The sequence below is a fragment of the Pseudomonas sp. UBA5666 genome (assembly GCF_002420785.1).
GTDB classification, from domain to species: Bacteria; Pseudomonadota; Gammaproteobacteria; order Pseudomonadales; family Pseudomonadaceae; genus Aquipseudomonas; species Aquipseudomonas fulva.
The window spans coordinates 1-56416 of the sequence record NZ_DIIQ01000020.1 but is presented as its reverse complement, the minus strand read 5'-3'; the positions used below and the strand labels follow the sequence as shown (position 1 = coordinate 56416).

Here is a 56416-nt window from a genome sequence, read left to right as displayed (position 1 = left end):
GGCTGCCTTCCAGTTGCAGGACCGGGTGTTCCTGATCGACTACGAATCGCTTACCTTCAACGAAATGAGCCAGACCATTCTCATCCCAAGCTTCAAGAGCCGTATCACCCGCCTCAATGGCCTCAAGGCCGGCGTGTCCAGCGGGGACCGGCGCAATCCTGCCTGTACCCGAGTGGTGTGGGAGTACCTGGGGCAAGAGATCAATCGCATCAACGCGTACCGCCAGGTGAAACTGTACCGGCCTGATGATCCACGCATAGATGAAGACATCCGCGAGCGGCTGGATGTGGGCCCGCTCAGGAATGGGTTGTTTGAAGTCGAGTAGGGGGAGCCGCGTCATGCGTGGTAGAGGATGAGGTCGGCCACGGCGCAACCTTCTCCGCCGCAATGATCATACGGCCCCACGTTGGACTTCCCCGCCCGGAAACCGCAAAATGGCTGCTTTCTCTTACAACCTCCGGATCTGCTGACTCTATGCGTATGCGCCTAATGCTGTTGGGTGGTGGCAATGCCCTCGGGCAAGCGCTGATTCGTCTTGGGGCCGAGGAGGACATCGCTTTCATGGCGCCGCGCCCTCCAGAGGAGGGCTGGGCGCCTGCCAGCCTCACCCAGTTGCTCGACGATCATCGCCCCGACGCCGTGGTCAACCTGGCGTATTACTTCGACTGGTTCCAGGCCGAGTCGGTCAGCGAGCAGCGTCTGGCGCTTCAGGAGCGCGCGGTGGAGCGGCTGGCAGAGTTGTGCCAGCACCACCAGATCACACTGGTCCAGCCCTCGAGCTACCGTGTGTTCGATGGCTCGCGTGCCACCGCCTACAGCGAGAAGGACGAGCCATTGCCGCTTGGCCTGCGTGGGCAGGCCCTCTGGCGTATCGAACAAAGCGTGCGTGCGGCCTGCCCGCAACATGTGCTGTTGCGCTTCGGTTGGGTGCTGGACGAAAGCATCGATGGCCTGCTTGGCCGTTTCCTGACGCGCGCCGAGCTCCCCCAGGAATTGCTGCTGGCCGATGATCGCCGTGGCAACCCGACACCCGTCGACGATGCGGCCAGGGTCATTCTCTCGGTGCTCAAGCAGCTGGACTGCAATTCGCCGCTGTGGGGGACCTACCACTACGCCGGGAACGAAGCGACCACCCCCGTGGCGCTAGGCCAGGCGATTCTCGCCGAGGCCGGCCAGCATCGTCAGCTCGCGGTACAGACGCCAACGCCGCAGGCTCATGCCGCGCGCCCGGATGCCAGCGAAGAGCCGCAGAACGCCGTGCTGGCCTGCAAGAAAATCCTTCATACCTTCGGTATCAAGCCCCGTGCCTGGCGTGCAGGCTTGCCGCCTCTTCTGGACCGGTTCTATCGCCATGGCTGATGCCCCCATCCTGATCACCGGCGGTGCCGGCTTCATCGGCTCCCACCTGAGTGACGCCTTGCTGGCGCGTGGCTACGCCGTGCGCATCGTCGACGACCTCTCCACGGGCAAGCGCGACAACCTGCAACTGGACCACCCCCTGCTTGAGCTTGTCGAGGGGGACGTTGCCGACGCCGAGCTGGTCCAGCGCGCTGCGGCGGGCTGCCAGGCCGTGGTGCACCTGGCTGCGGTGGCCTCGGTGCAGGCTTCGGTCGACGACCCGGTGCGCACGCACCAGAGCAATTTCATCGGCACGCTCAACGTGTGCGAAGCCATGCGTGTTCACGGGGTGCGCCGCGTGTTGTTCGCGTCCAGTGCAGCGGTCTACGGCAATAACGGTGAAGGCCAGTCCATCGCCGAAGACACACCCAAGGCGCCGCTGACACCGTATGCCGTGGACAAGCTGGCCAGCGAGCAGTACCTGGAGTTCTATCGGCGCCAGCATGGCCTTGAGCCTGTAATCTTCCGGTTCTTCAATATCTTCGGGCCGCGGCAGGATCCTTCCTCGCCTTATTCGGGCGTCATCAGCATCTTCAGCGAGCGTGCAGCGCAAGGCCAGCCAATCACCGTGTTCGGTGACGGCGAGCAGACGCGGGATTTCCTGTATGTAGGTGACCTGGTGCAGGTCATGGTGCAGGCGCTCGAACAAGCGCAGGTCGAGGAGGGGGCCGTGAACATCGGTCTCAACCAGGCCACGTCGCTGAACCAGATGCTCGCTGCGCTCCAGCAGGTGGTGGGCAGCTTGCCAGCAGTCAGCTACACCACGCCGCGGTCGGGCGACATCCGCCATTCGCGTGCGGACAACAGGCGGTTGCTGGCTCGTTTCGACTTCCAGCGGGCCACCTCGATGGTGGAGGGGCTGGCCCGGTTGCTGGGCAAGCTCCGTTAGCAATCGAGGGGCGCTCTATTGGGCGTTCAGCAAGACGGTAACGAAAAAGGGGCGGCCTTGGCCGCCCCGTGCGTTTTGCAGCGGTCGATCAGAACTTGTAGCCCAGGCCGACCATGTAGACCCAAGGGTCCACGTCCACGTCGACCTTGGTCTTGCTATAACCCAAGGCGCTCGGGCCGTTCACGCTGGCCTTGGTGTCGATGTCCACGTACCAGACGGCGGCGTTGACCAGCAGGTTGTCGGTGATCATGTAATCCATGCCCAGCTGGCCGGCGAACCCGACCGAATCCTGCAGTTTCAGGTTGCTGAACCCTTGCTGCTTGCGGTTGCTGCTCAGGTCTTCATCGAAGAACAAGGTGTAGTTGATGCCCACGCCCGCATAAGGTTGGAACTTCGACGACGCCTCCATCGGGTAGTACTGCAACGAAAGGGTCGGCGGCAGCTGCTTGATGTCGGCCAGCTTGCCATCCAGCCCGCCGCCCAGCCCTTTCACGCCTACCGTGTGCTTGAACGGCGTGGCTGCCAGCAGTTCCAGGCCAACGTGGTCGGTGAGCATGTAGGCGAATGCCAGACCCAGCTGGGTATCGCTGTCCAGGGTCGCCTTGGTGCCTGCCACCTTGTTGCCGTCGAACTTCAGGTCGCTGCTGCTCTCGTTGGGCGCAGTGGTGATGGCGCCTGCACGTACGATGAAATCACCGGGCTGATACGCGTACGCAGCCGGGGCGGCGAGTGCCAGGGCCACGAGTGAGGCACCGAGCAAGGACTTGTTCATGGAAGCTCCCAAAGGACGTTGATAATCGTGTAGTCCAATGGTACGGATGCGATTAAACAGAAAGTTTGACCCAGCTCAACGAAGCGTCTGCACCGGCCTTCGGAAGGCTCATCTGAGTTCGTAGGCGTAGATCTTCTCGGCTTCCATCTGGTAACCCGCCTCAGCCAGTTCGCTGCTCGAAGGTTTGACGTGCATCGTGCCCTCTATCCAGTAGGGCTGGTACAGATCCTCTACCCGTACGCCCATTTCACTGACGATGTGCACAATCTGGTTCGACGGGGGCGGGGGCACATGGATGCACGCGCCGTAGTACGGCACCAGCAGAAATTCGGTGGTGCGGCCTTGCTCATTGACTTCCAGCGGCACGATGTAGCCCGGCAGCTTGATCTGCTGGCCATCGAGGCTGTTCACCACCGGTGCACCGGGCGCCTGCTGGCGCGCGGCTGGGGCGGACTCGGCAGACAGCGCATCGCTGAGCTGCGACATGTCATGCAGGGGTGCCAGTTGCGGTGCGACGACCGGTGCGCCCTCTGGGATCAGGGCGGGCCAGTCGAGCTCCCGGGGCTGCGATGCCCACGCAGGCACCGCGAGCATCACGAGCAGCGAACAAAGCAGGCGCCGGGCGGAGCTGCTGATTGACAGGCCGGCGCCAAAACGGCCAGTCCATGCGCTTGCTAGCGCGTCGCGAGCCACGAAGCAGGCGGTGAGAAATCGCATCATCACAGGCTCTCAAAGGTGGATCGACAAGCCATCTGCCAACGACTGTCGATAGGCTCGCCATGCCGGAACGCTGCCCATCAACAGCGCTGCGCCAAGGATGATAGCCAGCAACGACCATTCATGCGTGCTGGGCCAGGCCAGTGGCAGGTACAAGCCATAGTTGGCCTGCACGTAACCCTGGGCCAGGGCGATACCGGCGTACAGCAGGCCAAGCCCGGCAACGATCCCGGCAGTTGCCAGTGCCAGGGCCTCAAGCACCAGCAGCCCGGCGATGTGCCATGGCCGTGCACCGACCGAGCGCAGGATCGCCATTTCCCGGCGGCGCTCGTTCAGGCTGGTGAGGATCGCCGTGAGCATGCCAATCAGGCCAGTGAGCACGACGAACAGCGACACCACGAACAGGGCCTGTTCGGCAGTGCCCATCAGGCTCCACAACTCCTGCAACGCCACCCCTGGTAAAATCGCCAACAGCGGCTCGTTCCGGTACTCATTGATTTCGCGCTGCAGGCTGAAGGTGGCGATCTTGTTGTTCAAACCCAACATGAACGCCGTGATCGCAGCGGGTTGCAGGTCCATGCCACGCGCCTGTTCTGCACTGATGCGTCCCGCACCTCGGGCCGGCACGCCGTTGTGCCAGTCGATATGGATGGCCTCCATGCCGGCCAGGCTGATGTGCAAGGTGCGGTCAACCGGCGTGCCGGTGCGCTTGAGTACACCGACCACGGTAAAGGGTTTGTCGTCGTGCTTGACCAGGCTGATCGCCGCCACGCCATGGGCCAGCACCAGTTTGTCGCCCAGCTTGTAGTGCAAGGCATCGGCAACCTCTGCACCCAGTACCACCTCGAAAGGATCGTCGGCAAATTCCCGACCCTGGCGCAACGTCAGGTGCTGCTTGCGCCCGTACTGATAGTGGTCGAAATAGGCGCCGGTGGTGCCCATCACCCGGTAGCCGCGGTGCGAGTCGCCCAAGGAGATGGGGATCGCCCACTTCACCCGTGGGTCCTGGGCGTAGTGCTGGTAGCTGTCCCAGCGGATGTTGTTGGTGGCATTGCCGATGCGAAACACCGAGTACAGCAACAGGTTCACCGAGCCTGACCGCGCCCCGACAATCAGGTCAGTACCACTGATGGTGCTGGCAAAGCTGGCGCGGGCTTCGGTGCGCACCCGCTCGACAGCCAGCAGCAGGCACACCGACAAGGCGATGGCGAACGCGGTGAGAAAGGCGGTGAAGCGGCGGTTGGCCAGGCTGGCCAAGGCAAGACGAAGCAGGTACATCATGCCTCCCGGGGTTTGGCGGCGCGATTGAGCTCGGCCAGGGACAGGTGACGGTCGAACAACGGGGCCAGGCTTTGGTCATGACTGACGAACAGCAAGCTCGAGCCTGCCGCGCGGCATTCGTTGAACAGCAAGGCGATGAACGCTTCGCGGGTATCGGCATCCAGCGCTGATGTGGGCTCATCGGCGATCACCAGCTCGGGCTGGCCGATCAAAGCGCGGGCGGCGGCGACGCGTTGCTGCTGGCCGATCGACAGGCTGTCGGCTCGCCGCGCCAGCAACTGCCTATCGCCCAGGCCCAGATGGGCGAGCAATTCGCTGGCGGCCTGGTCGACGCTACCGTGGCGCTCGATGGCACGCTGGGCGCGGCTGCGGGAGAAACGACAGGGCAGCTCGACATTTTCCCGTACCGAGAGAAACGGCAGCAGGTTGAATTGCTGGAAGATGTATCCGGTGTGGTCCACACGGAAACGGTCACGGGCACCTTGGCCGAGTAAGGCCAGGTCCTGCCCAAGCAGTTGGATTCGCCCACGGGCTGGCCGGTTGACCCCGCCGAGCAAGCCCAGCAGGGTGGTCTTGCCACTGCCGCTGGGGCCCTTGAGAAACACGGCTTCACCGGCTTGCAGGTCAAAGGCGGGGATATCCAGCAACGGCGGTTGCCCCGGCCAGGCGAACTCCACGCCTTGCAGGTGGATCAGCGGCTGGTTCATTCAGAGTGTGACCACGGCCTTGGTTGGCGCGGTTTCCACTCCCTTCTGGCCGTTCGGGCCGATCAATTGCACATTGATTTTCTGCGTGGCGGGGAAGGCCTTGAACAGCGGCGACAGGTCGATCTGGGTGAGCTTTTCGGGCGCTGCGCAGGTGAATTGGTAATGGGCGTTGATGTCGCTGTGGACGTGGCCTTTCTCGTGCTCGTCGCCATCGTCGTCAGCCTTGGCCGCATCCCCGAACAGTGGGCTTTGCAGTTCTTGCTGGTCTGGCGTGCAACCAGCGGCCGCCGTCAGGGCGAACAACTTCAGGGGCTGTTCCAATTGCTGACGCACGGCGGCTACCTTGGCCTTGTCGGCATCGCTGCTGGCCATGTGCTCGAAGCCGACCAGGTTCATCGCCGGGCTGTCCAGCTCAAGCTCTAGGGTTTTGCCGTCGAGCACGGCATTGAGCTTGGCCACACCATGCTCATGGGCGGCAAGCGTGCCATGGCCGTGATCATGCTCATGTTCATCGTGGGCATGGGCCATCATGGCCAGGGGCAAGCAGGCGAAGGGCAGGGCTAGCAGCAGACGACGCATGGATGACTCCAGGAGCAGGTCAATAGAAGTGGTTATGTTATAACGATTGTTTGGCGGGCCGCCAGCCTCGTGGCTCAGGTTTCATGTTGCGGTAGCATGGCGACAATGACTTGAGTGAGGACCTACAGTGAGAATTCGTGGAACGATCGGTGAGTGGCCGGTGGACTTGACCATTGAGCTTGATCCCCAGGAATGGGCGCAGTTGGCGCGGCCAACCGAACAACTCCCCGCTTCGACACCCCAGCCAGCTGCCGCGATGCCTCCCGCAGCGACGAAGGATGACGGGCCATGGCGGGTAGCCTGCGAGTTGTTGCGCACGGCTGGCCGTATGGAGGGGCCAGAGCTGCTTGAGCAACTGCAGGGCGTCACGGGGGGCTTTGGCGCAGCCAAGCGGTTGCTGGTGCGGTTGCGGCACCACGGGCAGGTACGGGTGTTCAGTGAGGGCGAAACGCCGGTGTATGTATGGCAGACCGACGAAAAGGTGTAGATGACCTTCAAAAGACGTGACAGGTGTACCTGTGGCCGGCTCGCAGGTCACGGATGAACAGCCCAGGCAACGGGTGCTGTGCAGTCATCGTCAAGCTGCAGCCCTGATCAGCCTCCAGCCATTCGTAGCCCTCGGCAAAGCCTGAGCAAGGGGCATGAGCAAGGCCGCGTGCCTCACTCATGCCCTTCACCCCTGATGAGCCTCAGTACATCGCAGCGAACAGCTTACGGCGATACGTACCCACCAGCGGATGGGCACTGCCGAGCAACTCGAACACCTGCAGCAATGCCTTGTGCGGTAGCCCATTTTCGTAACCGCGATTGCGCTGGAACAACTTGAGCAGGCTTTCAAGCGCGGGCTCGTACTGCTGGCGTGCCAGCTGCTGGATGCACAGTTGGTACGTGGCCTCGTCATCTTGTGGGTTCTGTGCCAGACGGCTTTTCAGGTCTGCAACCTCCGGCAGGCTGGCGGCCTGGCGCAGGAAAGTCAGTTGCGCCTTGGCGCCGGCCAGGGCGGCCTTATGGTCCTCGGTCTTGACCGCGTCTAGCACCACCTGGGCCTCGCCCAGCTCACCGCGCTCGGCCAGGCAGCGGGCGTACAGGATCAGGCCTTCGGCGTTGCTATTGTCTTCTGCAAGCAATTGCTGCAGCACCGCTTCGGCTTCGCCAAAACGGCTTTCGGCGAACAGCGCCTGAGCCTGTTCCAGCGGCGAGGCGGTGGGTGGCGCCGGCAGTTGCACATGTGGCTCGAGCATGGTGCGGATCGCCGATTCCGGCTGAGCACCGGCAAAACCGTCGACCGGCTGGCCATCCTTGAACAGCACCACGGTTGGCAGACTGCGGATGCCGAATTGCGCCACGACCTGTTGCTCGACGTCGCAGTTGATCTTGGCCAGCAGCAGTTCGCCCTGGTACTCCTCGGCAATTTTTGCCAGAAGCGGCATCAGCGCTTTGCAAGGCGCGCACCATTCGGCCCAGAAATCGACCAGCACTGGCTTGTGGAATGAATTCTCGATCACCAGCTGCTGGAAGGTGGCATCGGTGGCATCGAAGATATAGGGGGTGTCCTGGGTCATCGCGACTCTCGCAAATCCGTGAATGGCACCACTATAAAGGCTCGCGGCTGGCGTGGTACAGGCTGACCCGGCGGAATTCGTGCGGCTCGGCCAAGTCCGGCAGGGTCAAGGCGTCGAGCACCCCAAGTGGTCGGTACAACGGGTGGCTGAAGTCCCGTACGCGAGAGTCGGCCACCAGTGCCTGTCGGCCCCGGTCGAGGAAGGTATCGAGCAGCGGCAGGTTGGCGCGGTCGTAGAGCACATCGGCCACCAGGATCAGGTCGAAACGGTCATCCTCGGCAAAAAAGTCGCTGCTGTAGCCCAGTTCCACTTGGTTCAAGGCGGCGTTGGCACGGCAGGCGCCCAAGGCCAGCGGATCAAGGTCGCAGGCCACGACCTCCAGCGCACCTGCACGGGCAGCGGCGATGCCGGCGATACCGGAACCGGCGCCAAAATCGAGCACCCGCTTGCCGGCTACCCACTCCCGGTGCTCGGCCAGGTAGCGCGCCATGGCCAGCCCACTGGCCCAGCAGAAGCTCCAGTACGGCGGATCTTCGAGAATGCGCCGGGTTTCTTCGCTGCTAAAAGCGCGGTCCATGTTCTGATCATCGATCAGCCATAATTTCAACGCACAGTCAGGCAGGTCGCTGATCACCAGCCGTGCCTCGCCAATCAGGCCGCTCAAGGCCTGTTGCAACGCCACTGGCGCCACTTACGGTGCCTTTTCGAACAGCAGCGGGCCGGTGGCCTGGGTCTGTGCCTGGGTGATGCGCAGCGGCGGCAAGTGCATGATCAACTGGCCTGAGCGGCTGGCTCGTCCACGCAGCTCTACCCTGGCGCCGGCCGGAAATGCCTCGGGGTTGAAACGCAGCTGGTAGGGCAGGGCCTGGCCGGTACCCGGCAAGGTGCTACTGGCCAGCAGCTGTTGCGGCCTGTCGCGGTCATCGATCACCAGCAGGGCAAGTTCTACCTCTGCGCCGGCGGGGATGCCCAGCAACGTGCCGCTCAGCTCGCGCTGATAGGCCGGCAAGGGGCCAAGCGGCTGGGCCTTTTTGGACAATTTGGCGGGCGCCGGAGCAGGCGGTTGTTCGGTCTTGGGCTGGTCACTGCCGCAGGCGGTGAGCAGGGCGGCGCAGCACAGCACGGCAAGCGCTCGAAGTGGCATGGGGTAGTCCTTCAGGGGCAGAATTGCATGGATGTTAACCCCTTTGGCTTGTCTTGCCAGTGGGATGCGCTACCATGGCCCTCCCTTTTTTTGTTGCCTGCCACCATGCACTGTCCCTTTTGCGGTGCCAACGACACCAAGGTCATCGACTCGCGCCTGGTCGCCGAGGGCGAGCAAGTGCGGCGCCGTCGCGAATGCGTCGCCTGCGGCGAGCGCTTCACCACCTTCGAGACCGCCGAGCTGGTACTGCCCCGGCTGATCAAACAGGACGGTACTCGCCAGCCCTTCGACGAAGACAAGTTGCGGGCCGGCATGCAGCGTGCGCTGGAAAAACGCCCTGTCAGTGTCGAGCGCCTCGAGGCCGCCCTGGCCCACATCAAGAGTCGGCTGCGCGCCACCGGCGAGCGCGAGGTCAAGTCGCTGGTGGTGGGCGAGCTGGTGATGGGCGAGTTGCGCAAACTCGATGAAGTCGCCTACATCCGCTTCGCCTCGGTTTATCGGCGCTTCCAGGACCTTGACGAATTCCGCGAAGAAATCGACCGCCTGGCCCGTGAGCCGGCCAAAGAGTGAGCATGCAAACCCCCGCAGCTGTGCTTGACGCCCATTACATGGCCCGTGCCCTTGAGTTGGCGCGCAAGGGGCTCTACACCACCCACCCCAACCCGCGTGTGGGTTGCGTCATCGTCCGTGATGGCGAGGTGGTGGGCGAGGGCTGGCATGTGCGCGCCGGGGAGCCCCATGCCGAGGTGCATGCGCTTGCCCAGGCAGGCGAGCGTGCGCGGGGCGGCTGTGCCTATGTCACCCTCGAACCCTGCAGCCACCATGGCCGTACGCCGCCGTGTGCCGAAGCCTTGGTCAAGGCCGGTGTGGCGCGCGTAGTGGCCGCCATGCAGGACCCCAATCCCCAGGTGGCTGGGCGGGGCCTGCAGCGACTTGCCCAGGCCGGTATCGACGTGGCCAGCGGGGTGCTCGAAGAGCAGGCGCGGGCACTCAACCCCGGGTTCCTCAAGCGCATGGAACAGGGGTTGCCGTTCGTGCGCGCCAAGCTGGCCATGAGCCTGGATGGTCGTACCGCCATGGCCAGCGGCGAAAGCCAGTGGATCACCGGCCCTGCGGCGCGTTCTGCCGTGCAGCGTCTGCGCGCGCGCTCCAGCGTGGTGCTGACCAGTGCAAGCAGCGTACTGGCTGACGGTGCCCGCATGACGGTGCGTGGCGCCGAGTTGGGCCTGGACGCCGAAACCACCGCGCTTGCCCTGAGCCGGGCACCGCTGCGGGTGCTGGTCGATGGCCGTTTGCGCTTGCCCTTGCAGGCGCCCTTCTTTCAGGCCGGCCCCGCGCTGGTGGTGACCGCCGTCGCAGATGACCCACGTTATGCCGCTGCCGGCCATGAACTGCTCAGCCTGCCGGGCGACAATGGCCATGTGGACCTGCGTGCCCTGCTTCAAGCTCTGGCCGCCCGTGGCGTCAACGAAATCCTGCTGGAAGCCGGCGCCGGCCTGGTCGGGGCCTTCGCCCAGCAAGGCCTTGTCGACGAGTACCAGCTGTTCATGGCAGGCACCTTCCTTGGCTCAAGCGCACGCCCACTGCTGGACTGGCCACTGAACCGCATGAGCGAGGCACCGCGGCTGAAGATCACCGACATGCGCGCAGTAGGCGATGACTGGCGGGTCACAGCCGTACCGCTGCCTGCGCCCGGCGTATAATGCGCGGCTTGCCCCGCGCACACCGTTTTGAGGAAGACCCATGTTCACCGGCATCATCGAATCCATCGGCACCATCCGCAGTCTGACGCCCAAAGGCGGCGACGTGCGCGTGCACGTCGACACCGGCAAGCTTGACCTGGGTGACGTCAAGCTCGGCGACAGCATCGCCGTCAATGGCGTTTGCCTGACGGCGGTGGAATTGCCTGGCAACGGCTTCTGGGCCGATGTGAGCGTGGAGACCCTCAAGCGCACGGCTTTCGTCGACTTGAAAAGTGGCAGCAAGGTCAACCTTGAAAAAGCGCTGACGCCAACCACCCGGCTGGGGGGACACCTGGTCAGCGGTCACGTCGACGGTGTCGGCGAAATCATCTCGCGCAGCGATAACGCCCGCGCCATCCAGTTTCGCGTGCGTGCGCCGCGAGAACTGGCCAAGTACATCGCCCACAAGGGTTCGATTACCGTCGATGGCACCAGCCTGACGGTCAACGAGGTCAATGGCGCCGAATTCGAGCTGACCATCGTCCCGCACACCCTGTCCGAAACCATCATGGCCGACTACCGCGCAGGGCGTCGGGTAAACCTTGAGGTCGACCTGCTGGCCCGTTACCTGGAGCGCTTGCTGCTGGGCGACAAGGCGGCCGAGCCGAGCAAGGGCAGTGGCATCACCGAAAGTTTCCTGGCCGCCAACGGCTTCTTGAAATCCTGATTGAGAAGGGGGTGCCGCGTGGCGCTCAACAGCATCGAAGAACTGGTCGAAGACATCCGCCAGGGCAAAATGGTCATCCTGATGGATGACGAAGACCGTGAGAACGAAGGCGATATCATCATGGCAGCCGAATGCTGCCAGCCCGAGCACATCAACTTCATGGCCAAGCACGCCCGTGGCCTGATCTGCATGCCGATGACCCGCGAACGTTGCGAAACCCTCAAGCTGCCCCTGATGGCGCCGCGCAATGGTTCAGGCTTCGGCACCAAGTTCACCGTTTCGATCGAGGCTGCCGAGGGTGTCACCACCGGCATTTCCGCCGCCGACCGTGCCCGCACCGTGCAAGCGGCTGCCGCCAAGGACGCCAAGGCCGAAGACATCGTCAGCCCTGGGCACATCTTCCCGCTCATGGCTCAGCCAGGCGGTACGCTGGCTCGCGCCGGGCACACCGAGGCAGCCTGCGACCTGGCACGCATGGCCGGGTTCGAGCCCAGCGGCGTGATCTGCGAGGTGATGAACGACGACGGCACCATGTCGCGCCGCGCCGAACTGGAAGTGTTCGCTGCCGAGCACGGCCTGAAGATCGGCACCATCGCCGATCTCATTCACTACCGCATGATCCACGAGCGCACCGTGCAGCGGGTTTCCGAGCAGTCGGTGGAAAGCGAGCTGGGCGAGTTCAACCTGGTCACCTACCGCGATGCGGTTGAAGGTGACGTGCACATGGCCTTGACCCTGGGCGCCATCTGCGCCGAAGAGCCCACCCTGGTGCGCGTGCACAACATGGACCCGCTGCGCGACCTGCTGCTGGTCAAGCAGCCGGGTCGCTGGAGCCTGCGCGCCGCCATGGCCGCCGTGGCCGAAGCCGGAAGCGGTGTGGTGCTGCTGCTGGGGCACCCGCTCGATGGCGATGTGCTGCTTGCGCATATTCGCGAAAGTGCAGGCGATGCACCGGCCAAGACCCCGACCACCTACAGCACCGTGGGTGCCGGTTCGCAGATCCTGCGTGACCTCGGCGTGCGCAAGATGCGCCTGATGAGTTCGCCGATGAAGTTCAATGCGATATCCGGATTCGACCTGGAAGTTGTAGAATACGTGCCCTCCGAGTGACTTGAGGCGGCAATGACGCCCTGCAGCTCGAGTCCATACCCCTGTCGAGGCCGCCAGCAAGCGGCCTTGCGTTTGAAGATGAGAATATCGCAATGACCCTGAAGACCATCGAAGGTACCTTCATTGCCCCCAAAGGTCGCTATGCTTTGGTGGTTGGCCGCTTCAACAGCTTCGTCGTCGAAAGCCTGGTAAGTGGTGCCGTTGATGCCCTGGTACGCCATGGTGTCAGCGAAAACGACATCACCATCATCCGTGCGCCTGGTGCGTTCGAGATTCCGCTGGTTGCCCAGAAGGTCGCCCAGCAAGGTGCTTACGACGCGATCATCGCGCTGGGCGCTGTAATCCGTGGCGGCACCCCGCACTTTGAATACGTGGCGGGCGAGTGCACCAAGGGCCTGGCTCAGGTGTCCATGGAGTTCGGTGTTCCTGTGGCGTTCGGCGTACTGACCGTCGACTCCATCGAACAGGCCATCGAACGTTCCGGCACCAAGGCCGGCAACAAAGGTGCAGAAGCTGCCCTGTCTGCCCTGGAAATGGTAAGCCTGCTGGCGCAGTTGGAGGCCAAGTGATTAGCGACGAAAGCGATCGTTTCAACCCGCGCGATCCCAAGCCTGCGGATGCCGGCAAGCCATCGAAAAGCGCCAAACGCCGTGAAGCCCGCAAGCTCGCGACCCAGGCACTGTATCAATGGCACATGGCGCATCATTCGTTGAACGAGATCGAAGCGCAGTTTCGGGTCGATAACGATTTTGCAGATGTCGACGGCGCCTACTTCCGTGAAATCCTGCATGGCGTTCCGGCCATCAAGGGCGAAATCGACGGTGCGCTCGAGCCCTGCCTGGACCTGAGCCTTGACGAACTCGACCCGGTCGAACTGGCCGTGTTGCGTCTGTCCACCTGGGAGTTCATCAAGCGCATCGACGTGCCTTACCGCGTTGTGATCAACGAAGGCGTCGAGCTGGCCAAGGTCTTCGGCGCCACCGACGGTCACAAGTTCGTCAACGGCGTGCTCGACAAACTGGCACCGACGCTGCGCGAAGCCGAAGTCAAGGCGAACAAGCGCTGATTGCGGCGCAGCCTGACCATGGGTGAGTTCGAGCTGATCAACCGTTACTTCGCCTCCGCGCACTGTGCAGTGCACGGCGAGGGCGAAGGGGTGGCGCTGGGCATCGGTGACGACTGTGCTCTGCTGGATCTGCCTCCCGGTGAGCAGTTGGCCGTCTCGACCGATACTCTGGTAGCTGGGGTGCATTTCCCTGCCGTCTGCGACCCGAAGCTGCTGGGTCAGCGCTGCCTGGCAGTCGCCGTCAGTGACCTGGCCGCCATGGGCGCTACCGCGATCGGTTTCACGCTGGCCCTCACCCTGCCTGACGTCAGCCACGCGTGGTTGGAGGAATACTCGGCAGGATTGAGCCGCATGGCTCACCGTTGCCGCATGAGCCTGATTGGCGGGGACACGACCCGGGGTCCGCTGAGCATCACCGTGACGGTGTTCGGCCGTGTGCCGGCCGGGCAGGCATTACGCCGCACTGGCGCCCAGCCGGGCGACCTGCTGTATGTCGGTGGCGTGCTGGGCAAGGCCGCTGGCGCCTTGCCTCTGGTGCTCGGGGAGCGCCAGGCGCCGCCGGACGTGGCAGAGCCGCTGCTGGCCCACTATTGGGCGCCCATGCCGCAGCTCACCCTCGGTGCCTTGCTCAGAGGGCACGCCACGGCGGCACTGGATATTTCCGATGGGTTGCTGGCCGATTGCGGTCATATCGCCAAGGCCTCTGGCGTGGCGCTCGAGGTGAACCTGGCGCAGGTGCCAGTGTCCCCCGAAGTGGAGGCGTTCCTGGGCCGCGAGGCAGCCGTGCAGGCAGCGCTCGCCGGTGGCGACGACTACATACTGGCGTTCACGGCACCTCCGGACGCCTTGACGCACCTTGCGCACTTTGGCTTCATCCAGGTCTACCCCATTGGCCGCGTGCTGCAAGGGCAGGGCGTGTCCCTGCGCGATGCGCACGGTCAGGACATCACGCCTCGGCAGCGGGGCTATCAACACTTTAGGGAGATACCGTGACCGACCACCCCAATCAGGTGCCTGCGGAGTTCGTTCCGCCATCGGTCTGGCGCAACCCTTGGCACTTCATCGCGTTCGGGTTCGGCTCCGGCACCTTGCCCAAAGCGCCCGGCACCTGGGGCTCGCTGGTGGCGATACCCTTCATTCCGCTCTGGCAGATGCTGCCCGATTGGGGGTATTGGCTGGTACTGGGGATCACCATGCTGTTCGGCTTCTGGCTGTGCGGCAAGGTGGCCAATGACTTGCGCGTGCATGACCACGAAGGCATCGTCTGGGACGAAATGGTCGGCATGTGGATCACGCTGTGGTTGGTGCCCGATGGCTGGCAGTGGCTGTTGGCGGGTTTTTTGATGTTCCGTTTCTTCGACATCCTCAAGCCTTGGCCCATTCGCTGGATCGATCGTCACGTGCATGGCGGCGTTGGCATCATGCTCGATGACGTGCTGGCCGGCGTCTTCGCCTGGTTGGGCATGCAGGTTCTGGTATGGGCTGTCGCGTAGAACGGGGGCTGCCATGGTGCTGAAGGGTGTGCTACTGGCATTGTTGATGGCCGCTGCCCCATGGGCGGCTGCCGGCGACAGCCAGCCTGGCCAGATTCGCCTGGTCAGCGAGGAGTGGGTCGACTACACCAACGCAGATGGCACCGGTGTGGCCTGGGACGTGATGCGCAAGGTGTTCCAGCCCGCAGGAATCGAGGTCGTGCCGCAGAGTGCGCCGTATAGCCGTGCCATTGGCCTGGTCAAACGTGGCGAGGCTGACGCCTGGGTTGGCTCGTACAAGGACGAAAGTGAAGACAACCTCTACCCTCGCTGGCACTTCGACGTCGACCATATCTACGCCCTGGGGCTTGCCAGCAAGCCGGCCCCCACACTGGCAACCATAGGCGATTATCGCCTGGCCTGGGTGCGTGGCTATGCCTATGGGAAATACCTGCCCCGCGTGCGGGAGTTCCGTGAAATCCAGCGACGCGAAGGCATTCTGCCCATGCTGGAGCATGACCGGGTGGACTTCTATGTCGACGCCATGACCGAAGTGGACTACGTCATCGGGCAAAGCTCGCAACCTGATCGATTCCGGCGCACCCATGTGGTCGAGCTGCCCATGTACCTGGCGTTTGCCCGCAGTCAGCGGGGTGAGGCACTGCGTGATGTGTTCGACAAACGCATGGCCGAACTGGTGCGCAGCGGCGAACTCAAGCCGATATTCGAACGTTGGAAACAGCCGTATCCTTTCGATGCCAGTACCAAACCGTAGCGCGTGGTACATGCCCGCAACCGCTACGCATCGAGGTTTTCGATAATAACCGGCGGTATACTGCGGGAGCACTGCCTGTAAGCTGCTGATACAATCGGTCCATTGAAATTCCCACTTATCCCAGGAGCACAACGTGCCCGTTGTCTTTGTTGCCGCCTCTAAACTCCCGACGCCTTTCGCGACTTTCACCATGCACGGCTTTCTGGATGAAGCCACTGGCCGCGAGCATGTGGTGCTCAGCCTGGGTGATATCGCCGATGGGCAGCCGGTACTGGGGCGCCTGCATTCCGAATGCCTGACCGGCGATGCCTTGTTCAGTCAACGCTGTGATTGCGGGTCGCAACTCGAAGCTGCCCTCCAGGCGATCGCCCGAGAAGGTCGTGGCGTGCTGCTTTACCTGCGCCAGGAAGGCCGTGGCATTGGCCTGCTGAACAAGATCCGCGCCTACGAACTGCAGGACGGAGGGGCGGACACGGTCGAAGCCAACGAGCGCCTCGGGTTTGCTGCGGATCAGCGCGACTATGCCATCTGCCTGCCGATGCTCGAGCACCTGGGTGTCAAGGCGTTGCGCTTGATGACCAACAACCCGCGCAAGGTCAAGGCCTTGACCGACATGGATATCGTGGTGGCCGAGCGTGTGCCGCTACACACCGGGCACAACCCGCACAACAGCCATTACCTGGCAACCAAGGCCGGCAAGCTGGGCCACATGCTGGGCAATGAACACCAGGGCGAGGTGCCCCAGGCGTGACCCGCGCCGAGGTCAAGCGGCGCCTCGCCCTGGCTTGGTGGCAGTACCTGGCGGTGGGGCTTGTGCCGCTGCCGGTCATGGCCTGGGCCTTTGGCGGTGGCGAGGCGATGATCCCCATGTTGGCCATGCCGCTGTTCATCGCTGGCGCAGCCACGTTGTTTCTCACCTTGCCGCGCTTCGGTGCCTACAAGCGCGCGCTGATTGCCACCTCCAAGGCGCTCGGTACCGAAGCCGAGCCTGCTGCGTGGATCGAACTGGCTCGCGTGCGGCGCCTGGCCATGACCTATGCCTGCTTCCCCGCCTGGGTAGCCGCCGTGTCGGTACTGGTGGGCCTGGAAACCGTCCCACAGGTGCTACTGGCCTTGTCCACCGTGGTCTTGCTCTACTTGTACCGTCTGCCGTCTCAGCTTGGCTGATGCGCCGGCTCATAGCGGGGCTGGCGCTACTGGCCTGCAGCCTGGCGAGCGCTGGGCCACTACGCGTCGTCAGCCTGGCACCGTCGTTGACGGAAATCATGCTCGAACTGCAGGCAGGCGACCTGCTGGTGGGGGTGCTCGATGGGGGTGAACGGCCACCGGCGTTGCGAGCGTTGCCCTCGGTGGGGCGCTATGGCCAGCTGGACATGGAGCGTTTGCTCAGTCTGCGCCCTGATCTGCTGCTGCTGTGGCCGGGCAGTGTACCGCCCGCGCAGCGCGACCAGCTCAAACGTCTGGGCATCCCTGCCTTCAGCGCAGAGCCCCACAGCATCGAGCAGTTGATTGGCCAGATCGAAGAAATCGCTGAACACGTAGGCCACGCTGACCAAGGCCGCCGCTACGCTCGCGCCCTGCGTGCACGATTGAAAACACTGCGCCAGCAGTACCGTCGCGACAGGCCCCTGCAGGTCTTCTACCAGGTCTGGGATCGCCCCTTGTACACCTTGGGTGGTCAGCAAGTGATCAGCGATGCACTGGCCGTCTGTGGTGCGCGTAATGTCTTTGCGGATTTGAACCCGGCAGCGCCCCAGGTGAGCGTAGAGTCGGTCATTGCGCGCGACCCCGACATCATCCTGGCCGCCGATGCGCAACAGTTGGCCAGTTGGAAGGCCTGGCCGACGCTGCGCGCGGTGGCGCAAGACGGGTTACTGGTGGTGCCGGACAACGGCATCGAGCGCCCCAGTGGGCAGATGATCGAAGCGACGGCTCGTCTGTGCGAACTGCTGGCCGCTAGAGCGCCGGTGCCCACGTCACGCTGAACAACAGCGTGCGCCCTTCTTCCTGGTAGGCATGGGGGCTGCCCTCGTAGCTGTACAGGGCGCGGCTGTAGCCACGGTCGAACAGGTTGTCCAGCTTCGCCTCCACGGTCAGCGCCTCGGTGGCTGCCCAACTGCCGCGCAGGCCCAGCAACCCATATCCACCCAAACGGTTGCGGTTGGCTTCATCATCGTAGCTGCTGCTGACAGCCTGTACGCTGGCACCGATGCCGAAGGGTCCCACACGGCGGTCCAGGTCCAGGCTCAGGGTGCGGCGTGCCCGTCGGGCCAATGTATGGCCACTGTCGCGGTCACGTGGGTCGATCATTGCCAGGCCCAGCTGGCTGCTCCATTCGCCCCACTGTTGGGCCAGGGCCAGCTCTACGCCATCGACGCGCGCCGAGGCCACGTTGCGGGGAATGGCGTCCTGACCGAACACGATCGCATCGCGCAGGTCGGTGCGGTACAGGGAAGCCTCCAGGCGGGTGTCGGTAGACAGCTGGCTGCGCCACTGCACTTCATAGGTCCTGGCGTGCTCGGGGTCAAGGTCAGGGTTGCTGAACTGCGGGTAATACAGGTCGTTGAACGTCGGGGCCCGGAAGCCTTCGCTGTAGGACAGCACCACATCATTGCGATCATCGAGCGCAACGCTCACGCTGCCACTCCAGGTGGTGTGAGTGCCGAACTGCTCGTTGCGGTCCTGGCGTACGCCCACTTCGGTGGAAAACAGCGGGCCTTGATAGCGGTGCTGAAGAAACACCGCCCGGTTCCAGCGGCTGTCCTTCTCGAAGTCGGTACTGGCGTGCACGCGGTCCTGATACCAGTCGGCGCCGGCGAGCAGGCTGTGCTGGTCGTTCAGGGCCAGGTCGTTCTGCCAGGTCATCTGGTCGCGGTAGGTGTTGAACACAAAGCGTTCAGGGCTCAACGTGTCGCGCTTGTCGTCACGGTTTTCGCTGTGCGCCACCTCCAGCCGCGTGTGCCAGTTGTCGGTGAGCTGGGCGTCGAGGTAACTGCCCAGGCTGGCAACGGTGAAGTCGGTGTACGGCTGTTGGCCGACGCTTTGGAAGGTGACAGGGTCGAAGCCGCCGAATGGATTGTCGTATTGACTGCGGCCCTGACTGTGCAGCAGGTTCAGGCCGACTTCGATGCGCTCGCCGAGCGTCTGGCTCAGGCTGAAGTTGAGCGATTTGTTGCGGTAAGCGTCATGGTCGGCGTCACTGCTGAACGACGGTCCGGTTGAATCGATGCCTGCCGTTTCGTCCAGGCTTGCGCCCAGGTTGAAGCGCGTTGAGCCATCGGCGCCCGACACACTCAGGCTGCGCTGGAAGGTTTTTCGGCTACCGGCAGCCAGGCGCACGCGCGGGTGCAGGCCGTCACCGAGGCTCCGTCGGGTGAACACTTGGATGACCCCGCCAATGGCATCGCTGCCATATACCGCCGACCGAGAGCCGCGAAGCACTTCGACACGCTCGATCTGGTCGACGTTGAGAAACTGCAGGCCGCTGTCGCCTGAGGTCGCGTTGGCGATGCGTACACCATCGACCAGCACCAGCGTTTGCGCGGTCTTGGTGCCGCGAATGAAAAGGCCTGGCAAGCTGCCGCGCCCGCCGGTCGGTGCCACTTGCACGCCCGGCACGCGGCTGAGCAGGTCCATGACGCTACTCGGTTGCAGGCGGTCGATATCGGCCCGGGTAAACACGGTGTTCGCAGCACTGGTGGCGGTGCGCGATTCGACCTGGCGGCTGGCACTGATGAGCACGTCAGGCAGTTTCAGGGCGTCATCTCGTTCGGACGCCAGCAAGGGCAGAGGGAGGCAAAGCAGGGTGGCAAGGGTCGGGTTTTTCACGGGCGGTACATATCTGCGAAGTCTGCGCACTCCAACACAGCGGAGCCCAGCGCAGAAAGGCCCTTGCCCTCAGAGTCGCCATGAACGAAAAAGAAGCCGGCAATCACAGACCCCGTTGGGTAAATGACTGCCTGCTCGTTTGGCTGAGCACCCGGGCTGCAGCGCAGCCCTGCACATCAAAGTCCCAGCTTGACCATGCGGGCCTTGACGCTAGCTTCGATGCCCGCTGCATCCAGCCCACACTCTGCCAGCATCTGCGCGGGCTTGGCGTGTTCCACATAAAGGTCCGGCAAGCCCAGGTGCAGCAACGGCTTGACCACCGCTTCCCTGGCCAGGCACTCGCCAACGGCAGCACCGGCGCCGCCCATGATGGCATTTTCTTCGAGGGTCACCAGCAGTTCGTGGCTACCTGCCATTTCCAGCACCAAGTCTTCATCCAGCGGCTTGACGAAGCGCATGTCGACGACCGTGGCGTTGATCTGTTCGGCTACTTGCAGGGCTTCGGCCAGCTGCACGCCAAAGACCAGCAGCGCGACCTTTTCACCCCGGCGACGAACCACGCCCTTGCCAATCTCCAGCGGTTCCAAGCCCTCGTCGACAGCAGCGCCAGGGCCTGTACCGCGCGGATAGCGCACGGCAGCCGGGCCGTTATAGAGGTGGCCCGTACTGAGCATCTGGCGCAACTCGCTTTCGTCACTGGGGGTCATCACCAGCATGCCAGGGATGCAGCGCAGGTAGGACAGGTCATAGCTACCGGCATGGGTCGGGCCGTCTTCACCCACCAGACCGGCGCGGTCGATGGCGAACAGCACGTCCAGGTTCTGCACGGCCACGTCATGAATCAACTGGTCATAGGCCCTCTGCAGGAAGGTCGAGTAGATAGCCACTACCGGTTTGCTACCTTCGCAAGCCATGCCCGCCGCGAGCGTGACGGCATGCTGCTCGGCAATCGCCACGTCGAAATAGCGTTCAGGGTAGCGTTCGCTGAACGCCACCAGGTCGGAGCCTTCCTTCATGGCCGGCGTAATGCCCACCAGGCGATCGTCGGCAGCGGCCATGTCGCAGAGCCACTGGCCGAACACGGCGGAATATTTCGGTCCGCTGGCCTGTTTCGGCGCAACCGGCTTGTCCACAGGCTCGAGCTTGGTGATGGCGTGGTAGCCGATCGGGTCGATCTCGGCCGGGGCGAACCCCTTGCCCTTTTTTGTCACCACGTGCAGGAACTGCGGGCCCTTGAGGTCGCGCATGTTGCGCAGGGTGGCGATCATCGTGGGCAGATCGTGACCATCGATGGGACCGATGTAGTTCCAGCCCAGCTCTTCGAACAGCGTGCCGGGTACCAGCATGCCCTTGGCATATTCTTCGGTACGCCGCGCTATTTCCCACGCACCTGGCAGGCGCGACAGCACTTTCTTGCTGCCTTCGCGCATGCTGGAGTAGGTGCGGCTGGAGAGGATCTTGGCCAGGTAGTTGGACAAGCCTCCCACATTGCGCGAGATCGACATGTCGTTGTCGTTGAGGATCACCAGCATGTCGGCGTTGACTTCCTGGGCGTGGTTCAACGCCTCGAACGCCATGCCTGCGGTGAGTGCGCCGTCGCCGATGACCGCAATCGACTTGCGAGCGCTGTTTTGCAGGCGCGCCGCGATGGCCATGCCAAGGGCTGCGCTGATCGATGTGCTGGAGTGACCGACGCCGAAGGTGTCGTACACGCTTTCGCTGCGGCGCGGGAAGGCGGCTACGCCGTCCTTCTGGCGAAGGCTGAGCATGCGGTTGCGGCGCCCGGTCAGAATCTTGTGCGGGTAGGCCTGGTGGCCCACGTCCCATACCAACCGGTCATCGGGGGTATCGAAGACGTAGTGCAGGGCGATGGTCAGCTCGATGACGCCCAGGCCGGCACCGAAGTGCCCACCGGTCTGGCCCACGGTATACAGAAGTTCCTGGCGCAACTCGTCGGCCAGGGTCTCCAGGTCGGCTTCGGCCAGACGGCGCAAGCCATCTGGCGTGTCAGCGCGGTCGAGCAGCGGCGTGACCGGGCGTTCGCGGGGGATCTCTTGAAACGTCGTGGGCATCAGGCGAGTCGTTATAGGTGTATTAAGACGCGGCAGTTTACCCCATTGTAGGAAAAGCTGCCCATTCAGACGGGTGACGCGCTGGCGGCTTAACAGCCATCACGCGCTACTCGCCAGGTCAGTTGCGGCGTTCGACGATGTAGCACGCCAGGGCTCGCAGTGGCTCGGCCTTTTCGTCGAAGCTTTCCAATGCGACCAATGCCTGGTCGCGCAGTTCGATCGCGTAGGCCTTGGCCGCCTCCATGCCCAGCAGGGCGGGGTAGGTCGGCTTGTCGCGGGCGATGTCGGCGCCCTGGCGTTTACCCAGTGTAGCCGTATCGCTTTCCACATCGAGGATGTCGTCCTGAACCTGGAAGGCCAGGCCGATGGCCTGCGCATACACCTGCAAGGCATCGAGCTGCGCCTGGTCGGCGCGGGCACTGGCCAGCCCGCCCAGGCGGACGCTGGCCTCGATCAGTGCACCGGTCTTGTGCCGGTGCATGAACGCCAAGGCTTGCTGGTCCAGCTTCATGCCCACCGAGCCCAGGTCGATGGCTTGCCCGCCCACCATGCCAGCGGGGCCGGCGGCCGAGGCCAAGGCCTGCACCATGGCCAGGCGAAGTGCGTCGGTCTGGGGGCTCAGGTGGGGGTCGAGCAATGCGCTGAAGGCCAGGCTTTGCAGGCCGTCACCGGCAAGAATGGCACAGGCCTCGTCGAACGCCTTGTGCGTGGTCGGCTGGCCGCGGCGCAGGTCGTCGTCATCCATGGCCGGCAAGTCGTCGTGGACCAGCGAGTAAGCGTGGATGAGCTCGACGGCGCAAGCGGCGCCGTTGGCGTGCTCCGCCGGAGCGCCCAAGGCCTCGCAGGCCGCGTAGGCGAGCAGCGGGCGTACGCGTTTGCCGCCGTTCATCACGCTGTAGCGCATTGCGGCGTACAGGCGTTCAAGCTCGGCCGTGGGGGCGATGAACAGCGGCTCGAGTGCGCCATCGACGCGTGCCTGGCAGGCGGACTGATAGGCACCGATCATGCCTCGGGCTCCACGTCGAAGGGCTGGGCAGTCAGCTCGCCATCGCGCTCCAGCAGAACCTGCACCTTCTGTTCGGCCTGAGCCAGTGCGCCTTGGCAATCACGCGTCAGGGCAATGCCTTGTTCGAAAGCGGCAAGCGAGTCCTCCAGGGACAACTCGCCGTTCTCCAGGCGCTCGACCAGTGCCTGCAACTCGGCAAGGGATTGCTCGAAATCAAGGGAAGCTTTTTTGCGGGCCATGGCGGCAGTCTCGGCGGTAGTCTGAACGCCGCGACACTAGCAGAGCGGGGCGGGGTGAGCAAACCGCCATTGGCACGGCAGCGCCGGGTTGGCGCTACCGTTCAGGCCCTGGCGTGGCCAGGTCGATCAGATCGCCGCAGCCGTTTGCGCCTGCAGCGCCAGTCGATACTGCGCCAACTCGTCGATGGTCAGCATGGGAAGGTTGTACTGGCGTGCATAGACGGCCACTTCCTCACCGCGAGCCATCGTGCCGTCAGGGTTCATCAATTCGCACAAGACGGCTGCCGGCCGCAGTCCGGCCAGGCGGGCCAGGTCAACCGACCCTTCGGTGTGACCGCGACGCGTGAGCACACCGCCATTGCGCGCGCGCAGCGGAAACACATGCCCAGGGCTGACGATATGCCGTTGCTCGGCCGAAGAGCGCAGTGCAGCGGCAATCGTGGTGACCCGGTCCTGGGCGCTTACGCCAGTGCTGATGCCCTCGGCAGCTTCGATGGTGACCGTGAACCCGGTGCCGTGGCGGGCCTGGTTGTTCTGGACCATGGGTGCCAGTTGCAGCTCATCGACCGTTGCCTCGTCCAGGCACAGGCAGACGATACCGCTGCAGTCGCGGATCATCATGGCCATGGTCTGCATCGAAATGTTCTCGGCAGCGGCAATGATGTCCGCTTCATCTTCACGGTCGTCATCGTCAAGCAGCAGCACGGGGCGACCGGCCTTGAACGCGGCGATGGCGGCGGTGACATTGGGAAAGTGCACAGGGTGCAAGGTAGACATGAAACGCTCCTCGTAAGTAATCGATGAACGTCTCGGGGCGAGCAAAATGCGTGCGCAAGGGTGCCCGTGGGGCCCCTGCCTGACGCCTTCTTTCATCCGGACTATGACCGTCGGCCCTGGAATCTCACCAGGTCTGCTGACCTCCGGCATGGCCGGAGCGCTCGCGGGCTCATCTTTCGATTTACCGCCGGTGGGGACTTTCACCCCGCCCTGAAGACCGGGCAAGCATACCGCACCCTGTGCCTGGGTTGGCAACCCGCCGTTATGATCTAGACCGCTGTCAGCGGCTGGGCGAGGTGCCCTGCGGTGCTGCTTTGCTCAAGGTGTCGATCACCCAGTGCAGCGACGCCGCAAGCATCGGCCCATGCCCAAGGCCGTCGAACTGCTTGAAAGACACCTGCACGCCCTTGAGCTGGGTCAGGCTGGCGGCGAGGCTCCGTGCCGTCTGATCGGCGTGGGGCTGGGCCGGTTCGCGGGGGCTGGCCGGCTCCAGTGAGCCGCGCATCAACAGCACCTGCGGTTGGGCATCCCCCAACCGCGCCGGCAGGCTTGCCGCTTCGCGCAGGATCGCGCCGTCATGCCACCACAGCGATGGGCTGGCCGCCGCATAGACGGCGAATGACTTGGGCCGGGTGAAGAGGGCATGGAGCACGGCCAGGCCGCCATACGAGTGCCCCCACAGCGTCTGCTGCTGGGGGTCGATGCTCACCAGTGCTGCCAGCCCTGAGCGCATGCGGGTCTCCAGCAGGTCAAGAAAGGCATCCACCCCGCCGCTGGGCAACCCGGTGAGTGGGTCGCGTTGCTCTGTCTGCCCGGCCAGCGCCGGCGTGTAGTCGTAGGTTCGGCTGGTTCTGTCGATGCGCTGGCGGGTCTGGTAACCCACGGCGACCAGTACGGGGGCCTGGCCGGCGGCCAAGGCATCGAGTCGTTGTCGGTCCAGTGCGCTCAGGGCTGCATTGCCGTCGAGCATCCACAACACAGGGTAGCCGGTTGCGGGGGCGGCGCGCTTGGGCAGTCCTATCCACAGCCGGTAGTGACGCGCGCCGTCTGCCGAGTCGAGGTCCAGGTGGGTGAATCGATAGGCCAGGTCCTGGCGAGCCAGCAGCGTCGTATCCATCGGCTGGTCATGCTCGGGCTGGGCCGTGGCGGCACCGGTCACAAAGGCCAGCACAAGCGCCAGGCCCCGGATCATTCTGTTCATCAGGCATCTCTTCACGGCATTGCAGGCGCTGCAACTCAAGCAGCCAGATGATAATCAGCCTTTGACATGCGTAAAGCGCCTTAACTTTCTAAACCGTTGACGCTGGCCGGCAGGGTAAGGTGCAGGCGCAAGCCTGGGTGAGCATTGCAGGCCCAGAGTCTGCCACCCTGCAATTGGACGGCGCGGCGGGCAATGGCCAGGCCCAGTCCGAAGCCTGCGCCGCTGGCGGTCAGCCGCTGGTACGGTTGGAAAATGCGCTCAAGCGCGGCCTCAGGCACGCCGGGGCCTTGATCGCGCACGCACAGGTGCCAATGCGTACCCTCGCGCCAGCCCTCCAGGCAGACGGTTCCCTCGGGCGGAGAGTGCCGGATGGCGTTTCGCAGCAGGTTCTCCAGCGCCTGGGCCACGCTGTCCAGGTGCACCTGGACCACGCAGTCCTGCCCGAGTGTGCACGGCAGGCGTGCGGGGCTCCAGCCGCTTTCGAAGCAGATGTCCTGGCACAGCGCCTCCCACAGTGATGCCATCAGTACCGGTTCGGTGGCCAGGACGGGCTGCTCGGTATCCATCCAGGCCAGGTCGAGGGTGTCTTCCAGCAGTTTCTGCATATGGCTCGTTTCATAATCCATGCGCGCGCGTAACTGGGCGGCGGGCAAGTTGCTGTCATGGGCAATACGCAGGCGTGCCAGCGGCGTGCGCAGTTCGTGGGACAGTGTGCGCAGCAGCAGCCGCTGCTGTTCCAGGCTCTGGCGCAAGCGATTGGCCATATGATCGAAGGCCTGCGCCAGTTCGCCCAGCTCATCGCGCCGGTCTTGCAGGGGCAGGCCTGGGCTGTCCAGGTCGTTGGCCCGCAGCGCATCGGCGCGGTCACGCAGGCGGTTCAACGGGGCGACAAGGTGACGGTACAGTGCCAGCCCCATCAGCAGGGCCAGCAAGGCCGGCGCCACACCGTGGGTAATCAGGTGAGTCCAAGGCGTCAGCCCGGTGGGCAGCAGCCGCTCGGGCAGTTGCATCACCAGGCGACCGTGCTCGGGATGGCGCGGGAAGGTAATGCTGACGTAAGGCAGTTCGCCTTGCAGGCGGCGGCTCATGGGCCAGTTCAGCTTGCGCATGAAGGTCAGGTGACCCGCTTCCTCGGCTGTGAGCTGTGTGGTCCCCAGGCTTTGCAGGTAAGGGCCGACGACGGCTGCCCAGGTGTCCTCGGCCCTTTGCACCTGCTTACGCCAGGTCTCGACCCCCACGGCGCCTCCTTGCTCCCAGGCGAGCTCGGCCTGCCGGGCATAGCGGGCCAGGTAGTCCTGGTCGGCCTGAGCCAGGAAATAGGTGCTGCGTTCCACCGTCAGGCCCCAGGTCCAGATCAACCAGGTGAGCAGCAGGCAGAAGCTGACCTGCAGCAGGGCCAGCTTCCACAGCAGCGGATGACGCCGCATCAGGCCGGGCTCTGCACGACCAGGACATAGCCCTGACCACGCACAGCCTGGATGAGCAGATGCTGTATGCCAATGTCCGCCAGCTTGCGGCGCACGTTGCACACATGCACATCCAGGCCCCGATCCAGGCGCGTGTAGCCACGGTGCAGGACGGTCTGGTACAGGAAAGGCTTGCTCAGCGGCTCCCCGGCATGGGCGTGCAGCGTGATCAACAGGCGGAACTCCGAGCCAGTCAACCCCGCCGGCATGCCGTTGTGCATGACGTCCTGGGCCGCGTGGTCGAATACGGGCTCATCAGCGCGCGTTGCCAGGGGCGGTGTGCTGTGGAAGGCGACCCGGCGCAACAGTGCGTCTACCCGCGCATCCAGTTCCGCCAGGCTGAAGGGCTTGGGCAGGTAATCGTCGGCGCCGCGGGTGAATCCGGTGATGCGGTCCTGCTCGGCACCCAATGCCGACATGAGGATCACCGGTACGGCCTGCTTGCGCCGCAGTGCATCGAGCAGGCTCAGGCCATCGAGACCTGGCAGCATGATGTCCAGCAGCGCCAGGTCGAATGCGCATCGACGGGCATTGGCCAGCGCCGCTTCTCCCGTCGCGCATGCATGTACCTCGAAGCCACGGTCGATGAAATGGCGGTAAAGGTCGTGGCGTAAGCGTGGGTCGTCTTCGACCAGCAGCAAGGAGGTGGGCACGGCGAGCCTTGAATGAGAATTTATATCAGTTGCAAATCATCCCACCGGACTCGGCCCTAGGCAATGGCCCCAATGTGTTAAGAAGGTTAATGCTGCTGCATGCCCTGTACCTGCTCCGGTATCGTTCGCAAAAAGCAATATGTTTCGTTTGCGAATTACTATCATATGGGCGAAGGGTGCGGCATGAATGTTTTCAGTGGGGCAGGGCGCGCGCGGCGCGTGCGGGGATGGCTGGTGGCAGGGCTGGTGACGCCGTTTTCACTTTCGGCATTGGCGCAAGACGTAGCCGTGGTGGTCAATGCCGATGACCCCCTCGACCTGCCTGCATTGACCATCGAAGGCAATCGGCTATACGACATGCTGCCCTCCGAAGCCACTGGCGGGTACAGCGTGGACGCCGCCACCGTGGGCACCAAGACGCCAGCCGCCTTGAAGGACATCCCGCAGTCGATCACCGTCTATACCCAGGATTACGTCAAGGATCGGCAGTTTGTCCACCTCGATGACCTGGCCAAGTACACGGCCGGCTTGCGTACCCTGACCAACGACAGTGGTCGGTCGTCGATCTACGCCCGTGGCTATGAGTACAGCGAATTCAACATCGACGGCCTGCCAGCACCGATGGCGAGCATCTTCGGGACCGTGCCATCGCTTGTGGCCTTCGACCGTGTCGAGATCATGCGTGGCCCGGCCGGACTATTCAGCAGCACCAGCGAACTGGGCGGTATCGTCAATATGGTGCGCAAGCGGCCGACGGCGGACTTTCAGGGGAATGTCGAGGGTTACTACGGCACCTGGGATACCAATCACCAGGAACTGGACCTGAGCGGGCCGCTGGACGAAAACGGACGGGTGCGCGGTCGCTTCATCGCCTCGCGCGACGACACCAATGGCGAAGTCGACTACAACGCCAACACCAGCAACAGCTACTACGGCGCGCTCGATGTCGACCTGGACGAGGCCACCACCTTGTCGTTCGGCCTGATCCACGAGGTCAAGAACATCACGCCGCACAACGGCTACCCGGCAACGTTGGACGGCAAGGTCCCTGACTTCAGTCATTCCCGCTTTCTGGGCGCAGACTGGAACGCGTTCGACGGCAAGACCACCGATCTGGTCGCTGAGCTGACCCATCGATTCGACAACGGTGGTTATGGCCGCATTGCTGCCCGCGGGTCGCACCGCGATACCAACTATCTCTACGCCTTCACGGCCACGAACCCTACCACGGGCAAAAACTCCGAACGCGCCAGTGCACGTGATTTCACCCAGGACACCTACGCGGTCGATGCCAGCTACAGCCAGCCCTTCGAAACCTTTGGCCAGGTCAGCGAGTTCGTCGTCGGCAGCGATTACAAGAACTACGATACCGAGTACCTGAACGGGGCCACGACGCTGGGCAACATCAACGTCAACACCTACTCGCCCAAGCAGTTCGCTAAACCAGCTGCGAACTACACGACCGAGACGGGCATGCAGGAAGAGGAGTACGGCTTGTATTCCAAGGTGACCTTCCGCCCGGTCGAGCGCCTGGCGTTGATTGCCGGCGGGAGGTTCAGTTGGTACCGCGGCGATTTCTACACCACGACCCTCAAGAGCGGTGTCACTGCGGACGACAGCAAGCAGGTCGATGGTCACTTCACACCCTATGCGGGGGCAGTCTATGACCTTTCCGAAAACCATGCGCTGTATGCCAGTTATTCCCAGGTGTTCAAGCCGCAATCGGCAACCGATGGCGACGGCCGGGTACTCAAGCCACGCGAAGGCGAGCAGTACGAAGTGGGCATCAAGAGCAGCTACTTTGGTGGCGCGCTCAACACGCGCCTGTCGGCGTTTCGCCTGACCGACGAAAACCGCGCCACCACCCGTTACGACAGCGAAGGCGTTGCGACCAATGACTCGGTGGCTGCGGGCAAGACACGGGTCAAGGGCGCGGAAGTGGAAGTCAGCGGCAAGCTGACCGATAACTGGGAGCTGCTAGGCGGCTACACCTGGATGGACACCGAAACCGTGAAGGGCGATGCCGAAACCACGTTCTTCATCATGCCGCGCCACCAGGCGTCGCTGTGGAGCAAATACACCATCAGCCGTGGCGCGCTCACCGGGCTGGCCATCGGTGGCGGCGTTTCGGCAATGAGCAATTTCCACTCGGAAAACGGCGGGGTACGCATCGACGCGCCGGGTTATGCCACCGTGGACGCCATGCTTTCCTACCCGGTGACCTCCAGGCTGACTGCCACCGTCAACGTCAACAACCTGTTCGATCGCGATTACCTGTCGCGGGTGGGTTCGACTTCCACGTTCAACTTCTACGGCCCGTCGCGCAGCGTGCTGGTGGGTGCGCGTTACGATTTCTAGAGGCGTGTACCGACGGGTAATGCGGCGCCGCCTGAGCGTCTCGCCGCATTTTCCTGGCTGAAAAACAGGCATTAAAAAGCCGGCTTGTGGCCGGCTTCTCGGGGACGCTTCCGACTAATTTATGGTAAGCCGCAATCGCCTTAACGGTGTGGCCAAAAGAGGCCTGAAAGAGATGGCTGATGCCCGTATGGGGTATCGCCGAGCCCTCTGGACTGCGGCTTGGGCCGGTCGGGGCTGATGTGCGCGTAGCATACAAGGGCATGCACCTGATGCCCAGCAAAAAATGGCACAGGGTGTTTCAGCCAGGCCGCTGCCGTCGAAAATGCGACCAGTGATAGACCCATCCCAGGATCTCTAGCCCTTGCGCCTGGCGCTGGCTGGGGGTCAAGCGCTCGACGGCATAGTTGTGCCGGTCATGGCTGTGTAGGTAAAGCGTGCCGTGCTCACCCATGGTCAGGTTGTGCACGCGCAACGCACCATTGATCAGCAGGGCATAGGTTTCGCCCTCCACGATCTGGGTCATGCTCATGTCGATGGCCAGGGTCGCTTCGACGGGGATCAAGGGGGCCATGTTGCCGCCTGGCATGGCCATGCAGATGGACGTGTCGTGTTTGACACCCAGCATTCGCAGTGCGTTGGCCGGCAGGCGCAAGGCACGCCCCGACACCTTGCACAGCAGGCCATTGCGCACCTCGTGGAACGGCACGTGCACTACGCGCCCGCGATGAACCGCACGCGGAATGGGAGCATCTATCGGCACAGGGCGTGGCGGACAGGTGCGCAGGATGGCATTGGGATGCTTGGCGCCTTCACCCGTTCGCAGCCAGCGACGGTGCACGCAGAACAGGTCGGCAAGCTCGTCCAGGCGAGCCAGCGGGACCCCGCGATTGAACCAGTTGTTGACGTGCTGAGGCGTCACGCCGCGCTGTGCGGCGAAGTCGGCAGGGGTCAGTCCGCATTCCTGAAGAAGGGCTCTTAAACGTTCACCAGATGTGTTCATGGGGAAAGTTTAGCGGCACGGTGCCACCAAGGGTATGAACAAGATGTTGATGGGCAAAGGGGAAACGTAGGGCAGTCAGACGCGGGTGTAGGACGTTGTAGGACGCTTGCGCCGCGATTGGCTGTGAAGCGTATTGCGCGCCAAAAAAAACCCGCCGAAGCGGGTTTTTCGTGCAATCAGGATCAGCCTTTGTAGGCTTCAACCGATTTGGTGATCGCAGCGCGGGCGGCGTCAGCGCCGTCCCAGCCTTCGATCTTGACCCACTTGCCTTTCTCGAGATCTTTGTAGTTGGCAAAGAAATGCTCGATCTGCTGGATCAGCAGGGCAGGCAGGTCGGTGTACTCCTTCACGTCCACGTACAGCTGCGACAGCTTGTCGTGGGGGACCGCGATGACCTTGGCGTCGCCGCCGCCATCGTCGGTCATGTTCAAGACACCCACCGGGCGGGCGCGGATGACCGAACCTGGGGCCACTGGGTAAGGGGTAACCACCAGCACGTCCAGCGGATCACCGTCGTCAGCCAGGGTGTTGGGGATGAAGCCGTAGTTGGCCGGGTAGAACATAGGGGTGGCCATGAAACGGTCGACGAACAGCGTGTCGCTGTCCTTGTCGATCTCGTATTTGATCGGCGCGTGGTTGGCCGGGATCTCGATGGCGACGTAGATGTCGTTCGGCAGGTCTTTGCCCGCCGGAATCTTGCTGTAGCTCATTGGGCAGTGCCCCCGTGTTTGACCAAAAAAGTGGCGGCGATTATAGGCATATTCCGACGGGGCATGCCACGTCTGGCCCAATGAACCGGGCGCTAGGCGGGGGGATGGCGATAGTCGGAATGCTCGCTTTGCAACCGGGTCAGGCGTGCAAGCGGGTTCTGCCGGTAGAACAGCGACAGTTGCTGGTAGACCTCGGGGTAGGCCTGGTGCAGCAGGTCGGGGGCGCTGAAGAAGTACTCGCTGGTTACGGCGAAGAACTCGGCGGGGTTTTCGGCGGCATAAGGGTCGATCGGCGTGTCGGCTTCCGGGTCCCGATCGAGTTGCCGGTTGAGGTCGTCGAAGGCGTGTTGCATGGCATTCGCCCAGCGTTGCACAGGCATGTCGCTGTGCAGGGGAGGCAGGCCATTGGCATCGCCATTGAGCATGTCCAGCTTGTGCGCCAGCTCATGGATGACCAGGTTGTAGGCTTCCCAGCCGCCGCTGCCGAATACGCCATTGCAGGCCAGGATGATCGGGCCCTGCTGCCAGGCCTCGCCACTGTGTTCGCCGTCCCAGGCGTGCTCCACGCCGCTGGCGTCCCGGTGGCGCTGCGGGCTTTTGAAGTCGTCGGGGTAGAGGATGATTTCGTGAAAGCCCTGGTACCAGTTCAGGTCGCCCAGGTGGAGTAACGGCAGTTGAGCTTGCGCTGCCAGTACCAGGCGTTGCTCATCGTCGAGCTCGACGCCTGGCAGGCACGTCAGGTGCTTTTCGTTCAGGAACAGGATGCTGGCCTCGCGCAACCATTGGTCTTCGGCCTCGTCGATACCGTCCAGTATGGGCAAGCGCTCGCGTACGGCTTGCCACTGCTGGACGCTGATCGGGAAGCGCGCCAACGTGCGCTTGCGCCGCCAGGCGCTGAACGACCACATGCCCGCTCAAGCGCCTCAGTGCGCTTTGGCCGTGCGGCCCAGGCGGGTGCGCAGCAGGCCGAGAATCATCGGGACCAGCGACAGCAGGATGATGCCCACTACCATCAGCGACAGGTGCTGCTTGATGAATGGCACGTTGCCGAAGAAGTACCCCAGCGTGACCAGGCCACCTACCCAGAGCAACGTACCGGCAATGCTGAAACCGAGAAAGCGCGGGTAGTGCATGCGGGCAATACCGGCCACGAACGGCGCGAACGTGCGCAGGATGGGCAGAAAACGCGCCATGGTGACCGTCTTGCCGCCGTGACGCTCGTAGAAGTCGTGAGTGCGCTGCAGGTAGTCGCGGCGGAAAATCTTCGAGTTCGGGTTGCTGAACAGGCGCTCGCCGGCCGTTCGCCCGATCACGTAGTTGGTGCTGTCGCCCAGGATGGCAGCGATCATGAGCAACCCGGCCAGCAGGACAGGGTCCATGCCGCCGCCGGCAGCGACTGCACCGGCGATGAACAGCAAGGAATCGCCTGGCAGGAAGGGCATCACCACCAGGCCGGTTTCGCAAAATATGACAGCAAACAAAATGGCATAGATCCAGGGCCCGTAATTGGTAACCAACAGATCAAGGTACGCATCGAGATGCAGGATGAGGTCCAGCGGGTTGAAATCCATGTACAGCACCTGTGGTCTGGGTCGAAGGCTCGGTTACCTGGAGGAGTGAAATTTCACACATGACAAGTGGGCCATTATACGGCGAAGTGAGGATCACGCCCGCACAGTTTGTAGCGAGGGATTACGGTAGTAGGAAGGCGTGAGCCGCGTTGTAGTAAGGCAGACAGACACTGAGGCCATGGGCATCGTTCATCGTCCACGTTCGACGCACGGAGGCTTCGACGAGCGTGTTCAGTCCCCCGTCTGTAGCGCGCAGCAGGGCAGCGGGGGCACCGCCATCCTCCTGCGCAGGTGCTCAGCCCTTGCCCAGCAGAAAATTACCTTTCTGGCTGGCCAGTTCGTCACTTTCCAGGCTGTGAACTTCAGCCTCATCCTTGAGGTTCACGCCTGACAGCTGGCGCCGACAGGCTTCACGCATCAGGTACAGCAGCCGATGCGCGGCCATGCCGTAGCTCAACCCCTCCAGGCGAACATTGGAAATGCAGTTGCGGTAGGCATCGGTCAGCCCGACCCTCGGGGCGTAGGTGAAGTAAAGCCCCAGGCTGTCCGGTGAACTGAGCCCTGGCCGCTCACCGATCAGCATCACGGTCATGCGAGCCCCGAGCAGCTCGCCGACCTCGTCTGCCACCGCCACGCGTCCTTGCTGAACCAAGGAGATGGGCGCGCAGGTCCAGCCTTCGGCATTGACCTGCTCCTCAAGGCGCGTCAGAAACGGGAGTGTATGACGGTGTACCGCCAAGGCAGACAGCCCGTCGGCAACCACGATTGCCAAGTCGACCCCGCCGGGGTTGGCCTGGGCATGCTGGCGCAAGGTGGCGACCGAATCCTCGTTCAGGCGCCGGCCCAGGTCGGGCCGCTGCAGGTATTGATGACGGTCGCTTGCGGCGCTGTGCAACACGAGGCTGTCGCGCCCGCGTTGATCGAGCTGTGCGGTCAGCTCAGCCACGTCGAATGGAAGGTGCACGGCGTCCCGAGCCTGGGCATGGGCGAACTGGAAATCCAGTTGCGCACTGGTCGGAAGGCTGGTGCCCACGCGCCCCAAGGCGATACGCGCGGGGGTGAGGTTGCGCAGGGCCAGCCAAGGGTTTTCGGGGGTGGGGGTGCGGTTGTCCATGATCGGCGATTCCTATGCAAGCTGTGCCAAGGCCTGCCGGAAGGCTGGCGGCAGGTTGTCACCAAAGCGTATCCGGCCGTCGGCCTGGGTGAAGATGCCGGTCCGTGCCAGCCATGCTTCGAACTCAGGCCCAGGCTTGAGGCCCAGGGTTTGGCGGGCATACAGGGCGTCATGGAACGACGTGGTCTGGTAGTTGAGCATGATGTCGTCCGAGCCGGGAATGCCCATGATGAAGTTGATCCCGGCGACCCCCAGCAGCGTCAGCAGCGTGTCCATGTCGTCCTGATCGGCTTCGGCGTGGTTGGTGTAGCAGATGTCGCAGCCCATCGGCACGCCCAGCAACTTGCCGCAGAAGTGGTCTTCAAGGCCCGCGCGAATGATCTGCTTGCCGTTGTAGAGGTACTCCGGGCCAATGAAGCCGACCACGGTATTGACCAGAAACGGCTTGAAGTGGCGGGCGACGGCATAGGCGCGGGTTTCGCACGTCTGCTGGTCGACACCATGGTGGGCATTGGCCGACAGCGCACTGCCTTGGCCGGTTTCGAAATACATCAGGTTCTGCCCCAGAGTACCGCGCTTGAGCGACAGCCCTGCTTCATACCCTTCCTGCAACACGTTCAGGTTGATGCCAAACCCTGCATTGGCCGCCTCGGTGCCGGCGATGGACTGGAAGACCAGGTCCAGTGGCACGCCCCGGTTGACCGCCTCGATCGAGGTGGTGACATGGGTGAGCACGCAGGACTGGGTCGGAATGTCGTAGCGCTGGATGATGGCATCGAGCATTTCCAGCAGCGCGCAGATGGAGGCGGTGCTGTCCGTGGCCGGGTTGATGCCGATCATGGCATCGCCATTGCCGTACAGCAGGCCGTCGAGAATGCTCGCCGCGATACCGGCCGGTTCGTCGGTAGGGTGGTTGGGCTGCAGTCGCGTCGACAAGCGCCCGCGCAGGCCCATGGTGCCGCGAAACTGGGTGACGACACGGATCTTCTGGGCCACCAGCACCAGGTCCTGGACGCGCATGATCTTCGATACGGAGGCGGCCATTTCCGGTGTCAGGCCCGGCGCCAATGCGCGCAGGCTGTTTTCGTCGGCCTGCTCGCTCAACAGCCAGTCACGCAAGCCGCCCACGGTCAGGTGGCTGACCGGTGCGAACGCCTGTGCATCGTGAGTATCGATGATCAAGCGGGTGACTTCGTCGTCTTCGTAGGGGATCAGCGCTTCGCTCAGAAAATGCGAGAGCGGAATGTTGGCCAATGCCATTTGCGCAGCCACACGCTCGCCATCGCTTGAAGCCGCGACCTCGGCGAGGTAGTCGCCGGAGCGTGCCGGGCTGGCCTTGGCCATCACTTCCCTGAGGCTGTCGAAGCGATAGACCAGGTTGCCTACGGTGTGTACGAAACTTGCCATGCAGATTCTCCAAAGCCGCGGGGCGCCCCGCGGCGAGTGTCGTCGATCAGTGCAAGGCCTCTTCGGCCTTCTGGATCGCGGCGAATTCCTCTTCTGGCGTGCCCGCTACCAAGTGGTGACGGCTGTAGAACGCAAAGTACGCAATCAGCACCGCATAGATCACGGCAGCGCCAATCACCACGCGCGGGTCGACCAGGAAGCCGGCGACCACGGCGATGCAGGCCAGCACCAGGGCCAGGCCCGAGGTGAAGATGCCGCCTGGGGTGCGGTAAGGGCGCTCCATTTTCGGGCGACGGATGCGCAAGGTGATGTGCGCCGCCATCATCAGTACATAAGACAAGGTAGCCCCGAACACGGCAACCAGGATGAGCAAGTCGCCTTGACCTGTCAGCGACAGGGCAAAACCGATGATGCCTGGGATCACCAACGCCATGACCGGTGCCTTGCTCTTGTTGGTCTCGGACAGTTTGCGCGGCAGGTAACCGGCTCGCGACAGCGCGAAGATCTGGCGCGAGTAGGCATAGATGATCGAGAAGAAGCTGGCGATCAGGCCTGCCAGGCCCACCAGGTTGACGAAGCTGCCCATCCAGGTGGAACCGCCGTAAGCCTTGGCCAGCGCCTCGACCAGCGGATTGCCGGAGGCCTTGAGTGCTTCGGAGCCTGCGCCGCCGGGGCCGACGATCAGGATCAGCAGGGCGAATGCCACCAGCACCAGCATCGCGCCAATCAGGCCGCGTGGCAGGTCGCGCTTGGGGTTCTTGGTTTCTTCGGCAGCCAGTGGCACGCCCTCGACTGCCAGGAAGAACCAGATCGCATAGGGAATGGCTGCCCACACGCCTACATAGCCAAACGGCAGGAAGCTGCTGGCCCCTGCGGCATCGGTGACGGCGATGTCGAACAGGTTGGCTGCATCAAAATGGGGCACCATGGCCACCAGGAACACGGCCAGTGCAACGGCGGCGATGGCGGTGATGATGAACATCAGCTTGAGCGCCTCGCCCACGCCAAAGATGTGGATGCCGATGAACACCACGTAGAACGCCAGGTAGATCATCCAGCCGCCGATGCCGAACAACGACTGGCAATAGGCGCCGATGAAGGTGGCAATGGCCGCCGGCGCGATGGCGTACTCGATCAGGATGGCGGTGCCGGTCAGGAACCCGCCCCAGGGCCCGAAGGCGCTGCGGGCGAACCCGTAGCCACCGCCGGCAGTAGGGATCATCGACGACAGTTCGGCTAGGGAGAAGCACATGCACAGGTACATGGTGGCCATCAGCAGGGTAGCGAGGAACATGCCGCCCCAGCCACCCTGGGCCAGGCCGAAGTTCCAGCCGGCGTAGTCGCCGGAGATGACGTAGGCAACGCCTAGGCCGACCAGAAGCACCCAGCCGGCGGCGCCTTTCTTGAGTTCACGCTGTTGGAAATAGTCGGAACCGACTTTCTCGAAATCTACGGAAGAGCCTGCCGGGCTACCGGCTGGTTGTTCGCTTGGCATGGTTTCACCTGTTCTTTTTCTTGGTGGCCGGAAGGGGTTCGGGCCGATGGTGATCTGTACTGCAGGAAGCGAGCCAGAGCGGTTGGTACATGACAACCGCCCTGAACAGAGGGCCAGTCAACGCCGGCCTTTGCACCGTAACCGGTGAAAAGACCGGCGCAGGGCTTAGAAGAAGCCCAGTGGGTTGATGTCGTAGCTCACCAGCAGGTTCTTGGTCTGCTGGTAGTGATCGAGCATCATCTTGTGGGTCTCACGGCCAACACCGGACTTCTTGTAACCCCCGAAGGCCGCATGCGCCGGATACAGGTGGTAGCAGTTGGTCCACACACGCCCGGCCTTGATGCCGCGGCCCATGCGGTAGGCACGGTTGATGTCGCGGGTCCAGACCCCGGCGCCCAGGCCGAACTCGGTATCGTTGGCAATGGCCAGGGCTTCGGCCTCGTCCTTGAAGGTGGTGACGCTCACCACCGGGCCGAAGATTTCCTCCTGGAACACGCGCATCTTGTTGTTGCCCTTGAGCAGGGTCGGCTGGATGTAGTAACCGGTGGCCAGCGCGCCTTCGAGTTTCTCGACCTTGCCCCCGGTCAGCAGCTCGGCGCCTTCCTGCTGGGCGATCTCGAGGTAAGACAAGATCTTCTCGAACTGCTGTTGCGAGGCCTGTGCACCGACCATGGTGTCGGTGTCCAGCGGGTCGCCGCGCTTGATCTGCAGCACCTTCTTCATCACCACTTCCATGAACTGCGGGTAGATCGACTCCTGGACCAGGGCTCGGGATGGGCAGGTGCACACCTCGCCCTGGTTGAAGAATGCCAGGACCATGCCTTCGGCAGCCTTGTCGATGAAGCTCGGTTCGGCCTGCATGATGTCTTCGAAGTACACGTTCGGCGATTTACCGCCCAGTTCCACCGTCGACGGGATGATGTTCTCGGCCGCGCACTTCATGATGTGCGAGCCCACGGGCGTGGAGCCTGTGAAGGCAATCTTGGCGATGCGCTTGCTGGTGGCCAGCGCCTCGCCCGCTTCACGGCCATAGCCTTGCACCACGTTCAGCACGCCCTTGGGCAGCAGGTCGCCGATCAGCTCCACCAGCACGGTAATGCCCAGTGGCGTCTGTTCGGCGGGCTTGAGCACCACGCAGTTGCCTGCTGCCAGCGCCGGCGCGAGTTTCCAGGCGGCCATCAGGATCGGGAAGTTCCACGGGATGATCTGACCGACCACCCCCAGCGGCTCATGGATATGGTAGGCCACGGTGCTTTCGTTGATTTCCGCAGCGCCGCCTTCCTGGGCGCGGATGCATCCGGCGAAGTAGCGGAAGTGGTCGACGGCCAGCGGGATGTCGGCATTGAGGGTTTCCCGCACGGGTTTGCCGTTGTCCCAGGTTTCGGTGATGGCCAGCACTTCGAGGTTCTGCTCGATACGGTCGGCGATGCGCAGCAACACGTTGGAGCGGTCCTGGACGGACGTGCGGCCCCAGGCATCGGCAGCGGCGTGGGCAGCGTCCAGGGCCTTGTCGATGTCTTCGGCGGTGGAACGGGGGAATTCGGCAATCGGCTGCCCGTCCACGGGCGATGTGTTGGTGAAGTACTCACCCTTTACCGGAGGAACGAACTCACCACCGATGTAGTTGCCGTAGCGGCTTTTGAAGGAAACCTTCGCGCCTTCGGTACCGGGATGTGCATAACGCATGGTGTGTCTCCTGGCTATTGTGTTTGTGTGGAGTGCAAAGCGTAGAGCAAAGGTTGGGCCATCGTTTTGCGCTTCAATGAAATCAAGCAGTTGGCGCCGCACAGCGCCCACTGGCCACCCGCGATGTGCCGTGTTCGATACAGGCTTGGGTGACACTGTGTACCGTCGATGACACGCCTTGTGGCGGGTGCATTGCAAACCGGCCTGCTGTGGAGGATGCTGGCTTTAGCCTCTATCTGCGGAGAACCACAATAATGCAGAGCAATCCATTTACCCGGCATGCCAGGCAAGTGCACACGGTCGCCCATGGCGGCGGTGTCGAAGGCGGCAGCGACCCGTCCATTGCCCGCTCCTGGCTGCGCTGCCTGGAGGACTATCATCTGGATCCCGCGCTGGCCGAAGCCCCGGTGGTCCTCGAGCATGGCCGCCTGCTGGAAAGCCGCGAACGCATGCGCCAGGTGCTGCAAATCGCCGATCAGGAAATGAACAGCCTGCACCAGCAGCTTTCCGGTGCCGGCCATGCGGTGCTGCTCACCGATGCCCGTGGTGTGATCCTCAATTGCGTCACCGCTCCTACCGAGCGGCGCAGCTTCGAGCAGGCCGGGCTGTGGCTGGGCGCTGACTGGAGCGAGGCGCGAGAGGGCACCAACGGTATCGGCACCTGCCTGGTCGAACGCCAGGCGTTGACCATTCACCAGCACGAACACTTTCGTGGGCGGCATACGGGGCTGACCTGTTCGGCCAGCCCGGTGTTCGACCCTCACGGGCACTTGCTGGCCGTGCTGGATGTGTCTTCAGCGCGGCCCGACGTCTCGCGCCAAAGCGAATTCCACACCATGGCCATGGTGACCCTGTCGGCCAAGATGATCGAAAGCTGCTATTTCATGCGCCAGTTCGAGCACCACTGGCTGCTGCGTTTTCACCTGCAGGCCGAGTCGGTCGGGCTGTTCAGCGAGGGGCTGCTGGCAGTCGACGGCGATGGCCGTATCTGCGCGGCCAACCAGAGTGCGCTGAACCTGCTGGGCCGCGTGCGCGCCGGCGTGGAAGGGCAGACCCTGGAGCAGTTTTTCGCCTGCACCCATGACGAGCTGTTCAGCCGTGCCATGCCCGATGGCAGCGCAGCCTGGCCGCTGCTGACCCTGGACGGGCGGCAGGTGTTCGCCAGCCTGCGTGGCCAGGCACGTACGCCGGTCTGGACCGTGCCCGCCGGGCATGCGCGCCGCGTCGTGCGGCAGCCTGCGCAGGTCTGCCTGCTGGACCCGGCACTGCAACACGATTTTCGCCGCAGTGTGCGGGTGTTCGAGCGCAATGTACCGCTGCTGCTGAGTGGAGAGACGGGCTGCGGCAAGGAAGCCTTCGCCCAGGCCGTGCATCAGGCCAGCGAACGCCGGGACAAGCCCTTCGTGGCCATCAACTGTGCATCCATCCCCGAAAGCCTGATCGAAAGCGAGTTGTTCGGCTATCGGGCCGGCAGCTTCACCGGGGCGCGCAAGGAGGGCATGCGCGGCAAGCTGCTGCAGGCCGACGGCGGTACCTTGCTGCTCGACGAGATCGGCGACATGCCCTTGGATCTGCAAACGCGGCTGCTGCGCGTGCTCGAAGAGCGGCAGGTGGTGCCAATCGGCGGCGAGCCGCAGGCTGTGGATGTACGCATCATCAGTGCCACCCACCGGGACCTGTTGCAACGAGTGGCCCAGGGTACGTTCCGTGAAGATCTTTACTACCGCCTCAATGGGCTCGAAGTCGCATTGCCTGCCGTGCGCGAGCGCAGCGACAAAGCGCAGTTGCTGGACGTGCTGCTGCGCCAGGAAACCCAGGGCCAGCTGATCGAGCTCGAACCCCAGGCGCGTCAGGCACTGCTGGACTACCCCTGGCCTGGTAACGTGCGGCAGATGCGCAACGTACTGCGCACCCTGGCAGCCCTGTGCGACGAGGGTCGCGTCACGCTGGCAGACTTGCCTGCCGTGGTGCGTACGCCGCGTGGGCAAGACGCAGCGCCCGTGGCCATGTCGGGCTTGCCGAATGAGGGTTCATCGGTACCTGGGAACAAGACCACATTGGAGGCGGCCGAACGCCATGCGCTGCTGGCCGTTCTCGAGGCCCGGCATTGGCAGCTTACCCGGGTAGCTGAACATCTGGGCATCAGCCGTAACACGCTGTATCGCAAACTGCGCAAGCATGGCATCAGTCGGCCCTTGTAACGAAACAGCGGGTGCGATTTGTCGCGCCCTGGGCTACCCTGCCTCGAAGTTTTGCGAGGTCGACCATGCACATTCACATTCTCGGTATTTGCGGCACTTTCATGGGCTCGCTGGCGGTGCTGGCCAAGGAACTTGGCCACCGCGTCACCGGATCGGACGCCAACGTCTATCCGCCGATGAGCACCCAGCTCCAGGCCCAGGGCATCGAGCTGACTCAGGGATATGACCCTGCCCAGCTGGAGCCGGCTCCCGATCTGGTCGTCATTGGCAACGCCATGTCCCGTGGCAACCCGGCGGTGGAGCATGTGCTCAACAAGGGCCTGCCTTATGTGTCGGGCCCGCAGTGGTTGGCCGACCATGTGCTGCAGGGCCGCTGGGTGTTGGCAGTCGCCGGTACCCACGGCAAAACCACCACCAGCAGCATGCTGGCCTGGGTGCTCGAGCATGCCGGCATGAGCCCTGGGTTCCTGATCGGTGGGGTGCCGCAGAATTTCTCCGTATCGGCGCGGCTGGGTGATACGCCGTTCTTCGTGGTCGAAGCGGATGAGTACGACAGCGCCTTCTTCGACAAGCGCTCGAAGTTCGTGCATTACCATCCGCGCACGGCAATCCTGAACAACCTGGAATTCGACCACGCGGACATTTTCCCTGACCTTGCTGCCATCGAGCGTCAATTCCATCACCTGGTGCGCACCATCCCCAGCGAAGGGCTGGTGATCCATCCCACGTCCGAACACGCGCTGGCCCGGGTCATCGAGATGGGCTGCTGGACGCCTGTGCAGACCACCGGTGACGGCGGTCAGTGGCAGGCACGCCTGCTCAGCCCGGACGGATCGCGTTTCGAGGTGCTGTTCGACGGGCACGTGCAAGGCGTGGTGGAGTGGGCCCTGACCGGTCAGCACAACGTGGCCAACGCCTTGGCGACCCTGGCGGCCGCTCGTCACGTTGGCGTGGCACCGGCGATGGGCATCGAGGGCCTCAGTGCGTTCAAGAGCGTCAAGCGGCGCATGGAAAAGGTCGCCGAAGTGCAAGGCGTGACCATCTTCGATGATTTCGCCCATCACCCCACGGCCATCGCCACCACCCTGGACGGCCTGCGCAAGCGCGTGGGTGATGCATCGGTGATCGCCGTCATCGAGCCGCGCTCCAATTCGATGAAACTGGGCGCGCACCGCGATGGCCTGCCTGAAAGCGTCAACGATGCTGACCAGGTGATCTGGTATGCCCCGGCCAACCTGGGTTGGGACCTGGCAGCCACGGCCGCGCAATGCAAAGTCCCCAGCGTAGTGGCCGACAGCCTCGAGGCGATCATCGAGCAGGTCAAGCGCCAGGCGCGACCCGGTACCCAGGTGGTGATCATGAGCAACGGCGGCTTTGGCGGCCTGCACGGCAAGCTGGCCGAGGCGCTCAAGTGAACGGGCCGCAACGCATTACCCTGGCGATGACCGGGGCGTCGGGTGCGCAGTACGGCCTGCGCCTGCTCGATTGCCTGGTGCGCGAAGATCGGGAGGTGCACTTTCTGATTTCCAAGGCGGCACAGCTGGTCATGGCGACCGAAACCGACGTCCTGCTGCCTGCCAAGCCGCAGGCGATGCAGGCGTTTCTGACCGAGTACACCGGGGCTGCCGACGGGCAAATTCGGGTGTACGGCAAGGAAGACTGGATGTCGCCCGTGGCCTCGGGTTCCGGCGCACCGGCGGCCATGGTGGTGGTGCCGTGCTCCACCGGCACGCTGTCGGCGATCGCCACCGGTGCGTGCAACAACCTGATCGAGCGGGCTGCCGATGTCACCCTCAAGGAGCGTCGGCAGTTGATCCTGGTGCCTCGTGAGGCGCCGTTTTCTACCATTCACCTCGAGAACATGCTCAAGCTGTCGCAGATGGGTGCGATCATGCTACCGGCCTCGCCTGGCTTCTATCATCAGCCACAGACCATCGACGATCTGGTCGACTTCGTGGTGGCGCGCATCCTCAACCTGCTGAACATCCCTCAGGACATGCTGCCGCGTTGGGGTGAACATCATTATGGGGTGGATGATTGAAAAGAGGGCTGGCCGGGACGTTGGCTGTGTTGATGCTCGGTGGCTGCGCCACGGTACGCACCCTGGATGGCACCAAGCCAGGGGCGCCCGTGGTCTATGCAGGCACCCGGCTGGATTGGTATGCGATCAGCGGTGGCTGTTGCCCCCAGGCCCGCTTCGGCGTCGAGGCGCCTCGGTTCGCCTCCCTCGATCTGCCGGCGAGTTTTCTGCTCGATACCTTGTTACTGCCGTTGACCCTGCCAGCTGCCGCCGGCATCTACTATCACGGCAGCGGCGGCTTCTGAGTGCTGCACCTAGCCGCTTGCGAGCAGGCAGCGGCTCAGTTTTTCCCCAACTTGCGCAACTCGTCCGACTCCACGATCCGGATACCGTCCTCTTCCTCCAGCGCCAGGCGCCACAGCGCTCGCGCCAGGGTGCAGGCCTCTATGCCCCGGTACTTGCCAGGAATCAGCTTGGAAAAGGGGGCGGCCAGGGTTTCAGTGAGCCTTGGCTCGGTGCGTTCCCCGAGCAACAGCGACGGGCGGACGATGGTCAGTTGAGGCCAGTCCTGGGCTTTGAGGGCTTCTTCCATCTCACCTTTGACGCGGTTGTAGAAGATCGAGGATGTCGGGTCGGCACCCACGGCACTGATTACCAGCAAGTGCCTGGCCCCCATCTCGCGGGCTCGCTTGCTGAAGGCCACCACCATGTCCAGGTCCACGGCCTTGAATGCAGACTCCGAGCCTGCCTGCTTCAATGTCGTGCCCAGGCAGCAGTAGGCAATGTCCACGCGGCCCTCCAGCTGGGGTAAAAAGACAGCCGGATCGCCCACGGGGTTTTCCAAGTGTGGATGTTCTGCCAAAGGCCGGCGTGTAGGCGCCAGCACCCGGGTGATGGTGGGCTCGTTGAGCAGGCGGTCGAGCAGGTGCTCGCCAGTCAGGCCGGTCGCTCCGGCAAGCAGGACATGCTGAGGCGTCAAGTACATGATGTCTCTCCCTTGTTACACACAAGCTTAGTGGGTGCGCGGCGTTTTCGCCTGTGCCCCCACCGCGGCCTGTGTCGTATTGCGCAAGGCCTCTTCGGCTTGATGCCGGCGTAGGCGCTGCCAGTGCTCCAGTACGTTTGGCGGTGCCCACAGCTGCGGCTCGGACGCTTCGAAGCCTTCGTTTCGTTCACGTTCGGCAACGCGGGTGCGCGCCAGTTCAAACGCCTGTTTCAGATCGTCCGTCTGGTTCAGCGCCTGCGCGAAAAGGGCTTCGCCAAAATAGGTGAAGTCGGCTTCTTCCGAGCAACCGAAGGAAACCCGGTCGGCTCGGGCTGCTGTCATCAGAAGTGTGCGCGAGTCCTTCAGGGCATCGATGTAACCACCGGAATAACACGCGGAAATGACGATGACCTTGTCACGATTTTTCAAGGGGGCCAGTGCATCGGCCAACTCGTCGGCGGAAATATCGGCCAGTTGCAGGCGTGGTTGATCGAGGACCAGTTGGTGGTCCTGACTGCCGTGGCTGGTGAGGTAGATAAACAGCAGGTCTTCCGGGCCGCTGCGCTCGGCCAGGGTGCTGGCTGCGCGGGTGATGCTCTGCCGCGTGGCCATGGGGCGCGTCGCCATGAAGTCGCGATGGTTGACCAGCGTCACCTGCCCTTTGGCACCAAAGCGTACTTTCAGCAGGTTGCTCACGTAATCGGCTTCGCGCAGAAAAACGCTCTGCTGCCCGTCGCCACCCACCACCAGGCTGTACAGCTCGACCGCCGGCTGGGACCGGGGCACGGCGGCCAAGGCTTCCTTCAGCAAGCGCCCTTGATTGAGCAGTGCCATGTCGAGCGGGTCCGGCAGCAAGGTGCCGTGTTCATCGCGGACCCGAACGCCATTGGCCCAGATACCGGCTTGTACCTTGCCGTCAGCCAGCGTCAGGCGCCCCTGCCCGTGGTAGGCATCATCGAGCATGTGGCCCACATATTGACTGCCATCTGCCAGTTGCAGGCTGCCCTGGCCCGACATGCGCCAGTCGAGGAAGGTGCCTTTGTAATGGCTGCCATCGCTGCCCAGCATTTCACCCTCGCCGCTGAGCGAACCGTCCTTGAACTGACCGATCCACACGTCGCCTTCGGCGTTTTCATAGCGCCCGCGGCCTTCGAGGCGGTTGTCCTTGAACTCGCCGATGTACTGCTCGCCTTCGACGCTGTCGTAGGTGCCAGTGCCTTGCAATTGGCCATCCACGAACCTGCCGCTGAACTGATTACCGCTGGCGTCGCTGCGCACGCCGGCGCCGTTGGGCTTGCCCTTGGCGAACAGGCCCCGGTAGCGACTGCCGTCGGCCAGCTCCAGTTCGCCTGCGCCGTCGTAGAGGTCGTCCTTGAACTGCCCGCGGTAGGTTTGCCCGGTCTGCTTGAGGGTGCCTTCGCCATCGCGCCTGCCATGGCGGAAGGTACCCGCATAGTGGCTACCCGGAGTGGTCAGGTCGCCAAGCCCTTCGAACAGGCCAGCGGCGAACTGGCCGCGGTAGACTTCGCCGTTCTGCCCATGCCATTCCCCCTGACCGTGCCACAAGCCGTCCTTGAAGCCGCCGGCATACCAGCTGCCATTGGGGTAATCGATACGGCCTTGGCCCTGCAGCAAGCCGTCGACCACCTGGCCACGGTAGCGGCCGCCGTCCGGCAGGCGTGCATCGGGTGGGCTCAGGGATTCGCCATCCCCACAGGCAGCGAGCAACAGGAGCAGGGTCAGGGGAAGCAGTGGACGCATGGCGAGGACCGGGCAGTGAGTGCGCCGATTATGACTCAGATCGGGCGCCTGAAACAGCGAGTGGTGCGGGCGGGGCGAGGGGGCTTTGCGCCACGTTTGCAAGCTGTGGGGGCCTTGGGTAGAAGTGGCCTTGCCGGGGCGCCGGACCGGCAAGGCCGCTCTAGAGGGAGCTTCGATACCGTGCGCCTAGCGACCCAATCCCGGCGACACAATGATCTTCACGTTTTCCTCCTTGTTGTTCACCAGTTCCTCGAACCCCAGCTCGACGATTTGCTCCAGCCCGATGCGGCCGGTCACCAGCGGGCGTATGTCCAGCCGACCATCGGCGATGAAGGCGATCACGTCGGCGAACTCGCCGTTGTAGGCCAGGGCGCCGATCACCTGCTTCTCGGTGGACACCAGTTCGAAGAAGTTGAATTCGCTCGGCTCTTCGAAAATCCCCACCATCACACACTTGCCGGCCTTGCGAAGGGTGTCGATGGCCAGCTTGGCCGTGTGCTTGTTGCCAATGCACTCGAAGCTCACGTCAGCCCCCAGCCCGGCGGTGAGCACGCGAATCTCGGCCAACACATCGCACTGGTTAGGGTCCAGGACCACGCTGGCGCCCACTTCCAATGCCTTGGCCTTGCGCGCCGAAGACATTTCCAAGGCGATCACCCGCGCCGCGCCTGCCGCCTTGGCGCACATGATGGTGCACAGCCCGATGGTACCGGCGCCCACCACCACCACGGTCTGGCCCAGCAGGCTGCCCGCTTTTTTCACCGCGTGCATGCCGACCGCCAGCGGTTCGATCAGCGCCCCTGCCTCCGCTGGAAAACCGGGCGGCAGCCGGTAGAGCAGATTGGCCGGCACATTGACCCGCTCGGCGAAGGCGCCATTGTTCATCAGCCCTGTGAACGCCAGTCGCTCACAGATGTTGTACATCCCATGGGTACAGTAATAACAGGTCCCGCAGTGCTGGCAGGCGTCCGCCGCCACCGGATCGCCCACCGCATAGCCCTCGACCCCTGCGCCGAGCTTGGCGATCCGGCCGCAGAACTCGTGGCCAAGGATGCACTGGCCCTGAATACCGGTAAGAGGATGTGGCGCGTCTACCGGGATGAAGACCGGCCCGGCCACGTATTCGTGCAGGTCCGAGCCGCAGATGCCGCACCAGTCCACCTGGATCTGCACCCACCCAGGTGCAGGATCGGCCGGCAGAGGCACCTGCTCGACGCGGATGTCGTTGCGCCCGTGCCAGACCGCCGCGCGCATGTGTGGGTTGCTCAAGTCGTTCATAGGAATCTCCAGAAGCCAGGAAGGGTCAATGGCTGCGCAGGAAAGCGAGCAGGTGCTGGTTGACCGCGTCGGCGGCCTCCATCTGCACCATGTGGCCAGCGTCCGGCATGACCACCACCTGGGCTTCCAGGCCCTGGGCGTGACTGGCCGGAATGATCGCGTCCTTGCCGCCCCAGATGACCAGGGCGGGGTGCTGGCCCAGGACGCCGCGCAGGTCGTGGCGTTGCCGATCGCCCTCGGCCAGGGCCGAGGCCAGCACCTGCAGCGCCTGGTCTACGCCCTCAAGACGCTTGAACTTGAGCATGTCTTCGAGCAGCTGCCGCGTGACCAAGGCTGGATCGGCGAACAGTTGCACCATCTGCGGCTTGAGGGCGTTGCGGCTACTTGCCGCGACGAACCCTTGCAGGTATTGCCCATTGATCGCCTCGCCCAGACCCGCGCTGGCGATCAGGCCGAGGCTGGCCACCCGGTGCGGTGCCAGGCGCGCAAGGCCCAGGCAAACCGCGCCGCCCATGGAGTGGCCGACCAGGTGCGCCCGGGGAAGGTCCAGGTGATCGAGCAGGGCCAGCACCGTTTCGCTCAGTTCCTCCAGGTCACCGCGCTGCAAGGCTTTCGCCGACTCGCCATGGCCCGGCAAGTCGAGGGCGATCACGCGTCGCTCGGTGGCCAGGGCAGGGTGGTTGAACAGCCAGTTGTTGAGGTCGCCGCCAAAGCCATGTACCAGCACCAAGGGCGTCCCGCCTTCGCCCAGTTCGAACCAACGCAACAAGCGACCCTTCACCTCGGCTTTCTGGGGCGCCGGGCCTTGGGCCTGGTCGGTACTACCTTCGGCCACGAACTCGGCCTGGAAGCGCTGTACCACAGCGTCGATGTCGGCGTCGTCGGCTTCGCCTTCAACCACCACGGCCAAAAGCGCACCTACAGGCAGGGTCTCATCCGGCCTGGCCACCAGGCGGCGCAGCACGCCACTGAACGGCGCCTCGACGCTGCTGCTGATCTTGTCCGTCTCCACGTCCAGCACTTCGTCGCCCTTGGTGATGACGTCGCCTTCCTGTTTGAGCCAGGTGTCTACCCGGCCTTCGGTCATCGACAAGCCCCATTTGGGCATGGTCAGGGTATGGATCTGGCTCATGCGGCGCTCCTTGTAGCGTCGAGGACGGTGCGCACGGCTGCTTCGATTTTGGCAGCGTCGGGGATGTACAGGTCTTCCAGGGCGTCGGAAAACGGAACGGGCGTGTGCGGCGCCGTCACCATTTCGATGGGCCCTTTCAGCGCGCCGAATGCCTTCTGCGCAACCAGGGCGCTGATGTCCGTGGCCATCGAACAACGGGGGTTGGCCTCGTCGATCACCACCAGGCGCCCGGTCTTCTCGACACTCTCAAGGATGCTGTCTTCATCCAGTGGACTGGTGGTGCGCAGGTCCAGGACTTCGCAGTCGATGCCCTGGCGGGCCAGGTTGTTGGCGGCTTCCATGGCCACATGCACCATGCGGCCATACGTCACCAAGGTGACATCGCTGCCATCGCGCAGGTAGTTGGCTTCGCCGAACGGCACCGTGTACACCTCTTCCGGTACGTCGCCCTGCATGCTGTACAGCAGCTTGTGCTCGCAGAAGATCACCGGGTCGTTGTCGCGGATGGCCTGGATCAGCAGGCCCTTGGCGTCATACGGTGAGGACGGGCACACCACCTTCAGGCCTGGGATATGCGTCCACAGCGAGGTGAGCATTTGCGAATGCTGGGCCGCGGCGCGCAGCCCGGCACCGTACATGGTGCGCATGACCAGCGGCGTCACGGCCTTACCGCCGAACATGTAGCGAAACTTGGCCGCCTGGTTGAGGATCTGGTCCAGGCAGCAGCCGGCGAAGTCGACGAACATCAGTTCGCAGACCGGGCGCAAGCCCTGGGTGGCCGCACCAACGGCAGCGCCTACGTAGCCGATCTCCGAGAGGGGCGCATCCAGCACGCGGCCTGGAAACTGGTGGTACAAGCCCTTGGTCACGCCCAGCACGCCACCCCAGGCATCGTCTTCGCCTGGCGCGCCTGCACCGCCGGCCACATCTTCGCCAATGATGAACACGGTATCGTCACGGCGCATTTCCTGAGCCAGGGCTTCGTTGATGGCCTGCTGGTAACTGATCTTTCTTGCCATGGTGGTTCTCCTGTTGTTCTTGTTCTGAGCGGCTCAGGGATAGGCGACGTAGACGTCGGTGAGCAGGTCGGCAGGTTGTGGCTTGGGGTCGGACTTGGCGCGTTGCACGGCGTCCTCGATCAGGTCCTCGACGCGGGCGTCGATGCTGTCCAGCTGCCCTGCTTCGAGCAGCCCCGCGCGCACGGTCTTGTCGCGGAACTGCAGCAGGCAGTCACGGGTTTCGCGCAGGTTCTTCACCTCATCGGGCGCGCGGTAGGTTTGCGCATCGCCTTCGAAGTGACCGTAGTAGCGGCTGAGCTTGACCTCGATCAGCGACGGCCCCTGGCCGGAGCGTGCACGCTCGATGGCGGCACCGGCGGCTTCGTGAACCGCGAAGAAATCAAAACCGTCGATGGTGACCCCTGGCATGCCGAAGCCGGCCGCGCGGTCGGCTATGTGATCGCAGGCCACTGACCAGTTGGACGCCGTGGCTTCGGCATAACCATTGTTCTCGGCGACGAAGATGCACGGCAGGTTCATGATCGCGGCCATGTTCATGGCTTCGAACACCGCGCCTTCATTGGAGGCGCCATCTCCGAAGAAGACCACGGACACATCGTCGCGGCCCTTGAGCTTGGCTGCCAGCGCAGCGCCCACCACCAACGGTGCGCCGGCGCCGACGATACCGTTGGCGCCGAGCATGCCCTTGCCCAGGTCGGCAATGTGCATCGAGCCGCCCTTGCCGCCGCAGACTCCGGTCTTCTTGCCGTAGATCTCGGCCATCATGCCGTATACATCCACGCCCTTGGCGATGCAGTGGCCATGGCCTCGATGGTTGGAGGCGATGCAGTCGCTGTCGCGCAGGTGGGCCATCACCCCCGCCGCGCTGGCCTCTTCACCCGCGTAAAGGTGGACGAAGCCGGGTATTTCGCCTGTGGCGAACTCGACGTGCAGGCGTTCTTCGAAGGCACGAATGGTGCGCATCACTTCATAGGCATGCAGCAGTTGTGCAGAACTCGGTTGATTGGACATCTTGTTGTTCTCCGGGGTTGTCTCAACGGGTCGCGGGGTGCAGCGGGTGGCCCAGGGGTACAGCCAGCAGACGATGCTGGGCGGCATGCGTGAGCACCGCCTGCACGTCCACACTCAAAGGGCCCAGGTGATCGAGGGTGATGGTGGGGGTGTCATGGGCGCAGAATTCGATTTCCCGCTCGCCGTCCAGCGCCAAGGTGCCCTGGACGAGGACCGGGCGGTACGGCGCGTCAGGCGCCATGTAGCCCGAGGCAGTAATGCCGCAGGCTTGCAGCACGCCGGGTGCCACGGGGGCCAGCAGCGCCTGCCCGGCGTCTTCGCCCAGGCGCACCCAGGCCCCGTGAGGCGCTTGCCGCGAGACCGGGCTCCACAGGCCGCACAGTGCCGACAAGCCGATGGCGTGGGGCTCGGCAAAGCAGGCGAAGATTTCGCTCAGGTCCTCGCTGCGGCTCAGGGCCCGCGCACCGATGAAACGTTGAGGCGATACCGCGACCTCCACCAGCGCCCATTCGCTCAGTTGCTGTTGGGGCACCCTGACCAGCAAGCGTTTGTTGCGGCGCAGGCCGATGGAGGTTGGCACCTTGCCGCTGACCACCAGGCCGCCTGCAAGGCCCGCACTGGTGGCTTCGCGCAGCTCCGGGAAGGCGTTGTTGGTGCCGGTGGACAAGGTCAGCAAGGGTACGTCGCCAGCTTCTGCCGCGACGGCCTTGTGCGTACCGTCGCCCCCCAGCACAGCGATCAGCGACACCCCCCGCGCCACCATGTTGCGCGTGGCAAGGCGGGTGTCGCTGACGGTCTGGGTCAGCGGCAGGTCGAGTATCTCGAGGGCAGGCCAGTGTTGATCGCGCGCCATCGGCCCGGTGCAGGCTTTGACCACGGCGGCGGCGATGCCAGTCATGTCGCTGGGCATCAGCACGTGGCCGACACCTGTTGCGCCGAATGCGGCGAGCAGGCGCGCGATGGCAGCGGCTTTGTCAGTGCTGGAGTACAAGCCGGCAGTGGCTGTCAGGCGACGCAGGTCTCGGCCTGAAGCAGGGTTGGCAATGATGCCGACCAGTGGGGCGGGTAGCGGCATGGCGCACCTCGTGTTCTTGTTTGCAAGGACAAGAGCAAGCGCGGTGCCAGCTTTGAATGAAATCCCGCAAAGGCCCGCAGCAGAGGCCTGGGATCGTCTTGCCTGCTGCCAGGCGGGTCGCCGTGCTGAGACGCCAGGTGCCGCTCTGGGCGTTGTGCGGCGAGACGCTGAGACGCTGCGTCTCAATCACACCTTTGATCACACCGTGCTTGTCCATGCCTGCGCGCAGGCGCTTAATGGCTGCACAACCACAAGAACAGCAACGAGAACCGGAGGGCCCGAATGCTTGCCGCGAACTCCCGCGCTCATGTCGACTGCGTCAGCAGGGTACTGAAGAACGCCGACCGTCTGCCCCAGGCGCCAGTACCGCCGTTGATCCTCGATTCCTGGCGTCGCTCCATGGAGCTGTACCGTCTCGATCCCGCCTCCGAGCAAGGGCCGCGTATCCTTTCCCAGGCCCTGCTCAACGAATGCCGAGAGCGCTCGGAGCTGTTCCTGCGCATTGCCGGGGATGCCGTGGCACGCTTGCACGAACAGGTGCGCGAGGCCGACTACTGCGTGCTGCTGACCGATGCCCAGGGCCGCACCATCGATTACCGGGTCGAGTCGGCCATTCGCACTGACTGCCGCAAGGCCGGCCTGTACCTGGGCACCTGCTGGTCGGAAGGAGAAGAGGGTACCTGCGGGGTAGCGGCGGTGCTGACCACCAAGGCACCGGTCACCGTGCACAAGCGCGATCACTTTCGCGCTGCCTTCATCGGTCTGACCTGTAGCGCGGCGCCTGTGTTCGACCCCTTTGGCGAGTTGCTGGGGGTGCTGGACGTCTCTGCGCTGCGCTCGCCCGACGACCGCCGCAGCCAGCACCTGATCCGGCAATTGGTCGAGCAGACCGCACGCGAAATCGAAAACGCCTTTTTCATGCACAGCGCCCAAGGCCACTGGGTGATGCGTGCCCACGGCACCCCAGGCTACGTGGAAAGCCAGCCTGACTATCTACTGGCCTGGGACGCCGACGGTCGCCTGCAGGCGATGAACAGCCTGACACGGCAACGCCTGATGCAGCGCCTGGGACGCTTGCCTGCTCACATTGGTGAGCTGTTCGACCAAGAGCAATTGCGACGGGTCAGCAACGCGTCTGCGCAACGTCTGCCAGGGTTGGGCGAGCTGTATGGCCGGGTCAGCGCCCCCCAGCGCAAGCAGCCGGTCGAGCCCTTGCTGCAAGGCTTGGACCGGCGCATCGAACAACACTTGCGCCTGGCCACACGGGTCAAGGACTGTAACCTTGCAGTGCTGGTGCAGGGTGAGACGGGTACAGGCAAGGAAGTTTTTGCTCGCCAGGTGCATCAGCAAAGCAAGCGCGGCACCGGCCCGTTCGTCACGCTCAACTGCGCCGCCATCCCCGAGAACCTCATCGAGAGCGAGTTGTTTGGTTATGTCGCGGGCGCCTTTACCGGGGCTTCGAGCAAGGGTATGCAAGGGCTTGTACACCAGGCCGATGGCGGCACGCTGTTTCTGGACGAGATTGGCGACATGCCACTGAGCCTGCAGACCCGACTGTTGCGGGTACTGGCAGAAGGTGAGGTAGCCCCCTTGGGGGCTGCGCGGCGCCAGCGCGTGGACATTCAGGTGATCTGCGCCACGCACCGCGACCTCGCGGCGAGGGTGGAGCAGGGACAGTTTCGTGAGGACTTGTATTTTCGCCTGGCCAACGCCCGCTTCGCGTTGCCAGCGCTGCGCGAGCGCGAAGACCGGCTGGGGCTCATTCACCAGCTGCTGGCCGAAGAGGCCGACGCGTGTGGCGTGAGCGTGGCGCTAGCCGACGATGCCTTGCAGGTGTTGCTGGAGTACCGCTGGCCGGGGAACCTGCGCCAGTTGCGGCAGGTGTTGCGTTATGCGTGCGCTGTGAACGAGGGTGGGCAGCTGCGCCTGCTTGACCTGCCTGAGGAAGTCCGTGGGCAGGAGGTTGGCCGAGTCACGAGCGAGGCGTCCTGCCCGGCGCGGCAACGATTGCTGGATGCGTTGATCCGGCATCGTTGGAAGCCCGCCGAGGCTGCCCAGGCGTTGGGCATTTCGCGTGCGACATTGTATCGGCGCGTGCACGAGCATCGCATCGAGATGCCTCGTATGAAAGGGTAGCGTCGTGGCGGCATCTTTTTGCTGTTGTTGCTGACCGCGCAATCGTTCAGGCGCCGCAGCTCGCCGCTTCAGAGCCGTGCCCTACGCACAGGCTGCGTTCGGCCTGCTGAAGTCGCGAAGATCAACAGCACAATGCACATGGCTGGAAGCAGCGTTCAGTGAATAACCCATGTGGAGTGATCATAGCCAAGAGAAAAACTTCAAGTTGATATCAGCCCGATGAGCCGTCCGCACGATGTGTTTCACCGGAGATATCGTTTTGTAGGCACGCGGTGGCAATTTCGGTCTTTGGCTTACGGGTAGAGGTGCGTTTCTTTCTCTGCGGGCGTTTGCCTGGGCGAGTAGCCCATAGGTAAGCGTTTTCACGCAACCGTGCTTGGATAGCGGGTGGATAATCATCAAGTGTGGTCAGCGGCGGGACGGGTTTTCCGGGCAAGCCGGCTTCACGAATGATCCTGGGCCAGCGCGGTTTCCAGCACAGCATCAGGCTTAGCCAATGGCCGGTGCCGATGATCAGGAAGGCGGGCGAGATCAAGACCAGGCCGAGTTTGGTGATTCGAGAGGATTTTCGAAAGTAGTGGGTCAGGCCTTCGAATTGAGGGGTAAAGGCTTGCCAGGGCCAGGGGAAGTGTGAGGTCAGAGAAGGGCGAGGCAAACCCTCTGGGCCCTCGTCCATGAAACGGCGGATGAATTCCCACTCGGATTGCAGCTCCGTGAAATTGTTGGCGGCCTTGCCTACGTGGATGAGTTCTGGATGGAGGGCGCCGGCGAACGAGGGTGGCCATATAAGATCTAAAGGAAGGCCAAATCCACCCGCAGCAGCATATTTTTTATCCGAACCGCTGGAGGTGACACCATACCAAGGAAGCGTGACGATGCCGCCGCAATACGGTGGGCGATGCAGGTAAACTTGTTGGGTGGTCCGATTGAAACGTATCAGTAGGTGGCGAGACGTGAACATCTCAAAGCGCGTGAAGCGGAGCCCAAATTTTAAATAAAGCCACAGCGTACCTACACCCAAGGTCAGGAAAACAGACCCCGTTAAAAGCGTTCCGGCATAAGGCTCGGCGTTGTAGGTGAATAATAGGCCGATGAGAATAGTTAGGTCCTCTAAAGCCATCGCTATATTCACTAATGAATAGAGTATAACAGCAGTCGACAGGATAGTTATAAGTCCCCGTTTGTCCTCCATCATGCCGCAACGCATTTCCAGTATGTGTTTATTATAAACATATACCGGTCCGCGACTTAGGGGGTTGCTGCTGGCTGATCTCTTCGCGGCATCAAGCATATCCTGCTCATCGCTTTCATATATAGAAATATTGGTCTTCTTGTGATTCTTCTCAAAAGCGTCGCGCTCTTCTTTAGGATCTATGTATGCAAGCCATGCGAGCCATTCAGCAAAATACACTATATGACCTCGCTGATTGAGCTGAATAAGGCCTCCAACTCTTCTTCATCTTTCGCATAGCCTGTGCGAGGTGGCTGCAGGCTGAAGCAGCATTCCTTGCACCAACTCTCAAGTGCGTCTCCATCTAAAAGCACTATGGCGATGGTGGCAACAATCATGATGGTGCCTCCAATCCAGCCCAGCCGACTAAGCCAAAGCATAGCAATTCTATTGGTCGCCAGTCGTGTAGATAACTTTGAAAAAAGTGCGGCCATTTTGCGTCTAAAAATATTTGTGTCACTTACTGACAGCCAATGAAAAAGCGCGCCAGCCTGTGAAAACGCTATCCCTCCTTGCCCCACAAGTAATGCAAAAGTAGCGCCTGCTCTGACCATATACGTAGAGGCTAATATTGTGTTGGATTTTTTTCTTGCCTCCGCAGCGTCGGAGATATCCCATTTTATACTGACGAGCCCCCCTACCGCCGCCAACCCAGCCCCCCACAGTCGATACCGCCCTAGATTAACTAGCGCGCCCCGCGCAGTGGCGCTGTTCCCGCCAACGCCTCTAATCGTCAGTTCCGTCCCCACCGCAAGCAGCTCCATCCCCGCAGCCGCACTGGTAAATGCGGCCGCAGTCACTTCGCTCCAGAAGCGTCGGTCCTTGTCATCCCGTCTGCCTTGTAACAACAGCAGCCCGGCCTCCAACAGCAGCAATCCGCTGGCGACCCGCAAGCGATAGAACTGATTCCCGTGCACCCCGTTCAACGTCTCGGCATAAGCTCGATCAAGCCGGCGCACGATGGGGGCCGCGACGCGACCGGGCGAGGGCGTTTTACCGTCCAGCGCCTGCTCACTCAAGCGCAGTTCCACGGCTTGCTTACCCAGTGAGGCAATGAGGTAAGTGCTCAGGCGTCGATACAGCAACCGGTCAGTGCTACCGGGCGCACCTACTGACAGGCTCTGGCGCCCCAGCTGCCCGAGCCAGGCCAGCGCGCCAGCAGTGTTGGTGGGGCTGTGTTGCGTGAGCTGGTCCAGGTGGCTGTCCAGCCGGCTGAAGTGTGCGGCGAGCTCTTTGGCTTGTTTGAGGGCCGCCTCCAGTTGAAGAATAGGGTCGCTGCCCGGTGCCAGTGCGTCCAGCGCTGTGCGTGTCTGCGCAAGCACCTCTGCGATCTCGCGCTGATTATGGACAAACGAGCGCAGCGCCAGGTTGTCGGGGGTGATAGCGTCGGCGCGCCACCATTGAGCAAGCAGCGCTGCGCCGGATGGCACGCCTTCGAGGCCGGCTACGCACAGCCCTGTCTGGTGCGCAAAGCACAGGCCATTGGCAGGGTCGTTTTCGTCGTAGTGGGCAAGTGCGTCCACCAGCGCGGACGACTTCAACCATGCGAGGTGATCTGCCGCTCTGGACTCGGCGAGACGTTGGGCTTCGGCGCTCTGCGCCTCAAACACATCAAGGTGCTGGTACATACCTTTTAGGTTAACGAGTGACAGATAGCGCTCTTCGAATTGCTTGGCAAATTCTCCGTTTTTCGCGCGCGTTTCGAGCTTCTGCCTTTCAAGTTCAGCGGCGCTGTCCAGAATGTGCTCTTTAGCTGTTGCCCACCACTCGGCCATGTACCGTGGAACCGCCTCGTCGCTGCCGAGATAGCCGCGCATCGCCTCTCTGCGGCGATCGACCATTGCGGCAACCTTTCGCTCCGTGAATTGCTGATGCAGTTCGGTGAATGTTTGCGCAACCAACACCTTTCGCTCGTTACTAGGGCCACCGCTCTCAGTGCTGGCTTCCAGCCAATGCTTGAGGTGTTCCAGGCCAGCGTTGCGCCAGGCATTGAGTTCCTGGGTAATGCCGATGGCATCCTCCACCACCACGGCAACGCCCCGTGCTTCAGGTTTACTGCCCAAGGGGCCCAAGGCTTGGCGGGCCGCCGCCAGCGAGCTGATG

At 63.3% G+C, this 56416-nt stretch carries 56 protein-coding genes and 1 riboswitch (1 of these 57 cut by a window edge); of the genes, 22 read left to right on the top strand and 34 right to left on the bottom strand.

All coding sequences use genetic code 11. The annotated features are described in order from the left end of the window. The 3 genes from B2Y33_RS11430 to B2Y33_RS11420 all read left to right on the top strand — a co-directional run. On the top strand, positions 1–325 hold the 3' end of the coding sequence (locus B2Y33_RS11430; protein WP_028687672.1) for a helix-turn-helix domain-containing protein. It extends 485 nt beyond the left edge of the window; only the last 325 of its 810 coding nucleotides appear in the window; the start codon falls outside the window, past its left edge; the stop codon is at positions 323–325. Positions 326–474: 149 nt separating this feature from the next. Further along, entirely contained in the window at positions 475–1359 is an 885-nt protein-coding gene (locus B2Y33_RS11425; protein ID WP_033695074.1) for a sugar nucleotide-binding protein, read from the top strand. After that, entirely contained in the window at positions 1352–2287 is a 936-nt protein-coding gene (locus B2Y33_RS11420) for an NAD-dependent epimerase/dehydratase family protein (protein ID WP_206405815.1), read from the top strand. Before B2Y33_RS11425 ends, B2Y33_RS11420 begins: the two co-directional genes overlap by 8 nt. Positions 2288–2375: 88 nt before the next feature. On the opposite strand, the gene B2Y33_RS11415 is transcribed toward B2Y33_RS11420, so the two are convergent. The 5 genes from B2Y33_RS11415 to B2Y33_RS11395 all read right to left on the bottom strand — a co-directional run bounded on the left by B2Y33_RS11415 (position 2376) and on the right by B2Y33_RS11395 (position 6343). Continuing rightward, positions 2376–3059: an OmpW/AlkL family protein gene (locus B2Y33_RS11415; protein WP_111475835.1), complete on the bottom strand. Its 684-nt coding sequence runs from the start codon at positions 3057–3059 to the stop codon at positions 2376–2378. A gap of 108 nt (positions 3060–3167) precedes the next feature. Continuing rightward, the gene (locus B2Y33_RS11410; protein ID WP_033695077.1) at positions 3168–3653 is read right to left on the bottom strand and encodes a DUF3299 domain-containing protein; all 486 of its coding nucleotides are present in this window, start codon (positions 3651–3653) and stop codon (positions 3168–3170) included. A 135-nt stretch (positions 3654–3788) separates the two neighbouring features. Then, complete coding sequence (locus B2Y33_RS11405; protein WP_027915120.1) at positions 3789–5054, bottom strand: ABC transporter permease; 1266 nt, start codon at positions 5052–5054, stop codon at positions 3789–3791. Next, positions 5054–5764: an ABC transporter ATP-binding protein gene (locus B2Y33_RS11400; RefSeq protein WP_028687669.1), complete on the bottom strand. Its 711-nt coding sequence runs from the start codon at positions 5762–5764 to the stop codon at positions 5054–5056. The genes B2Y33_RS11405 and B2Y33_RS11400 overlap by 1 nt, the downstream gene beginning before the upstream one ends. Further along, a complete protein-coding gene (locus tag B2Y33_RS11395) occupies positions 5765–6343 on the bottom strand; it encodes a DUF2796 domain-containing protein (protein WP_027915122.1) in 579 nt (192 codons plus the stop codon). Positions 6344–6470: 127 nt separating this feature from the next. Here B2Y33_RS11395 and B2Y33_RS11390 point away from each other — a divergent pair, with 127 nt between their 5' ends. Further along, positions 6471–6830 (top strand): hypothetical protein, encoded by a 360-nt coding sequence (locus B2Y33_RS11390; RefSeq protein WP_111475836.1) that lies wholly within the window; start codon positions 6471–6473, stop codon positions 6828–6830. A 7-nt stretch (positions 6831–6837) separates the two neighbouring features. Here B2Y33_RS11390 and B2Y33_RS11385 read toward each other — a convergent pair whose 3' ends face one another. The 4 genes from B2Y33_RS11385 to B2Y33_RS11370 are packed head-to-tail and all read right to left on the bottom strand — an operon-like array spanning position 6838 to position 9049. Continuing rightward, complete coding sequence (locus B2Y33_RS11385) at positions 6838–7011, bottom strand: hypothetical protein (protein ID WP_157852844.1); 174 nt, start codon at positions 7009–7011, stop codon at positions 6838–6840. Positions 7012–7032: 21 nt separating this feature from the next. Next, positions 7033–7905, bottom strand: coding sequence for a thioredoxin (trxA, locus tag B2Y33_RS11380; RefSeq protein WP_027915124.1), 873 nt, complete (start codon positions 7903–7905; stop codon positions 7033–7035). Positions 7906–7936: 31 nt separating this feature from the next. After that, positions 7937–8596 carry a class I SAM-dependent methyltransferase gene (locus B2Y33_RS11375; protein ID WP_088523673.1) on the bottom strand — a complete coding sequence of 220 codons (660 nt, stop codon included), beginning with the start codon at positions 8594–8596 and terminating at the stop codon, positions 7937–7939. After that, positions 8597–9049, bottom strand: a complete 453-nt coding sequence (locus B2Y33_RS11370) for a YbaY family lipoprotein (protein WP_111475837.1) — start codon at positions 9047–9049, stop codon at positions 8597–8599. Positions 9050–9154: 105 nt separating this feature from the next. Between B2Y33_RS11370 and nrdR the strand changes: the two genes are divergently transcribed. The 12 genes from nrdR (at position 9155) to B2Y33_RS11310 (ending at position 17866) form a co-directional block, all read left to right on the top strand. Then, on the top strand, positions 9155–9619 hold the full coding sequence (gene nrdR / locus B2Y33_RS11365) for a transcriptional regulator NrdR (protein ID WP_027915127.1): 465 nt from the start codon (positions 9155–9157) through the stop codon (positions 9617–9619). 2 nt (positions 9620–9621) lie between these two features. Then, the gene (gene ribD / locus B2Y33_RS11360; protein ID WP_023535003.1) at positions 9622–10752 is read left to right on the top strand and encodes a bifunctional diaminohydroxyphosphoribosylaminopyrimidine deaminase/5-amino-6-(5-phosphoribosylamino)uracil reductase RibD; all 1131 of its coding nucleotides are present in this window, start codon (positions 9622–9624) and stop codon (positions 10750–10752) included. 40 nt (positions 10753–10792) lie between these two features. Then, positions 10793–11458, top strand: a complete 666-nt coding sequence (locus tag B2Y33_RS11355; RefSeq protein WP_023534964.1) for a riboflavin synthase — start codon at positions 10793–10795, stop codon at positions 11456–11458. A gap of 18 nt (positions 11459–11476) precedes the next feature. Beyond that, entirely contained in the window at positions 11477–12568 is a 1092-nt protein-coding gene (gene ribBA, locus B2Y33_RS11350) for a bifunctional 3,4-dihydroxy-2-butanone-4-phosphate synthase/GTP cyclohydrolase II (RefSeq protein WP_027915129.1), read from the top strand. 92 nt (positions 12569–12660) lie between these two features. After that, positions 12661–13137 (top strand): 6,7-dimethyl-8-ribityllumazine synthase, encoded by a 477-nt coding sequence (gene ribE, locus B2Y33_RS11345; RefSeq protein ID WP_023534949.1) that lies wholly within the window; start codon positions 12661–12663, stop codon positions 13135–13137. Then, the gene (gene nusB, locus B2Y33_RS11340; protein ID WP_027915130.1) at positions 13134–13634 is read left to right on the top strand and encodes a transcription antitermination factor NusB; all 501 of its coding nucleotides are present in this window, start codon (positions 13134–13136) and stop codon (positions 13632–13634) included. The genes ribE and nusB overlap by 4 nt, the downstream gene beginning before the upstream one ends. A gap of 18 nt (positions 13635–13652) precedes the next feature. Next, positions 13653–14627, top strand: a complete 975-nt coding sequence (gene thiL, locus B2Y33_RS11335; protein WP_027915131.1) for a thiamine-phosphate kinase — start codon at positions 13653–13655, stop codon at positions 14625–14627. Beyond that, positions 14624–15127 (top strand): phosphatidylglycerophosphatase A family protein, encoded by a 504-nt coding sequence (locus B2Y33_RS11330; RefSeq protein WP_023535011.1) that lies wholly within the window; start codon positions 14624–14626, stop codon positions 15125–15127. The genes thiL and B2Y33_RS11330 overlap by 4 nt, the downstream gene beginning before the upstream one ends. 13 nt (positions 15128–15140) lie before the next feature. Further along, positions 15141–15881 (top strand): substrate-binding periplasmic protein, encoded by a 741-nt coding sequence (locus B2Y33_RS11325; protein WP_206405814.1) that lies wholly within the window; start codon positions 15141–15143, stop codon positions 15879–15881. Positions 15882–16014: 133 nt separating this feature from the next. Next, positions 16015–16632, top strand: coding sequence for a GTP cyclohydrolase II (ribA, locus tag B2Y33_RS11320; protein WP_023534989.1), 618 nt, complete (start codon positions 16015–16017; stop codon positions 16630–16632). Beyond that, positions 16629–17048 (top strand): hypothetical protein, encoded by a 420-nt coding sequence (locus tag B2Y33_RS11315; protein WP_027915133.1) that lies wholly within the window; start codon positions 16629–16631, stop codon positions 17046–17048. Before ribA ends, B2Y33_RS11315 begins: the two co-directional genes overlap by 4 nt. Continuing rightward, positions 17048–17866, top strand: coding sequence for a cobalamin-binding protein (locus tag B2Y33_RS11310; protein ID WP_028687664.1), 819 nt, complete (start codon positions 17048–17050; stop codon positions 17864–17866). The genes B2Y33_RS11315 and B2Y33_RS11310 overlap by 1 nt, the downstream gene beginning before the upstream one ends. On the opposite strand, the gene B2Y33_RS11305 is transcribed toward B2Y33_RS11310, so the two are convergent. From B2Y33_RS11305 to B2Y33_RS11270, 8 genes are all read right to left on the bottom strand, one after another. Continuing rightward, positions 17838–19709: a TonB-dependent receptor domain-containing protein gene (locus B2Y33_RS11305; protein ID WP_206405813.1), complete on the bottom strand. Its 1872-nt coding sequence runs from the start codon at positions 19707–19709 to the stop codon at positions 17838–17840. The genes B2Y33_RS11310 and B2Y33_RS11305 overlap by 29 nt on opposite strands. Positions 19710–19885: 176 nt before the next feature. After that, entirely contained in the window at positions 19886–21781 is a 1896-nt protein-coding gene (gene dxs, locus B2Y33_RS11300; RefSeq protein ID WP_059183600.1) for a 1-deoxy-D-xylulose-5-phosphate synthase, read from the bottom strand. A gap of 118 nt (positions 21782–21899) precedes the next feature. After that, positions 21900–22787, bottom strand: coding sequence for a farnesyl diphosphate synthase (locus B2Y33_RS11295; protein WP_125922350.1), 888 nt, complete (start codon positions 22785–22787; stop codon positions 21900–21902). Beyond that, on the bottom strand, positions 22784–23026 hold the full coding sequence (locus B2Y33_RS11290) for an exodeoxyribonuclease VII small subunit (RefSeq protein WP_023534977.1): 243 nt from the start codon (positions 23024–23026) through the stop codon (positions 22784–22786). Before B2Y33_RS11290 ends, B2Y33_RS11295 begins: the two co-directional genes overlap by 4 nt. Before the next feature lie 126 nt (positions 23027–23152). Further along, positions 23153–23803 (bottom strand): 3,4-dihydroxy-2-butanone-4-phosphate synthase, encoded by a 651-nt coding sequence (gene ribB, locus B2Y33_RS11285; RefSeq protein ID WP_111475839.1) that lies wholly within the window; start codon positions 23801–23803, stop codon positions 23153–23155. Between the two features lie 80 nt (positions 23804–23883). After that, a riboswitch (FMN riboswitch) is annotated at positions 23884–24025 on the bottom strand. Positions 24026–24083: 58 nt separating this feature from the next. After that, the gene (locus B2Y33_RS11280; RefSeq protein WP_059183601.1) at positions 24084–25004 is read right to left on the bottom strand and encodes an alpha/beta hydrolase; all 921 of its coding nucleotides are present in this window, start codon (positions 25002–25004) and stop codon (positions 24084–24086) included. Between the two features lie 80 nt (positions 25005–25084). Further along, positions 25085–26431, bottom strand: coding sequence for a HAMP domain-containing sensor histidine kinase (locus tag B2Y33_RS11275; RefSeq protein ID WP_206405812.1), 1347 nt, complete (start codon positions 26429–26431; stop codon positions 25085–25087). Continuing rightward, positions 26431–27123, bottom strand: a complete 693-nt coding sequence (locus B2Y33_RS11270) for a response regulator transcription factor (RefSeq protein WP_027915140.1) — start codon at positions 27121–27123, stop codon at positions 26431–26433. The genes B2Y33_RS11275 and B2Y33_RS11270 overlap by 1 nt, the downstream gene beginning before the upstream one ends. A 183-nt stretch (positions 27124–27306) precedes the next feature. On the opposite strand from B2Y33_RS11270, the gene B2Y33_RS11265 reads away from it, so the two are divergent. After that, on the top strand, positions 27307–29481 hold the full coding sequence (locus tag B2Y33_RS11265; RefSeq protein ID WP_206405811.1) for a TonB-dependent siderophore receptor: 2175 nt from the start codon (positions 27307–27309) through the stop codon (positions 29479–29481). Between the two features lie 298 nt (positions 29482–29779). Here B2Y33_RS11265 and B2Y33_RS11260 read toward each other — a convergent pair whose 3' ends face one another. From B2Y33_RS11260 to B2Y33_RS11225, 8 genes are all read right to left on the bottom strand, one after another. Then, on the bottom strand, positions 29780–30481 hold the full coding sequence (locus B2Y33_RS11260) for a LexA family transcriptional regulator (RefSeq protein WP_027915144.1): 702 nt from the start codon (positions 30479–30481) through the stop codon (positions 29780–29782). A 182-nt stretch (positions 30482–30663) separates the two neighbouring features. Then, positions 30664–31191, bottom strand: a complete 528-nt coding sequence (gene ppa / locus B2Y33_RS11255) for an inorganic diphosphatase (RefSeq protein ID WP_023534987.1) — start codon at positions 31189–31191, stop codon at positions 30664–30666. 92 nt (positions 31192–31283) lie between these two features. Continuing rightward, complete coding sequence (locus tag B2Y33_RS11250; protein WP_197874194.1) at positions 31284–32099, bottom strand: zinc-dependent peptidase; 816 nt, start codon at positions 32097–32099, stop codon at positions 31284–31286. Between the two features lie 15 nt (positions 32100–32114). Next, the gene (locus B2Y33_RS11245) at positions 32115–32762 is read right to left on the bottom strand and encodes a DedA family protein (protein ID WP_023535016.1); all 648 of its coding nucleotides are present in this window, start codon (positions 32760–32762) and stop codon (positions 32115–32117) included. A 295-nt stretch (positions 32763–33057) separates the two neighbouring features. Then, entirely contained in the window at positions 33058–33876 is an 819-nt protein-coding gene (eutC, locus tag B2Y33_RS11240) for an ethanolamine ammonia-lyase subunit EutC (RefSeq protein WP_027915146.1), read from the bottom strand. A gap of 12 nt (positions 33877–33888) precedes the next feature. Continuing rightward, entirely contained in the window at positions 33889–35283 is a 1395-nt protein-coding gene (locus tag B2Y33_RS11235; protein WP_206405810.1) for an ethanolamine ammonia-lyase subunit EutB, read from the bottom strand. Positions 35284–35329: 46 nt separating this feature from the next. Beyond that, positions 35330–36778, bottom strand: coding sequence for an ethanolamine permease (gene eat / locus B2Y33_RS11230; RefSeq protein ID WP_027915148.1), 1449 nt, complete (start codon positions 36776–36778; stop codon positions 35330–35332). Positions 36779–36943: 165 nt separating this feature from the next. Beyond that, positions 36944–38464: an aldehyde dehydrogenase family protein gene (locus B2Y33_RS11225; protein WP_023534991.1), complete on the bottom strand. Its 1521-nt coding sequence runs from the start codon at positions 38462–38464 to the stop codon at positions 36944–36946. A gap of 254 nt (positions 38465–38718) precedes the next feature. Here B2Y33_RS11225 and B2Y33_RS11220 point away from each other — a divergent pair, with 254 nt between their 5' ends. From B2Y33_RS11220 to B2Y33_RS11205, 4 genes are all read left to right on the top strand, one after another. Next, positions 38719–40665, top strand: coding sequence for a sigma-54-dependent Fis family transcriptional regulator (locus B2Y33_RS11220; RefSeq protein ID WP_206405809.1), 1947 nt, complete (start codon positions 38719–38721; stop codon positions 40663–40665). Between the two features lie 65 nt (positions 40666–40730). After that, complete coding sequence (gene mpl, locus B2Y33_RS11215; RefSeq protein WP_059183607.1) at positions 40731–42080, top strand: UDP-N-acetylmuramate:L-alanyl-gamma-D-glutamyl-meso-diaminopimelate ligase; 1350 nt, start codon at positions 40731–40733, stop codon at positions 42078–42080. Further along, positions 42077–42706 (top strand): flavin prenyltransferase UbiX, encoded by a 630-nt coding sequence (ubiX, locus tag B2Y33_RS11210; protein ID WP_028687653.1) that lies wholly within the window; start codon positions 42077–42079, stop codon positions 42704–42706. Before mpl ends, ubiX begins: the two co-directional genes overlap by 4 nt. Further along, on the top strand, positions 42703–42990 hold the full coding sequence (locus B2Y33_RS11205; protein ID WP_027915153.1) for a YceK/YidQ family lipoprotein: 288 nt from the start codon (positions 42703–42705) through the stop codon (positions 42988–42990). The genes ubiX and B2Y33_RS11205 overlap by 4 nt, the downstream gene beginning before the upstream one ends. A gap of 35 nt (positions 42991–43025) precedes the next feature. Here the strand turns inward: B2Y33_RS11205 and B2Y33_RS11200 are convergent, their stop codons facing one another. The 7 genes from B2Y33_RS11200 to B2Y33_RS11170 form a co-directional block, all read right to left on the bottom strand. Continuing rightward, on the bottom strand, positions 43026–43670 hold the full coding sequence (locus B2Y33_RS11200) for an oxidoreductase (RefSeq protein WP_023534952.1): 645 nt from the start codon (positions 43668–43670) through the stop codon (positions 43026–43028). Positions 43671–43697: 27 nt separating this feature from the next. Next, positions 43698–45431 carry a C13 family peptidase gene (locus B2Y33_RS11195; protein WP_206405808.1) on the bottom strand — a complete coding sequence of 578 codons (1734 nt, stop codon included), beginning with the start codon at positions 45429–45431 and terminating at the stop codon, positions 43698–43700. 186 nt (positions 45432–45617) lie between these two features. Next, on the bottom strand, positions 45618–46685 hold the full coding sequence (locus tag B2Y33_RS11190) for a 2,3-butanediol dehydrogenase (RefSeq protein ID WP_023534966.1): 1068 nt from the start codon (positions 46683–46685) through the stop codon (positions 45618–45620). A 49-nt stretch (positions 46686–46734) separates the two neighbouring features. Further along, positions 46735–47841 carry an acetoin dehydrogenase dihydrolipoyllysine-residue acetyltransferase subunit gene (locus B2Y33_RS11185; protein ID WP_028687650.1) on the bottom strand — a complete coding sequence of 369 codons (1107 nt, stop codon included), beginning with the start codon at positions 47839–47841 and terminating at the stop codon, positions 46735–46737. Continuing rightward, positions 47838–48860, bottom strand: a complete 1023-nt coding sequence (locus tag B2Y33_RS11180; RefSeq protein WP_027915158.1) for an alpha-ketoacid dehydrogenase subunit beta — start codon at positions 48858–48860, stop codon at positions 47838–47840. Before B2Y33_RS11180 ends, B2Y33_RS11185 begins: the two co-directional genes overlap by 4 nt. Before the next feature lie 33 nt (positions 48861–48893). Beyond that, positions 48894–49871: a thiamine pyrophosphate-dependent dehydrogenase E1 component subunit alpha gene (locus B2Y33_RS11175; RefSeq protein WP_023534974.1), complete on the bottom strand. Its 978-nt coding sequence runs from the start codon at positions 49869–49871 to the stop codon at positions 48894–48896. A gap of 22 nt (positions 49872–49893) precedes the next feature. Then, positions 49894–50946, bottom strand: a complete 1053-nt coding sequence (locus B2Y33_RS11170; RefSeq protein WP_088523663.1) for an NAD(+)/NADH kinase — start codon at positions 50944–50946, stop codon at positions 49894–49896. A gap of 282 nt (positions 50947–51228) precedes the next feature. On the opposite strand from B2Y33_RS11170, the gene B2Y33_RS11165 reads away from it, so the two are divergent. Further along, positions 51229–53082, top strand: coding sequence for a sigma-54-dependent Fis family transcriptional regulator (locus tag B2Y33_RS11165; protein ID WP_049695382.1), 1854 nt, complete (start codon positions 51229–51231; stop codon positions 53080–53082). 211 nt (positions 53083–53293) lie between these two features. Here the strand turns inward: B2Y33_RS11165 and B2Y33_RS11160 are convergent, their stop codons facing one another. Next, a complete protein-coding gene (locus B2Y33_RS11160) occupies positions 53294–54493 on the bottom strand; it encodes a DUF6708 domain-containing protein (RefSeq protein ID WP_206405806.1) in 1200 nt (399 codons plus the stop codon). Then, a partial coding sequence (locus B2Y33_RS11155; protein WP_288632928.1) for a T6SS effector BTH_I2691 family protein occupies positions 54493–56416 on the bottom strand: 1924 nt, incomplete at its 5' end. The genes B2Y33_RS11155 and B2Y33_RS11160, both read right to left, overlap by 1 nt.

Coding starts and splice junctions, on each gene's coding strand:
- B2Y33_RS11425 (WP_033695074.1), top strand. CDS start 475: ATGCGTATGCGCCTAATGCTGTTGGGTGGTGGCAATGCCCTCGGGCAA.
- B2Y33_RS11420 (WP_206405815.1), top strand. CDS start 1,352: ATGGCTGATGCCCCCATCCTGATCACCGGCGGTGCCGGCTTCATCGGC.
- B2Y33_RS11415 (WP_111475835.1), bottom strand. CDS start 3,059: ATGAACAAGTCCTTGCTCGGTGCCTCACTCGTGGCCCTGGCACTCGCC.
- B2Y33_RS11410 (WP_033695077.1), bottom strand. CDS start 3,653: ATGCTCGCGGTGCCTGCGTGGGCATCGCAGCCCCGGGAGCTCGACTGG.
- B2Y33_RS11405 (WP_027915120.1), bottom strand. CDS start 5,054: ATGTACCTGCTTCGTCTTGCCTTGGCCAGCCTGGCCAACCGCCGCTTC.
- B2Y33_RS11400 (WP_028687669.1), bottom strand. CDS start 5,764: ATGAACCAGCCGCTGATCCACCTGCAAGGCGTGGAGTTCGCCTGGCCG.
- B2Y33_RS11395 (WP_027915122.1), bottom strand. CDS start 6,343: ATGCGTCGTCTGCTGCTAGCCCTGCCCTTCGCCTGCTTGCCCCTGGCC.
- B2Y33_RS11385 (WP_157852844.1), bottom strand. CDS start 7,011: ATGAGTGAGGCACGCGGCCTTGCTCATGCCCCTTGCTCAGGCTTTGCC.
- trxA (WP_027915124.1), bottom strand. CDS start 7,905: ATGACCCAGGACACCCCCTATATCTTCGATGCCACCGATGCCACCTTC.
- B2Y33_RS11370 (WP_111475837.1), bottom strand. CDS start 9,049: ATGCCACTTCGAGCGCTTGCCGTGCTGTGCTGCGCCGCCCTGCTCACC.
- nrdR (WP_027915127.1), top strand. CDS start 9,155: ATGCACTGTCCCTTTTGCGGTGCCAACGACACCAAGGTCATCGACTCG.
- ribD (WP_023535003.1), top strand. CDS start 9,622: ATGCAAACCCCCGCAGCTGTGCTTGACGCCCATTACATGGCCCGTGCC.
- B2Y33_RS11355 (WP_023534964.1), top strand. CDS start 10,793: ATGTTCACCGGCATCATCGAATCCATCGGCACCATCCGCAGTCTGACG.
- ribE (WP_023534949.1), top strand. CDS start 12,661: ATGACCCTGAAGACCATCGAAGGTACCTTCATTGCCCCCAAAGGTCGC.
- thiL (WP_027915131.1), top strand. CDS start 13,653: ATGGGTGAGTTCGAGCTGATCAACCGTTACTTCGCCTCCGCGCACTGT.
- B2Y33_RS11325 (WP_206405814.1), top strand. CDS start 15,141: ATGGTGCTGAAGGGTGTGCTACTGGCATTGTTGATGGCCGCTGCCCCA.
- B2Y33_RS11310 (WP_028687664.1), top strand. CDS start 17,048: ATGCGCCGGCTCATAGCGGGGCTGGCGCTACTGGCCTGCAGCCTGGCG.
- dxs (WP_059183600.1), bottom strand. CDS start 21,781: ATGCCCACGACGTTTCAAGAGATCCCCCGCGAACGCCCGGTCACGCCG.
- B2Y33_RS11295 (WP_125922350.1), bottom strand. CDS start 22,787: ATGATCGGTGCCTATCAGTCCGCCTGCCAGGCACGCGTCGATGGCGCA.
- B2Y33_RS11290 (WP_023534977.1), bottom strand. CDS start 23,026: ATGGCCCGCAAAAAAGCTTCCCTTGATTTCGAGCAATCCCTTGCCGAG.
- ribB (WP_111475839.1), bottom strand. CDS start 23,803: ATGTCTACCTTGCACCCTGTGCACTTTCCCAATGTCACCGCCGCCATC.
- B2Y33_RS11280 (WP_059183601.1), bottom strand. CDS start 25,004: ATGAACAGAATGATCCGGGGCCTGGCGCTTGTGCTGGCCTTTGTGACC.
- B2Y33_RS11275 (WP_206405812.1), bottom strand. CDS start 26,431: ATGCGGCGTCATCCGCTGCTGTGGAAGCTGGCCCTGCTGCAGGTCAGC.
- B2Y33_RS11265 (WP_206405811.1), top strand. CDS start 27,307: ATGAATGTTTTCAGTGGGGCAGGGCGCGCGCGGCGCGTGCGGGGATGG.
- B2Y33_RS11260 (WP_027915144.1), bottom strand. CDS start 30,481: ATGAACACATCTGGTGAACGTTTAAGAGCCCTTCTTCAGGAATGCGGA.
- ppa (WP_023534987.1), bottom strand. CDS start 31,191: ATGAGCTACAGCAAGATTCCGGCGGGCAAAGACCTGCCGAACGACATC.
- B2Y33_RS11250 (WP_197874194.1), bottom strand. CDS start 32,099: ATGTGGTCGTTCAGCGCCTGGCGGCGCAAGCGCACGTTGGCGCGCTTC.
- B2Y33_RS11245 (WP_023535016.1), bottom strand. CDS start 32,762: ATGGATTTCAACCCGCTGGACCTCATCCTGCATCTCGATGCGTACCTT.
- eutC (WP_027915146.1), bottom strand. CDS start 33,876: ATGGACAACCGCACCCCCACCCCCGAAAACCCTTGGCTGGCCCTGCGC.
- B2Y33_RS11235 (WP_206405810.1), bottom strand. CDS start 35,283: ATGGCAAGTTTCGTACACACCGTAGGCAACCTGGTCTATCGCTTCGAC.
- eat (WP_027915148.1), bottom strand. CDS start 36,778: ATGCCAAGCGAACAACCAGCCGGTAGCCCGGCAGGCTCTTCCGTAGAT.
- B2Y33_RS11225 (WP_023534991.1), bottom strand. CDS start 38,464: ATGCGTTATGCACATCCCGGTACCGAAGGCGCGAAGGTTTCCTTCAAA.
- B2Y33_RS11220 (WP_206405809.1), top strand. CDS start 38,719: ATGCAGAGCAATCCATTTACCCGGCATGCCAGGCAAGTGCACACGGTC.
- mpl (WP_059183607.1), top strand. CDS start 40,731: ATGCACATTCACATTCTCGGTATTTGCGGCACTTTCATGGGCTCGCTG.
- B2Y33_RS11200 (WP_023534952.1), bottom strand. CDS start 43,670: ATGTACTTGACGCCTCAGCATGTCCTGCTTGCCGGAGCGACCGGCCTG.
- B2Y33_RS11195 (WP_206405808.1), bottom strand. CDS start 45,431: ATGCGTCCACTGCTTCCCCTGACCCTGCTCCTGTTGCTCGCTGCCTGT.
- B2Y33_RS11190 (WP_023534966.1), bottom strand. CDS start 46,685: ATGCGCGCGGCGGTCTGGCACGGGCGCAACGACATCCGCGTCGAGCAG.
- B2Y33_RS11185 (WP_028687650.1), bottom strand. CDS start 47,841: ATGAGCCAGATCCATACCCTGACCATGCCCAAATGGGGCTTGTCGATG.
- B2Y33_RS11180 (WP_027915158.1), bottom strand. CDS start 48,860: ATGGCAAGAAAGATCAGTTACCAGCAGGCCATCAACGAAGCCCTGGCT.
- B2Y33_RS11175 (WP_023534974.1), bottom strand. CDS start 49,871: ATGTCCAATCAACCGAGTTCTGCACAACTGCTGCATGCCTATGAAGTG.
- B2Y33_RS11170 (WP_088523663.1), bottom strand. CDS start 50,946: ATGCCGCTACCCGCCCCACTGGTCGGCATCATTGCCAACCCTGCTTCA.
- B2Y33_RS11165 (WP_049695382.1), top strand. CDS start 51,229: ATGCTTGCCGCGAACTCCCGCGCTCATGTCGACTGCGTCAGCAGGGTA.